This is a genomic window from Vibrio sp. Vb1755 (assembly GCF_033338635.1).
Lineage (GTDB): Bacteria > Pseudomonadota > Gammaproteobacteria > Enterobacterales > Vibrionaceae > Vibrio > Vibrio alginolyticus.
The window spans coordinates 173,015-218,232 of sequence record NZ_JAWOTA010000005.1 but is presented as its reverse complement, the minus strand read 5'-3'; the positions used below and the strand labels follow the sequence as shown (position 1 = coordinate 218,232).

The window sequence follows — 45,218 nt, the reverse complement described above, 5'->3', positions numbered from 1 at the left end:
GCGATTGATCATGGTGTAGGTCAAGATGAGCTGGTGACTAACGTATTGGTTGAAAGCATTCAAAGTGATGCTGACGGTACACAAGAGACGGTTGTGGCACCGTTAACGATTACTATTTATGACTCTGATCCGGTGATTAGAGATGACACATACTCAGTCGTAGAAGATCAAACAATTACGGGCAATGTACTTGAAAATGATATTGATCTTGATGGAACACTTTATGTGAAACTTGTAGAGGCTGGCGGGGAGCAGAAGTCAATTCTAGAGGGGGGATCCGTAAGTTTTAATTTAGAAAAAGGCGAATTAACCGTATTTTCTGATGGCTCTTGGCAGTTTGATGCAGGTCGAAACCTAGATCATTCGGTCGAGCAAAGTGTTTCTTTCAGCTATTTAGCTGCAGATGACTCCCAAGACTATGGCTTGGCTAACGCGACCATTGACATTACTGATGGACAAGCAGGTTACGTAGGCAATGCGACTATAGACGTAACAGAAGTCCCTTTGGATGGCCCGATATTGAACTTTGAAGGAACTGTCAATATTGTCGCGGGATCTGACAACCCTGATCCGAGTAGTTTGTATTTCGGTGGGTCATCTATTACTAAGTTAGAAGCATTAGGGCTTACAAGCTCAGTCTCTGATAATGAGCTTAGCTACACGTTAAGTTCCAGCGGAAAGCAAATTACAGCATTTGCGAATGGTGTCACTGTATTTACGTTAACATTGAGTGGCGTTGAGTCGGGTAACGATGTATTAGCTTCAATTTCGCTTACTCTTGAGCACCCTATCGATCAATTCAATAGCAGTGATACGGTCACTTTCCCGTTGACCATTGGTGGCGTAGATTTAGATGCCACACCGCTTGTAGAGAATGAAATTGACTATGTTCTAAAGGATGGCGCAGACCCAACTTTAAATAATTTGAATGGGGTAGAAGTAAAAGAATCTGATCTCGCAAATGGAAGTGTGTTGAGCTCAGGGAATTTTCAAGTTGAGGTTGGCAGTGATTACCTCGAATCTTTGTCGTTCATCGTCTCTGAACAACCCTTGTTGACGAGTGGTGAACAAGTTGTGCTTTATCAAGTCTCTGCGGATGGCAAAACACTTGATGGTTATATTCTTGACGAAGATGGGCAAACTCAGATTCCCATCTTTCAAGCTACCCTCAATGCTTCATTACCTATTGATGCAAATAGCGACATTACCTACTCCTTTGAGCTTTTTCAGGCTCTCGACCAACAAGAAAATACTGATCCAAACGTGCCTCTCGTTGTTACTGCAATGGACTCAGACCAAGATAACACGTCGGTCGTTTTAGACATTAATGTGATGGATAACGACAATGGACAAGCGCTAATCAATAGTGGCAATGTCGAGTTGACCGAAACACCTGTCGATACAAACATTGCTCCTGATGGGGTTTCAGCCATAGCGAATACGGATGTGATAGTTACGTCATCATTCGATCCGATTGTGTATCTGGGTGTTGACATAAATGATGGAGATACTGTCAAAACTACGCTTGGTGATGCTGTTACTTATAACGGAGAGGCTGTCACTTGGTACGATAACAATGATGGAAGCTTTGACGCAATTTCAGACACTGGAGACGTTGTATTTAGGGTCACGTTACCTAGTGACTTCTCTTTGCCATCAAATGATACGTCTACCGTTAATGTAACTGTAGAGCTTTATCACTCGCTTGACCATGTTTTAGGTGATGGGACGCAATTGTCGATCTCTATGCCCATCGTGGCGAGAGATTCTGATGGAAGCGAGATCTCTACGGAGTCCAACATACTGGTCTATGATGGCTTGTTTCCGGAACTAGTAATTACAGAGGGAATCACAGTCAATGAAAGCGGGTTGAATGATGATTCGCTTGATTCTGGCATCGAGGGCTCGTCACCATCCATTACGCTATTACAAGGTTCAGACTCTATCGCCAGTGTGAGCGTGAATATCGATATGTTCAATGCGCTCGGCTATAAAACAAGTAGTGGTAGCCTGGTTTCGCTTGATTCACCGGACTCGAATGGTTGGTTATATGCAAGAGATGAAAGCGAGCAAGACGTCTTTAGAATTAGATTTAATACCGATGGGACTGTCGAGTTTGATCTATACCGTGCACTTGAACACGATGAACCTGACGGTGTTCCAGCGGACGAGAACACATTAGAACTCAGTTTTTCAATTTATGCCGTTGATAAGGATGGCGACCAGTCTGAAGCTGAGACATATACCGTTAGTGTAGTAGATGATATCCCTGAAGACACAAGCTCACCAATAGAAATTGAACTTACCGAGGGGGATGAGTTTTCGGGAAACTGGTTTAGCAATAATGCCGACTTAATCAGTTCAGATGGCACGTTGATTTCAAGTTTGACCTATGCAGGTGAAACATACGATACGGCGAGTTCGGTATTTAGCAATGATGCTTGGACCATCGATTTAATCAATAGTAGTGATGGTAACTTAAAATATGGAACGCTGACTATTGCTCAAGATGGGACATTTACGCTAACTACCGAGCTTATTGTTAATACGCCTGTAGGTGGTTTGCTTGATGATCTAACGATAACTGTGACGGATGCAGACGGTGACCAAGCAAGCAGTGAAGCTCAATTAATTCTTGATGATGCCAGGGGTTTTATTCGAACCGTTAATGTAGATACGTTAGAAGATAATGGCGCGAATAATAGTGGAGACCCCACGCCAGTCGCGTTACCGATTAGAGTTTCTCCTGGGGATACGGAGAATAATGAGCGTGTTGAAGCGATAAGGATCTCTGTTGAATCTCTACAAGGAGGGGCTCTGTTTTTAGACGGAGTGCGCCTTGAAGATGATGATAATGACGGATTTATTAGTCTTTCTGGTACAGAGCTAATGGGGGTGGGTATATTCACCGTTCCAAATGGTGATCTCACTTATCAACCAGCGCTAAACCTGTCGGGCAACACTATCAAAGTTTCGTTAGCAGTGTCTGCATTAATCGTATCTGATGTCGAACCAGATGGTTTTGTATTACAAGGCAATAACACGTTAAATGTTAACGTCTTACCGGTTGCAGATTTGCCAGAGTGGTCTAATGATTCGGACTTTTCTTATCAAAGTGTTGAAGATTCCGCTGAATCACTTTCGCTCAATATTGTCGCTGAAAAGTTTGACCAAGACGGTTCTGAAACGCTCCACTACCAAATTTCGAATATTCCAGATGGACTTATATTAACACTTAACGGAAGTGCTATTGAGGAAGGGAAATCGTATAGCCAATCCGAGTTAGATCAAATTGAAATCACATCTAACGAAAACTTAGCCGGAAGATTTACTTTTGATGTAACGGCAGTAACGACTGAGTCGGGTAGTGTGTTTGCCGATGAGCAAGATAAAACAGCGGAGATCACTGAGCAAGTTGTTATCGATATATCTCCAGATGCCGATGTGCCTGCGCTGACCGTTAAAAACATTCAGGGGCTTGAAGACCAAGCGATTGACTTAAAAGAGTACATCTTAGGGCGGCTCACTGACACAGATGGCTCGGAGTCTCTGTCTTATCGCATAGAAGTTCAAGATGGTTGGACATTGCCTGTCGGAGCTGGGATTACGCTTATCGGTATTAATACCTACCTAGTGACCTCCAATGCTCTAGCCAATTCGGAGGCGTTACTTCAACCAAAATCGGATATCAGCTCATTTACTGAATCTCTATCCCTTCAAGTAACCGCCATTTCAACAGAGTCGACTATTGATGGCTTAGCACCTCTTAATGAAACCGCCGAGAGCCAATCTGCAACCATTGACATTAAGCTAAAAGGCGTGGTCGATGAACCAATTGTCCTAGATGGTGGACAGGGGAATTGGCAATATGATCAAGCGACTAAAGTAATTAGTAATCTCTCTACGTTAGACGAAGATAACCTGATACAACTGGATTTTATCATCCAGACATCAGACGACGATCTATCAGAAGAAATTAATATCTTGCTTCAGAACATCCCTGTGGGAACACAACTGACAGATGTAAATGGTGACCCTATTGCTCTTCCAATTGCATACGTGGACCCAATAACGGGGCCAGTTTATCAGGTCTCGAACGCTGTTCTTGAAAACACTTACCTCAAAACAGAGCAAGATTTTAGTGGAACACTGAGCATGGATGTTATCGTCGTTTCAACAGAGCCGGATGGTGATTCTGCTGAAACCCCTCTTAAAGTGGAAATGGAAATCTTACCTATTGTTGATCAAACTGACGGTCAAGAATTACAAAGCAATGGTATTGAGGACAATTTCATCACACTAAATCTTGAGCCTGTCGTTAATCAAGATATAGATTCTAGTGAGTCCTTGACAGGATACACCATTGTATCCATTTCAGATGGCTTAACACTTTACTTTGATGGTAATGCAGTAGAGGAAAGTAATTTACCGTTAGAACTCAATGAACTACTCGATGGTAGCTCGGCAACATTATCTGAGTTGTTAAACAGTGGACGAATCACTGTAAAAGCTAATGAAGACCTAAGTGGGACGTTTAGCCTGGAAGTTCAGTACGAAGTGACAGACACGTCTCCGACGATGGAGACTGATGTAAAGGCAATCAATGGCTCTTTGAGCGTCGTGGTTTCTGGAAAAGTGGATATTGGTAATGAAGATATTGACAAAACACGTTTAGAAGGCGCGACTGAACTATTCACAAGTACGGATGGGTCTGCTGTTGACGTGAGTGGAGGCATTACATTTACAGAAGCGGATATTGATGGTTCAGAGTATCTCGATTACATCGTTTTACAGATACCGCAGGGTCAAGACCTCATTGTTACTCATCCGAATGGTGCTTCTCAAGATGCCGATGGGAACTGGCTGATTCCAATGGAAGGAATCACAAGTGATAGCGTGTTGGAAACCGCTCAAGATTTGCTTGCTGGCGCATCGATTTATAGCCCATATAACACAGAGATACTTGATGTGAATGTGTTAGCGTATGTTCGAGATGGAACGGATGCTCAATACATCACAGGTCAGTTCCAAATTCAAATTACTGGCCATGAAGGAGATGGAGACCAGTGTGCTGATCCTGGTGAACCGGGAAGCGTTCAAAGTGGGGATATTGTAGGTAAAGAAGGTGAAGATGTCTCAATTGGGGCGTTTTTAAACCCTGATGTGGCGAGTAGTGATGATAACTTAGTTTCCTTCTTTGTCGCCGCAGATTCTTTACCTGAAGGAGTCGAGCTTACTGGCGAAGGTGTGATACCTGCTTATGATAATACGGGCAATCTGTTGGGTTATTCAATTTCTAGCGCTGGATTGTCTTCCTTGACGCTTACTGGCGTGGATGAGGACTTTGCTGGTTGCATTACTTTCAATTTAGAAGTGACAGAAACGGCCCCATGCGATGGTGACTCGAAAACAACCGCTCAGACCATTACGGTACAAATCTCTCCTGTTGTCGATGATATCGCGATAGCACCAAGCCAAGTTACGGTTCAAGAAGATACTATAACCAACCTGAATCTTGCTCTTGTATTGGGCGATAGTGAAGGGCCAATGCAGTCCATTACTGGAGAAGGTGACGCAGCGACTGGCCTTGAAAGTGTCAATTGGGTTTCTTTATCGGTGTCTGACGAGAATGCGCGGTTTACTGCCGTGGACCCGAGCCTACTCATTGACAACGGTGATGGAACATGGGTAGTGACAGATGTTACGCGTCTAAACGAAATTCAGTTAATCCCACCTGAAAACTACAGTGGAGAGCTTGTTATTTCCGTTGACGCAAACATTACTGATGAAGTCACGGGAAGTTGTTTAAGTACTGACAGTGCGAAAGATACTCAAACTAAATCAACAGAAGTTACCGTTACCATTGCCCCAGTGGTTGATAAAGCGGTTCTGGAAACAGAAGACGTAGTTGGTAATGAAGATAATTATATTTATTTAGGAAACTTATCTGCATCATTAATCGATCAAGATGGTTCTGAGTCGATGTCTTTGGTCATGACAGGAGTGCCAGACGGAGCCGTGTTGGTTTGGGACAATAATGGGACGTTCGAATTACTCCCTGATAACGGTTCAACGGATGGTGAGAGCAAGGAGTGGCAGCTAACTCAAGCACAACTTGATAAGGTTTACTTTCTACCGCCACTAGATTTTAGTGGGGATATTTCATTAACACTGCAAGCTATTACCCAAGAGTCTGGATCAAACGACTATAACTATACCACTTCTCAGTTCAACGTCGGCGTAAAACCGATTGGCGATGATGTATCTTTGAATACAACCTCTAACACGTTCACTGGAGATGAAGGTGATTCCATTTCGATTGACTTTTTAGCGAGCGGTTTTGAAACAAATAGCAACGAATATATAGAAGTGTCGATGTTGATCAAAGCAAGCTCTGAACCCTCTGCATTGGAAGGCTTAGGTAGGATTCGTATTGGAACTCAATTCTCATCCTTTACCTTCGATGACGCGGGCAATGCCGTGGCGACGGTATTAGTGCGAGCAAATGAAGTGTCAGGTTTGGAGTTCATTCCGAAGGATGCATTTGGAACGATGGATGTTGCTCTCAATGTTAGAACGTTTGATCAAGCGATAGTGTCAGAGACACTCGAAACCGATTTTGGAGATGTGCAAACTACCGATCTAACCATTGTTGTTACCCCTGAAGCTGATGAGCCAACACTAACGGCCGATTATCAGTCTATTGTGTCTGAAGCGTCTGGGAGTATTCCTTTGGGGTTGAGCATGAATTTAGTCAATCCTGCACCCGAAGAGTTTGGAAGTGTGGAGATTCGCGGATTACCAACAGATCTAGAGTTGAGTCATGGTGAAAGATTGAACGGCATTTATACTGTTGATCAAGAGGATGTCGCTGATCTTTCCATCGTTGGCGGGTTTAGCGGTGCAAGTGATTTTACGTTGTCGATAAAACCGATTGCAACACTGGGTGCTACAGTCGCAGAAGGTGCTGCTCAGACAGTCAATGTTACCTTAGTGGAAGAAGGGGGCCAAACATTACTTGCGACAGATGCTAATGATTTGCTTATTGGAGGAAGTGGCAGCGATGTATTCCAGTTTGACAGTTCAGGGCTCGGTAACGAGTTAAAGCCCTCGTACGATGTGATCAACGATTTCCAAATATCCGTTATTGGTGATGATAATGACACAATTGACATCGCCTCGATAATCACCGCTACCTCGATAACAGAAGTCGATAATAAGCTCGATTTAACAGAGAATGATGATGGCGTAACGCTTCACATAAAACCAGAAGAGACGGGGACAAAACAACAGATTCTTATGCAGGGCGTCACTCTCGATCAGCTTTACAAAGGTGACTCGACTGGCGTAGCCGAAGAAAATGTCTTACAGAAGATGATTGATGACAACAACTTGCTAGTAGGTGGTATGTCATGAAGCATCACTCATCCTCATCAAGTGAGCTGACTAACGATCCTTGGGGGCAATCGTTAACTTGGTTGATGCGTTATTTTGAGGTTAGACACCATACAAAAAAGGTGCTTTCTGGATTACCTCTTGTTGAGGGTAGATTGGATAGTGACTTATTCATCAGAGCCGCTGAGCGAGCCGATCTTGAACTCACATTAATCGATTTAAAATCCACCGCAATGTTGAGCTTTCCATTGGTGGTAATCAATAGGAAGACGTTACAACCCGCTATTATATCTGAGCGACATAACAGCGATTATCAAGTCACGTTATTTAGTGAAGATCAAGGTGAAACGCAATACGTCACGAGCGAGGAGCTGCATAATCAATTCCAGCCTCAAGCATGGCAAGTTTCTATGCGTCCAGAGCTGGACAAACGGATAAGTTCTATTCAAGCGGATTATAATGAACATTGGCTTTTCGCCGTAGTGAAAGAAATGTCTCCGTGGTATCGAGATCTTTTGATTGCCTCTTTCCTTATCAATACGCTAGCGCTAGTTATTCCGCTTTTCACTATGAACGTTTACGATCGTGTAGTGCCTAATCAAGCTTTCAGTACATTATGGGTTTTGGTCGCTGGTGTCTCCGTCATGATTATTTTTGATTGGCTATTGCGTAAAGCAAGGGGAGTTGTCACTGATACCGCGGGTAAGTACATCGATAACAAGCTTTCTTCGATACTTTTTTCTAAAGTTATGGGGATGAAACTTGAACACCGTCCTGCATCAGTCGGTGCATTCGCTCGACAACTACAAGATTTTGATAGTGTTCGCGATTTTTTTACTTCTGCATCTCTTGTGACCTTAGTTGATCTCCCATTTACGTTGTTATTTTTAGTCTTAATAGGTTGGCTAGGTGGGGCAATGATGTTCATACCTATTGCCGTCATGTTTACCCTGCTGATCCTTGGCTTTGCGGTAAAAGCAAAAATAGAACAATCACATACGGAAAGTGCTGCACTATCCATGAAGCGACAAGCTCACTTGTTTGATTCATTGTCCTCTTTAAAAGAGATTAAGCAAAATAACGCTACGGGAGAAGCACAAAAGCGTTGGGAGCAAACGGTATCCATGCTTTCTGATTGGCAAAATCAATCGCGAAACTATTCGAATATCGTTGCTTACTCCATTCAATCTAGCCAGCAGATAATTACCGTAATGTTACTTGTAACAGGCGTGTACAGAATTTCTGAGGGATTGCTCAGCATGGGGGGGCTCATTGCTATTGTCATGCTTAGCGGTCGTGCTGCAGGGGCGATTAACCAGTTAGCTATGCTGTTACTTCGCTATCAACAGACAAAAACAGCGGTTGAAGGCTTAAATTCTATCATGTCTTTACCTCAGGAGGCGCAACGCAGTCAGGTCATTACGTCTGCCGAATTTACAGGGAATATACGTTTAGAAAACGTGAGCTTCCAATACCCAGATGTTGATATGCCATGTTTGAGAGATATTAATCTTACTATCAAGCAAGGCGAACGCGTTGGCGTTATTGGTAGTGCAGGAGCAGGAAAGTCTACACTCCTTTCTATTATTACCAATCAACTCAGTGCCTTACAGGGTAGCGTTTATTTTGATGACATTGACAGTCAGCTTTGGCCCGTCGAATTGATAAGAGAGAAAACGGGTTGGGTTGGCCAAGATTCGCATCTTATATACGGCAGCATTATGGAAAACATAGTATTAGGACATCATGTTATTGATCAAGAACGATTACGCCGTGCGATAGAATTATCGGGTTTGAACCAGTACATGAGTCGCCTTCCTCATGGTCTAGAAACGCAAGTCGGAGAAGGAGGGCGTTATTTGTCGGGGGGGCAAAGGCAAGCTGTAGCGATTTCAAGAGCTTTTTATCGAAACCCTGCAGCATTAATTTTAGACGAGCCAACCAGCTCCTTAGACCAGCCTGCTGAGAATGCATTGTTTAATGCTCTCAAATCGTTGCCGCACTCGACGACGATGATTATTAGCTCTCATAAACATTCCTTATTATCGCTTTGTGATCGAATTGTTGTGCTTGATAAAGGCACAATTTTGAGGGAAGGAGCGCCCCAAGAAATTTTTGCTAAACAACAGTCTAACGCGAAGACGAACAGAGTACGCGCAGTATCAATTGTACGCGAAGGAGGTCAATGATGAGCACAGTTCGTTGGAGTAATGCTCATTTAGCAAACCGTTCGAGAACGTTGATTTGGTTGTCTGCCGCGTTAGTGCTGAGTGTGATTATTTGGGCCTCGTGGGCGAGGTTAGACGAAGTGGTTGTCGGCGAAGGAAAAGTTGTTCCTACTTTGTCTGTTCAGACTATTCAGAGCTTAGAGGGAGGCATTCTAAAGGAGTTACTTGTCATGCCTGGTGAAAGCGTCACTAAGGGGCAAACCATCGCTATTCTGGATGATACAAGGTTTAAGTCGACCTATTCGGAGACCTCTGAACAAGTTGAATCTTTGCTCGCCAGAAAGCAGAGGCTTCAAATTGAATTAGAAACGGTAAAAGTGAATAGCCTCCAACTGGATTGGAAACAACAAGTGAGTATCGAGCCTCAGACATTTGATATTTCGATGACCGGCCACTCTGCCTATCTGAATGCCAAAGCAAACTATCTTGAGCGGTTGAGCCAACTGGAGTCTGAGCTGGAGGAGGCTAAATTGCGAATTGAGCAACAATCGCAAGCTTATCTAGATACCTTGAATACCATTCAAACACTAAAAAGCAGTCTGGTTATTGTCTCGAAAGAGCGAGATATGCTGAGAGAGGTGGTTTCTAGTGGCGCGGTAGCTGAAGTGGAATTATTAAAACTGAATAGAGACGTTATAAAGCTCAAAGGAGACATCGCGAGTTCACAAGCTGCTGCCCAAAAGCAAAGGGCTGTGTATTCTGAATCCATCGCAGATTATCGTGGTACTGCGCTTGCTTTTAGGGCAGAGGCACAAGGGCAGCTCAATGAAGTTGTGACGCAACTAGCGCAGCTCAATGAAAGTCGTCAGGCGATTGCGGACCAGTTGAATCGAACGCAGTTACTTTCTCCGGTCGATGGAACCATCAAAGATGTTTTTGTCAGAACCATCGGAGGTGTGGTTAAGCCGGGTGAGCCTATTTTAGAAATAGTCCCTCGTAATAGCACGTTAATCGTTGAAGCGAGAATTTCTCCTCAGAATATCGCCTTCATAAGGCCTGGCCTGCCGGCAACGGTAAAGTTGTCTGCCTATGACTTTGTCATTTACGGAGGCCTAGAAGGAGAAGTGACCTACGTAAGCGCCGATGCACTTCAAAATGAAGAGGGCAATGCCTACTACCGTGCCAACGTTACTTTCAAGGTTGATGATAAGTTTACGATCATCCCGGGAATGCAGGTTGTGGTAGACATTCTTACAGGAGAAAAAACAGTACTGAATTATTGGTTAAAACCTATATTACGTGCGAAAGAGAATTCGCTCAGAGAAAGATAGACATAAGGATATAAGATGCGGCTTAAATCAACGTTATTGGTCTTGTTTGCAGTATCATCGTCGCCAAACGCTTTGACTTTAGAAGAGTCAGTTACGTTATCTCTCGATAGCTCCCCCAGTTTGCTTGCTCGCTATTCTCGCTATGAGTCGATGGTACGAGACCGAAATGCCATAAATGGTTCATTTCTTCCCCAGGTTAATTTGTATGCAGCAGCAGGGTACGAAGGTACTCGATATAACAACGGAAACTACATCGACAGTGAAGATAGAACATTAGAAAGAACGGAGATGGGCGTAAGAATCTCCCAACTGTTATTTGATGGATTTAAAACAAGTGCTGATGTTGATCGCCTATCTTACGAGGCTGAAGCTGAACGCTTGGACTTATTGGCATCTGCGGAAAATGTTGCATTAGATACTGTCAGAGCGTATGTGGATGTTTTACATGCCCGAGAGTTGATGAAACTGACAGAAAGAAACCTAAATGAACACCAAGAGATCTACCGTTTCATTCTAGATAAAAAAGAAAAAGGTTTAACCAGCAACTCCGACTTAGCGCAGGTTTCTTCGCGTGTCGCGACAACACAGTCCTCATTGATTGCCGCCCAAAACAATCTTTCCGATGCTAGAACAAGATTTGTACGTTTGGTTGGTCGAGCGCCGCAAAACTTAGTTGAGCCTGTTTACCCGCAGGAATTGCTTCCGAATAAGCTTGACGAAGCACTCAAACAAGCGGTTAGGTTGCACCCATCCATACAGTCGGCGATGAAAGATTTAGAGGCGGCTCGACATGAAGTAAAAAGAGAAAAGGGGGATTACTACCCAGAGCTCAAGCTTGAGCTGTCAGCCAACAAAACAGACAACGTGGATAATATTGAAGGCATTAACGAAGATGCAAAGGTTATGCTGACGGTCAACTACGATCTTTTTAACGGCTTTTCTACAGACTCCCGAGTGGAGTCATCTGCCTGGCGAGTAGAGGAGGCGAGGGCTATTCGAGCAAATGCAGAACTAGATGCGAATGAAGGTGTAAGGCTGGCATGGGACGCACATACATTGCTTCAACAGCAAATGGAGTTTTTAAAAGTCAACGTTGATGCGGCGAAAGTAACTGAATTAGGGTACATCCAGCAGTTCAATGTAGGGCGACGCAGTTTGTTAGATGTATTAGATGCCAAAGTTGAAACGTTTGTTGCGAGACGGAACTATACCCGAACAAAGTACGATCATTTGGTTGCCACTTACCGTTTATTCAACTCGATGGGGATTCTGACTTATGCGTTGCGAGTTGAGTATCCAGAGAACTGGAAGGAGAACAATAATGGATAAATTCGCAGTGACGAGTCTTCTAGTTTTTATGTTAGCAGGCTGTGCTGAATCACCGAATACGACGTTGACCACTTACCAGTACAACGACCTTAAAGACAATGATAGTGATGGCGTGATAAACCAACGAGATAACTGCGCAGATACGCCAAAAGGTGTCGTTGTTGACAGTGAAGGCTGTGCGAATTGGGTCAACGACTCGCAGACACACCTGATCAGTTTTTTCTTTGCGATGGATGAGCATCAGGTAACGTCATCTCATGATATGCCGCTAAGCGAGTTGAAAGCATTGCTTCAGAGTAACCCAAATGCGCAAGTCATACTGATAGGAGACACAAGCCCTGAAGCGTCACTCGAATACAACAAAGCGTTGGCAAAGAAAAGAACGGCAGCTATACGAGAATTGCTAGTGAGAAACGGCATTCAAGACAATCGAATTGAAGAGCAAGAGTTTTATCAGAATACGGCATTGACGGTACAACTAAAAAAACGGGAAAGACGCACAATTGCTGTTGTAAACACGAAAGCTGAAAGTACTGAACAAGCGTGGACTATATTTAGTTCGGACAGCGAGTTGACACCTAATTCGAAGTTGGAGTTGAATTATGAAAATTAAAGTCTTGCCTTTCCTTGCTCTAACTTCATGTTTGATTTCACCGCTGGCATTTTCTGACTCTGAGGCTCGAACATCGATTTTTGTCGAACCAGAGATACTAGAAACGATAGAAACATTGATAGATGAGCCAAATGTAAATGTAGCGCTTGCATCTCAGTCTGGTGGTTTTAACGACATGCTAAATGACGGAACCTCTATTGCGATCACATCTAAGAAATGGTCAGATGAAAACATCTCCCGATTTCAACGAGAAAGAGGCCACAGGCCTACACGTTTGTTTTTAATGGCAAACGCTATTGTCGTAATCAATAGTCAAAAGAGTACGGTAGATAGTTTTTCCGTTAGTGAATTGAAACGCTGTGATGCAAATACGTATGCTTTCGGGGAGATGCGTTTAAGTAACCCAGATGTGAGCTCTAATGGTTGTCAATCATCGATTCAAATGCTTGATGAAGACCGATTGAAACGGGCTTTAAGCGACGACTTGTCAGCCAAAGCTTATATGCGATACTCCGATTTTAAATACTCAGAACAGTGGTCGAGCTACAAGGCTCTCTCTGTTCATCATAATGATGACTCATGCTCTTTGAGCACAGATTGTATCTATTCTCTTCGCTATCCATTTTCCGTGGTCTATTACGTTTATATAAATAAACAATTCGACACTAATCAGAAGATCAAAAAATCAAAGCTATTTGAACTCCTTACAACCGACCACAATACACAACAAGTACGAAATGCTGGGTTTATTCCACTACCAAAAGCGCTTATTAAAAGAAATAGAGTGAAGTTAGGGCTAGATGAGCCAGTTGTTTTAAATGGGTATAAATAAACTTCATACGCCTAACTATGTGGGCTTGAGTGAACGTACCGTCCTAGGAAGTTTTGCCTTGCTGCTCATTTATCTTTGGTTAACCTTTGGTCAATTGAGTTGATTGTAAGTGGTTTTGTTGGTAATTTTTCTATTATTGTGGCAAGTTTACTTAAAACCACTTAAGTGAATTTAAGTTATGACACAAGAAGAAAGACTCGTAGCACTCAGAGCGAAGCTGGAGCAGCAAAACAAAGTAACGTTGTCTGAAGTTTGTGAGTACTTTGGTATCTCGCGAGATTCAGCTCGTCGAGACTTAGTTAAGTTGAGTCAGCAACCTGGGTTACAAAGAATACGAGGTGGTGTCATGCTTGCGCCGATCTCTTCCCATACCGAGGCATACGCGAGTCGACCCGTGAGTGACGTTAAACATCGACTAGCTCAAGCTGCCGCAGCGTTGTTGGATGAGCGCGACCATCTTGTTATTGATACCAGCACCATTTTGTCTCTGCTCCCACTCTATGCAGGAAAAGCACATTGTGGAGAAAACAAGCTCAACGTCGTCACTAACAGCATTGATGTACTGACCGCTGCTGAAACAAACGACACAATGGACGTTTATTTCTTAGGCGGACACTTTGACCCTTATGCCAGAGCAGTTTTAGGGGCGCAAGCAGAGCAGCAAATGCAGCAGTATCACGTGAACAAAGCGTTCATTGGCGTGTGTGCATTGACATCCCGAGGGCTGACAACAAATAGTTTGTTAGAAGCAACAATGAAACAAGCGATGATTGCTCAAGCTCAGCAGGTCATCGTCGTTTGTGAATCCCGAAAAATTGGTAGCGACAATTTCCACCACGTATGTGATTTGTCAAAGATCGACATCATTATTACCGATCATCCCCCTCAATCAGATTTTCAACAACTCCTCGATCACAATGATATTGAATGTATTGTTGTGTCACCGAAATAAGGAATCTTAGAATGGCTTACGATCCCGTAAAAACCGCTGTGATTGGTTACGGATATTCAGCAAAAACGTTTCATTTACCCTTCATTAAAGCGCTACCAAATTTAACGCTGAGCGCGATAAGCTCTCGTCAACAGGAGGCGGTTCAAAATGATTGGCCAGATGCTAAGTGGTTTTCTGATGCGAATACTTTACTCGATGATAGTGATGCAGAGCTCGTAATCATTACTGCGCCAAATGACGTACATTACGAACTTGCAAAGCGTGCGTTGAACAATGGGAAACACGTCATCGTCGAGAAACCGTTTGTTACTCGTATAGAAGACGGTAATGAACTTATCGCCTTGGCGGAAGAGAAAGGTCTAGTGCTGAGCGTTTTTCACAATAGACGTTGGGATGGAGATTTTCTCACGGTTAAATCTCTTATCGAACAAGGTAAGTTAGGTGATATAAAGCTGTTTGAGTCACACTTTGACCGTTACCGCCCTGAAGTTCGTCAACGATGGCGAGAGCAGGCTCAAGATGGCGGTGGTATTCTATTCGACCTTGCTCCTCATCTTCTCGATCAAGCATTGGTGTTGTTTGGCTTGCCAGATGCGATAGACGCACAATGTCGAATGATGCGCCCGGGTGCGACAACGATTGATTATTACAACGTGATACTTCATTACCCTGAGCATATTGTGCACTTGCATTCAAACTTGTATAGCCCAGAGCCGAATCTCCGCTACAAAGTATTGGGTACGGAAGCTAAATATGAAAAGTTCGGATTAGATCCTCAAGAGGGCTACTTAAAAGAAGGCCGTTTGCCGGAAAACGATGCTTGGTCGGAAGAAGATGAGGTGTTATACGGCGTCCGTTACGACGAAGACGGTGCGCAAACTATCAAAACGGAGAGAGGCGAGTACCAAGCTTACTTTGTTGGTGTGGCAGACGCCATTCGTTTGGGCACTGATAACCCGGTTCCTGCCGCTCAAGCAGTACAGAATATCGCTCTGATTGAGATGGCATTGGAAAGCAGTAAAACGGGTAAAACGATTCAGGTGAAACCATGAGTTTGACGCTTGAACTCGTGGCCCTGCAAGAGCATGAACTTCAGTTGGCGGAATTTAATCACCATATTGCGTGGTCTATCGGCCTCGCTCTAAAAGAAGAGGCTGAAGCTCGCGGCGCGGCTGTTGCTATTGAGGTTTACGGCTTTGGACAAACGCTATTTCAATACGCGATGGCAGGAACCTGCGCTGATCATTTAGATTGGGTCCGTAGGAAGCGAAACTCAGTATTAAGGTATGGCCACAGCTCTTACTATCTTTCTCTGTACAACAAGCAAAAGCAACGTGATTTCGAAAATCAGCCTCATCTCGATGCTCGTGAGTACTGTGCTCATGGTGGCGCGTTCCCAATTCGGCTTTCTGGGTCTGGTTTGGTTGGGGTTGTGACGGTATCGGGTTTACCGCAGTTAGATGATCATCAGCTAGTTGTGGATATATTAAAAACGATGATAGAGACAAAACCCTCTTAAACGCCAAATATGAAAGTAGCACGGTTCTTTATCGTGCTACTGAATTCTCTTTTTAGCTCATAAAGTGTTCTTTAATGTGAGCAAATATTAACATTGATCCCAACTTACTACCTGAAAATCAAATCAATTTCATATAACCTATACGCTCATTCATATAGAAAGCCTTCAAAGTTGGCCATTGGCAATGTCTTTTAGAAGAAAAGAAAAACTCAATCTTAGAAATCTTATTGTCACCCTATGTGTGTTCAGTGTGCTTGTCACTTTGATCAACGCATTCTACTCGATTTATCGTGTTCAAAGGGATCTCATCATCAATAACACGTTAGAATCAAACCGTGTTTACGCCCAAAAAATGTCTGAAATGACAGACTCTTTCATAGAAAGCTCAATGTCGCAGCTAAAATACAGTGCGAACGTGCTAAAAGACAAGATGCATGACGCTCAGCTTCTTGATAAAGAGGCTGAGAGATTAAGAACGCAAACCAAATCATTTAACTCTGTGGTTGTCGTTAATGCAAAAGGGGTTATTATTTCCGTATCACCTGAAACACTTCAGGTGAAAGGTGTAAGGTTAGTGGGTGAAAGAAAACGCCAATCTTTAAACGCTCAAGCACCAGTTGTTACTGAACCATTTATATCGCCCGCTGGAAATTACTTGTTAACCATCTCATACCCTATATTTTCTCAATCTAATGAATATTTAGGTTATATCGGCGGCACTATTTATCTAGAAAAAGAAAATATTCTCGCAGAGTTACTCAGCCAGCACGCATACAAAGATGGTTCTTTCCTTTACGTTGTCGATGAGAGTAACACTCTGATTTATCACCCAGATCAATCGAGGGTTGGTGAAGTAATCGACGATAATGAAGCAATCAAAGCGGTGACGATGGGGCAGAGCGGCAACAAAGAAATTGTTAACTCTCGCGGCGTCGAAATGCTTGCTGGTTATGCGCCAGTAAAGTCATCAGGATGGGGAATTGTTGCTCAGCGCCCGAAATCGATGACGTTATCTGTGCTAGATGAACAGATGTGGAATGTTTTCCTTAAGTCGATTCCAATTGGTTTATTAACTTTGTTGCTAATTTGGTTCTTGTCCCTTCTTATTTCTAGACCACTTTGGCAGTTAGCGGGTGCTGTGCGAGGTGTCGAAGAACATTCATCATCTATCGATGATCTCAAACTGGTTAAGTCTTGGTATTTTGAGGTCTCACATTTGAAGCTTAGTTTTCTTAAAGCATTTGGTATCGTGTCAAAAACCATTGATAAGCTGCAACTGGATACATTAACAGATTCGATGACTGGATTATTGAATCGACGTGGATTAGATAAAGTTCTTGGTTTGTTTAAGCAGGAAAATACCGCGTTCTCTGTTTTGGCGCTAGATATTGACCACTTTAAGAGCGTAAACGATAACTATGGCCATGACGTGGGTGACAACTTACTTAGAGAGTTTGCGCAGTTAATGAAAGACCAAGCTCGCTCTAATGATCACCTGTGTCGTTCTGGCGGTGAAGAGTTTATGATGTTTTTGGAAAAAACAGACGTAAACCACGCTATGGATGTTGCAGAGCGTATTAGACACAACGTGGAACAACATGACTTTCAGGTGGTTGGTAAGGTCACGGTTTCGTTGGGCGTTTCTCACTGGAAAGGCAATGACACACCAATTGAAGCGGTAATGAAAGACGCCGATAATGCACTGTATAAAGCGAAACATAATGGAAGAAATAGAACGGAGTTGGGTGACGACGCACAATAGATATTGCGCTTTATGCTGAACATAAAACGAGCCAGTGACTAATCTTTGCTGTTAATCGCTGGCGTAACCGCTACCAATTGCGCGAAACGGCAAGTTCAGCTCTAATTCTGGAATTTGTTTACCCACCCAAGCCGGAAATGTATTGCTATTTGGCCCTGGAAACAGCGTATATTCTTCAGCCCAAGGGTATTGGTTAATAACACTTTGTATTTTAGGGATAAGCTGGCGGGCCTTTTCACCTTGTATGGAGAGGATCTTTTCTGGTTTTGCACCATACCAATATCGATCTGGCGTCCCAGTTTGGTACTGATATAGAGCGGGTTGTCCGCGATTCACTCTCCAGCCGACTACTTCATACACTGTATATTCGTTCGCATTTTCAGGCTTTATTGCAAACCATGTATGAACGGCAAACCAGCCTCGCCAACCAAACGCGTCTGCGGCGTAAAACTCAATCACAGCATGCTTAACATTGGAAGGATCGGGTGCGATACCCGCAGGTTCTCTGCTTGCGGTACGCCAATCTCCTTGAGTGCATCCACCCAGCATAACCGCGATTGACATGAGCCAAATTTTCACAAGGTGAGTAAAGTTGAGAGGGTCTTTCATTTATTGCTCCTAGACCAACCGATGTTGGTAACGCTCTACTGATTTTAGCTATAAAAACGTGGCAAGCCTGATTGTTGAAATCCTCTCCTTATTAAAAGAGAGAGGGAAGTTAGTGCCATAATTCCAGTTCATACGTAATAATAAGGTAAGCCGATTTGTAACATGTGGCATAGACGATGCCGTATTTCTCGAACGATTCATCTAGTTGCGTATGAAAAAGTAAGAGGTTGTATGTATTCCTTACACGGTCACATGAATTAAAAGCATAAAAAAACAGAGATTTACAGTGGCCTTTGACTGGTTGAGTGAGTTTGGGACCCTCACATTGTCTCACATTTGCTTGTTTTGGACGGAATTTTCATCGCTCATCTTTTTGCGCGTTTAGAGTCAGCGTTCAGCTATGGCACAATAGGCGCTCACAGAACAAGTGCTGTTTGGTCATGCAAATAGCAGAAAAATAACTAGAAATAGAATAATTAATGTTTAAATCAAAAAGTATACTCGCATTAAGCATGTTCGCATTTGGCTGTTTTGCCAATCAAGATAGCGAACCAACGTCCGTTGTGCTGAACTATGGTGACTCCTCCATCAGTACTGATATTCAAGCCAATCGAAAATTTCATGTTGTCCGAGACAATGAAAGTGAGCACGTAGAATTTTCCGGCGGAATCACAAAGGAGTATTCCGATTATATTGTGAATATTCATATCATAAGAAAAAGCAATATACGCAGATCAAGCCGAGAGCTGAATACAACCGTATTGATGAACAGTGATCAGATTGGGAAGCCTTTAGTGATTGGCATTGAAAATGATGAGTTCACTAGTATCACTTTGCGTTAATGCTTAGTATTTATTGAATAGGAATGAGGAAATTGATGCTCTCAATACGCTGCTATCGCACCGAGGATGCCCCAACACTGTGGGCACTCTTTTACCATACTGTGCGAATCATTAATCGTCGCGATTATACGGAATCACAAGTTTCCGCTTGGGCACCATCAGATTTTGACCTCGATGTGTGGCAACGAAAAATGGACGATATTCAACCGTACGTCGCGGAGATAGAAGGGCAGGTCGTTGGCTATTGTGATTTGCAAGGTGACGGCTTGATTGATCATTTCTTTTGCCATCATGAATACCAAGGACAAGGTGTTGGTCGTGATTTGATGTCTTTTCTTTTTTCACAGGCGAAAGTACAGGGGATAAAACGACTGTATTCTGAAGTGAGTATTACCGCCCGACCTTTTTACGAGAAAATGGGTTTCACAGTTAAGTCTCGACAACGTGTTGAGGTTAGGGGAGAAACCTTAACTAACTTTATGATGGAAAAGTATATTTAACTTAAATAGTGAGCATTTAGTGAGCTTGAACACAGATATAAAATGTTTTCCAATGTGAAAGCGAGTTCATTGATCTCGCACCAACGTTTTGTTTGAAAACAGTGTACATAATCTTCTCTGGAACGCCATTACCGCATTTCGTCTCTGAAGGCTTAAAAAACAGTCTGAAAGTTTTGGTTTTGCGGCGGGTAATAGCGTTCCAAACGCCAAATGTGTCTGGCTAACCATCTCAGGAAGAGAAGTAGTACTATGCGCCCTTATCTCAAATACGTTGTTCCAACATTGATACCATTGCTTGTTTGGTTAATGCCTCTCTCTGCGTTCCCATTTGATGGCATTACTATCGTCCAGCAAAGAGTGATTGCAATCTTCTTGCTTGCCGCACTTTGCTGGGTATTCGAGCCAATTCCAATCTACGCCACTTCGGTTGTGATCATTGTCCTAGAGCTATTGCTTGTATCAAATAAAGGTATTGTGCTCTTTCGTTTGCAAGAGGGGCAGCCACATTTTGGTGAACTATTACAATACAACGAGATAATGGCGACCTTCGCTAGTCCGATTATTATGCTCTTCCTCGGCGGTTTCTTTTTGGCTATGGCGGCGACAAAGTACAGGTTAGATGTCAACTTAGCCCGAGTGTTACTCAAACCATTTGGACAAAAACCAAAGTTCGTTATGCTGGGGTTGATGCTGATCACCGCTGTTTTTTCCATGTTTATGTCAAACACCGCAACAACAGCGATGATGTTGTCCATTTTAACCCCTGTGATAGCGGTTTTCGGGCCTAAAGACCCAGGTCGAATTGCATTCGCCTTGTGTATTCCTGTTGCAGCCAACATTGGTGGCATTGGTACTCCAATCGGCACGCCACCGAATGCCATCGCCCTAAAATATTTGGTTGGTGACAACTTAATTACGTTTGGTGAATGGATGGTATTTGGTGTGCCATTCGTTATTGTGATGATGGCGTTAGCCTGGTTTCTGATTGGCTTTTTATATAAAGCCGAACAAACCACCATCGATCTGAACATTAAAAGCAAGTTTTTGAAAACACCCAAAGCAATAATGGTTTACGTCACCTTTGCCGGCACGATTATTCTTTGGTTGATGGGGTCTGCACATGGAATGAATTCTTACACAGTAGCATTAATTCCGGTCGCAGTGTTCTCATTGACGGGCATCATTAACAAAGAAGACTTGAAGAAAATCTCTTGGGATGTGCTTTGGTTGGTGTCAGGCGGTATTGCTCTGGGCCTTGCTCTAGATAAAACCGGGCTTGCGAAGCTGGTGGTACACAGCATTCCGTTTGATCAGTTCTCGCCATATGTTGTCTTGTTTGGTGCGGCTTTCTTGTGCTTGTTAATGGCAAACTTTATGTCGCATACAGCCACCGCAAACTTGCTGATGCCGATTATGGCTGCGCTGGGTACTTCTATGGCTTCGCTAACGCCTCTCGGCGGTGAAGTTACTCTGATCTTGGTCGTGACATTTGCTGCTTCACTCGGTATGTCGTTACCAATCAGTACGCCACCAAACGCGTTAGCTCATGCAACAGGGCATGTCGAGAGCGGCCAAATGGCTCGTATCGGTGCCGTGCTAGGCGTGATTGGCGTATTACTCAGCTTTGTGATGGTGTGGATTTTACATACTGTTGGGCATATTGGATAACCCATGTACGAAACGAAGTTAGACGCGTTAGTACAACGCTACTTTAATCACCTTGAACGCCGATTAACGGTTTTATCCGGGTCGGTGCTTATTGAGCAAGCTGGCTACAACGATCGCTTGTACTATGTGCTGTCGGGAGAACTGGCGGGCTATTACGCGGAAGATGACAAGAAACCGATTCAGGTATTTTCTGCGTCTCAAGGTGCGTTTATTGGCGTACATAGTTTCTTTTCTGGTACGTGGACTGCCTCTTCGACAGTGATTGCTCAAACCGATGTTGAATTGGCTTGGATACAGCGTGATACGCCTGCCGTGGAAGAGGCGACATACGGACCATTGACGACACAATTTATGCCTGTGATGGTTAACGAATTATCTCGTCGTCAACGGCGCGCAATGCAAGAGGCATTGGCTAAAGAAAAAGCACTACAAAAGCTTCATACCGCAGAGCAAATGACAACGTTGGGGCAGCTTGCAGCGGGTATTGCTCATGAGTTGAACAATGCGATAGGCGTTGTAAGCAGTAAATCAGAACGGCTAGAGACAGTTATCATGGAATTGCTTGAAGAAGTTCATCCGGAAGCGAGTCAATTTTTTGATTTTGGTTTAATGCAAGGGCAGAAAGTCTCTTCTAGCGAAGCGAGAAAGCGGGGGCGCCACTTCGAAAAATACTACGGTTTAACCAAGGAGGTTGCTCGTGATCTTGCACGTGCCGTTCCAAATAATTTCCTTTCGGAACATTGGCTAAAAAGACCAGAAGAAGCGATACGTTTCTGGCAAATGGGACGAGATCTCCATGACTTACGCATTGCCTCTAAACATACCGTTGGCATTGTACGATCCGTAAAACAATTGGGGCGCACGGATATCGACTTGGATGAAGCGATTAACATCAATGATTCAATCAATCGCGCATTTGATCTATTGCAAAGTGACTTAAGACGAGTGAGTGTTCGTTTTAGCCCTGCGGATTTACCTGCTTTTACTGGTTCTCAAACCGAACTCGTCCAAGTTTGGGTAAATATCTTAAAGAATGCGTGCGATGCGCTTGGTGAAACGGAGAAACCCGGTATCGAAATACATACTCGGGAGAGTAAGGGTAAAATTTTGGTCACGATTGCTAACAACGGACCAGAAATTGATGAAGCGACACGTAGAAAAATTTTCCGGCCAAACTTCACCACTAAAAAGGGAGGATTGTCGTTTGGTTTAGGGTTAGGTCTGTCGATTGTGAAGCGCATTATCGCCGGATATAACGGCTCTATTGTGGTAAAGAGCGACAGTGAAAAAACGATTTTTAGAATCAAGTTACCAGTAGAGGGTGAACATGGAGAAGCTTAATGTAATTTGCGTTGATGACCAACGAGAGGTACTAAGCGCGGTTCTACAAGATTTAGAGCCGTTAAATCAATGGTTGAATATCGAAGACTGCGAATCAGCAGGTGAGGCTCTAGAACTGATGGATGAATTTGATGCAGAAGGCGAGATGATCGCATTGATTATTTCCGATCATGTGATGCCAGGTAAAACGGGAGTAGAGCTGCTGACCGATGTATCAAAAGACGGTCGTTTTGGCTTTACGAGAAAAGTGCTTCTTACCGGGCAAGCGACGCACACCGATACGATTAATGCGATCAACTCCGCAGGCATTGACCGCTACTTTGAAAAACCATGGCAAGCAAGCCAATTAATAGAGTGCGTTAGAAACCTGGTGACCCAATATATCTTTGATGTGGGCTTAGATTACACTCAGTATCACGAACATTTAGATCAGAGTGTGGTGTTTGAACGCCTACGTTAATAGGGGGCATTAAGCTTTGTTTTCGTCACGGCCAGTTAGTGTCTGAAATCTATAGTGAATAGTTCAGCATGTTTAACGTGGCCGTGCGGAATATTGCTCTAGTATGCTTAACTCAACGAATAGCGGCTTGCACTGGCAACAGAAAGTGGCTTAGAGAACCAATAACCTTGCAGATAATCGACGCCCATTTCGGTAAAAAATTCACACATTTTGGCGTCTTCAATTCCCTCAATCACTACTTCAATATTATTTTCCTGGCACATAGTGATAAGAAACTTCAGATATTCTTGTGAAGAGCGGTTGGTTAGTGTTTTCCACGCCATCGACCTATCAATTTTGATTTGTGTCATCGGGAGGTCGAAGAAGCTATTTAATGAACTGTAACCAGATCCAAAGTCATCCAGAGAGAGTGCAAATCCTAGTTCCCTGAGGGTATTCAGAGGGGCAATGGCTGTCTGATTATTATCCAAAATAAACGTTTCTGTTAGTTCCAACACAATAGACTCAGGATCGACACCAACCTCATCCGCCATGGCTTTAATTCGCGCAGGGAATTCACTATTCATTAACTGAAGTACAGAAACATTCACGTTTACACGAACTTGGTTTTGGTAACGCTCACGGTAGTTTTTGATAAATTCACACGCTTTGGCAAAGACTTGATATCCGAGTTCGACAATCAAACCTTTGTTCTCTGCGACGGGGATGAATTCGTCTGGATAAATTTCGCCAAACTCTTTGCTACGCCAGCGAACCAGAGATTCGAAGCTCACTACTTTTGAGCTTTTGGCGTCAATAATTGGCTGAAACTTAACGCTTAATGTCTGTTTTTCAAGTGCACTTTTTAGACCTTGCTCAATAAAGAAATAACGGTCTACGGCATGCTGAGTTTTCTCACTGTAAACCGCAACACGGTCTTTATTCTGCTCGCTTGCGTACTGACAAGTTCGTGCTGCTTTACGTAATATTTCCTCTGCTGAGTGACTTGGATCTATGCAAGGATACAAACCAATACTAATGTTACTTCCTAAGTATTGGCCCTCTTCAATCACTGCCTCGTGGTAGGTTTCCTTTAAACTTTCGGCATAACTTTGCAGCGTTTCTACCGAGCATTCATCGTGAATCAAAATCGCAAAGTCATCATCATGTACGCGATATACAGAACTATTTGGAGAAGGTAGGTGACTGAGAGTTTGTAGCAATTTTTCCACTAACCCATCGACCAACTCGCTGCCATATTGATTTAAGTAAGATTTAATCTCTTCTATCTGAATGTAACAGATAGATGCACAAGAATCAGTGGCTCGCACACTATCTTCAATATCCAGCAAGAGATGGGCGCGATTAGCCATACCTGACGCATTGTCATGAAATGCGACTTGATGAATGTAGCTTTCCATCAGCTTGCGTTCAGAAATATCACGGTGGCTACCAACCATATAATGACCATGTTCTGTTTCTTTGGTCATGGCTACACCTTCAATCCAGACGTACTGTCCATTGGGTTTACGCACGCGGTAGGTCGTTGTGACCCTCGTGTTGTTGGTAATGATGTGAGCATCGACCCGAGTGGAGAGTCTTTCTCGATCGAGAGGGTGAACAAGGTCTAACCATTGCTCTAAGCTGATTCGACCAGCGTTGATACCAAGCTGCTCATAAAAGCCCTTGTTATAAAATACCATGGTGCCAAACTCATCCATGTAAAAGAGGCCTTCGTTAAATACATCGAAGATATGAATGAATCGTTCTTCGACGATTTTTAGGAACTCTCGGTCACTATCTGAGACTTGTTGGTCAAATATGGTGGTCAAGATATTTCCTCCTCGAGCCTTTTAGCATCAGAGATGAGTGTTGGGGTTGATAACATAGAGTTGATCTGCTGGCGTACATTACAATCACAAAAGTGTCAGTTCAAATTGTTTGGCTATCATTTTATGCGCTACTAGGTTAATAACATACTAAGATTAGGCGGCTAATCATCGACATTTATAAAAAATAGTCAACAGTAAAAATCATTTATAAAATACAGTTATTGATGCCGTCCGCAATCTATAAATATTTATGAATAATTATCCTAAAGTTATTTTCAGTTGTGTCGGTATCAATGTGCTGTTTTCTAACGTCATTTGTATATATGTTATCTTGGATAAAACCATAATAACAAAAAGGACTTAATGAGCGCGACCGATTATTAATTGACAGGATGCTCATTAATTGTAATCAATTCAAATTTATTATCACGCCAAGTAATCAAATCTCTTATAATGCGGACGTTAATATCGAGTAAGCCTTCTTTATATGCAGTACGATCCGAAAAATTCAATCAAAATTGCGCTCGCTGATATCGGCGTTGGTATGTTTGTTACCGCGATAGAGCACAACAAGCGCGTCAATTTAGCCAATGCAGGGCGGATATCTAGCCCTGAAGGCATTAAGAAGCTTGCTACAAGTGGCGTAAAGTATGTTTGGGTAGATCAAACATTATCTTCGCAGCAGTGTGTCTTCAAGCCTGTAGATGAATCAACTGATGCCACTAAAGAGACGAGAGAGCAGAAACACTCAGATTTTAAGAGGGGTCAACGAGCTTATCGTTCGAGAGACATCCAACACAAGCGAGCCAAAAGGCTGATCGCCGAAGCAAAAGATTTGGCGCAAAAACTATTGAATCAAACTTTTGAAGGAAAAATCATAGAAGTTGATGAAGTAGAAGCTTGGGCTGACGATGTCATTGAAAGTGTTTTGATTGACTCAGATGCGTTGCAGTGTGTCTCTGCACTCCGAAAAAAAGACTCTTACTTATTGGAACACTCCGTCAATGTCGCTTGTCTTTTAGTGTCATTCGGTAAGTACTTGGGCTTGGATAAGCCAACGCTAAAACAGCTTGCTGTAGGTGGCATTATTCATGATGTAGGTAAAATTAAAGTCGATGATAAGATCTTGCACAAGCCAGCGAAGCTAACGCCTGAAGAATTTGAACATATGAAGCTACATCAAGTGTTCGCAGGTGAGATTATCCTTCACGTAAAAGGACTTAGTGACGTAAGCCGTGATGTTTGTTTGATGCACCACGAGAAGTTAGATGGCAATGGTTATCCTAGAGGCTTGAAGGGGGAGGAGATTCCAATTCACGGCCGTATGAGCTGTATTGTAGATATCTACGATGCGCTAACGGCTGATCGCTGTTACAAAAAAGGCATGAGTTCTGCCGAAGCGTTTAAAATCTTGTTGAGTCTAACGCCATTTCATTTAGACGCCGACTTAGTTTACAAATTCATTAATTGCATTGGGATGTACCCCGTAGGCTCCATTGTCGAGTTGAACGATGGGCGTGTTGGTATTGTTTGGTCTTCAAATGAATCTCAAGCATTAAAGCCAGAAGTGAAATGTTTCTACTCCCGCAAGTATAAACGATACATTGATGTCACGATGGTGGATTTAAAAACGAGTGCGTACAAAATTGAAAGAGCGATAGCGCCTTCATCGTTAGAGATCGATCCTAAGCCTTTTTATGATTAAGAGAAATAGATAAGCTTATACAACAGGCTTTACATCCTTGCATGTAGATCGTATTTTATTTGCATAACTATCTATTAATTTTTTCTAAGTTGTTTAGATGCAAGATGGTTATTAAGACCTCGGCTTCATGGATAGAAACCGGGCGATAAAATAGTTCTATACACAATGGGCTATAAACCTCATTTTGCTGGAAGGGATGCCAATGCAAATAGATACATGGATTTTTTACACTCTTGCTATTCTCGTGCTCACAGCTTCACCAGGACCAAGCTCACTGTTGTGTTTAAGTAAAGGAGTGAGTAGTGGGTTTCGTATTGCTTTCATGACTGCGCTTGGCAGTTTGTCTGCGATTACGATCATCCTTACGCTCTCATTTACCGGGCTGGGAGTTGTCATTGCTTCATCTGAGTTAGTTTTTAATATTATCAAATGGTGTGGCGCCGCTTATTTAATCTGGTTAGGTATTCAAGCGTTGCGCTCATCTCAGACAGATTTTAATAAAACGGCAACGACTCAAAGTTCCGCGACAGCGTTTAGCGCGTTCACTAGTGGTTTCATTGTTGGCGCTAGTAATCCCAAAGCGATAGTCTTTTTCACCGCTTTGTTTCCTCAATTCATAGAACCTTCCGCACCGCTACTGTCTCAATACGCGATTTTCGCGTCTACATTTGTGGTTTTTGAGCTTAGCTGGCTAACATTTTATGCATTGTTAGGGGTAAAAGCCTCCGATTGGTTGTTTGTCGCTGGAAGAGCGAAGTTGTTCAATCGTTTGACTGGTGGAGTATTTATTGGTGCAGGCGTGATGTTGTCGACGGCAAACCGATAAATAAGACAGACTTCGGTACGCAGTTAGGTTTTCCCATATAGTAAGTTGGAATGCGCTAATTTAGCTTTGTCTTATTTCCAGAATGGAAATAGACGTTTTGTTTATTTTCATTAGTGGCAACAGCCAAGCAGGAGTAAAATCACGTTACTCTTTAGGGGTAGAGCTCGTATTTTGTCTTGTGGGCTTGTGGTTACTTTGTAGGAATATCTTAGATGACAAGCCTTTCTAAACTACAACAACGTTTGCTAGATATCGCGACCGACGTCCGTCTTTCTCCAAAACAGAAGTCGAGTTTTTTAGCTTTAGAGGCGGAATCGTACATTCCTTATATGACGGTATCTCCATCACTGAGACAAGCAATGGATGAAGGCATCATCTGCGATATGTTTGAAGGTCATGCACCGTTTAAACCTCGCTATGTGTTGCCTGATTACGCTAAATTTCTATCGCAAGGCTCAGACTATTTAGAGTTGTCTCCGGCTGATGATTTCGATGATGCGCTGAATATGCTTACCATCATTTACCATCATGTTCCTTCGGTAACGAACATTCCGGTTTACTTAGGTCAGTTAGATGATGTCTTGTTGCCTTACATAGGCGACCTAACAGAGAGCCAGATTTACAAAAAGTTAAAACATTTTTGGATCATGCTGGATCGCACATTGCCAGATGCGTTTATGCATGTGAATGTCGGACCGACAGACAACATTATTTGTCGCACTGTTTTAAAAGTAGATGCGGAGCTCAAGCAGATCGCACCGAATCTCACCTTTATGTACGACGAGACAGTTACACCTGATGATTTACTTCGTCAAGCGACACAGAACATTTGTGAATGCAGTAAACCGCATATTGCCAATTACCCAATGCACGCGAAAGCCTACAACGGCTCACGCTTTGGTATTGTAAGTTGCTACAACTCGCTTCCATTAGCAGGTGGCTCGAACACATTGGTGCGAATGAATTTAAAAGAAGTTGCAAAACGAGCATCAGACTGTAACGACTTCTTAAATAGTGCGTTGCCTTCTTACCATCGATTAATGATCGAGCTCATAAACGCAAGAAGCACGCACTTGCATGAAAAATCGAACTTCTTTCAAGGCTTTTTGACGCAAGAAGGGTTGATAAAAGAGTCCTATTTCGCGCCAATGTATGGCGTTTACGGCATGGCCGAAGCGGTAAACCTTCTATTTGAAAAAGAAGGGCAAATAGGGCGATACGGAAAAAATGATCGAGCAAATACTTTTGCTCATGATGTTTCAGCAACACTGGCTAAACTGGTGGACTCAACCCCAGTGAAATATGGTTTAGATGGCAAAGCGCTCTTACATGCACAAGGCGGCATTAGCTTAGATCATGATGTTACGCCAGGTGTACGTCTGCCTTATGGTGCAGAGCCAGACCCTGTCACTTATGTACAAGCAACGGCGAAGCATCATCAGCATTATCGTGCGGGTATCAGCGATATTTTGACGATTGATGAAACGGTGAAATCTAACCCAGAAGCGATGTTCAATTTATGTAAAGGGGCACTAAATGCTGGTTATCGTGAGTTTACCGCGAATGTCACTTCAAATGACTTAATTCGCGTGACAGGCTACATGGTCAAACTTTCAGGCGTCGCGAAATATGATGAAGAAGGTTCGAGAACCAACACGACGTTTCTAGGTGCAGAAGCAGCAAAAAATACCAAAATTTTAGAACGCTCACCACGTGTGGTGAGCCATGAAGTAACACCGACTTACACGCAGGCATAAGTTCGGTTTAGGAAAGAACAAGATGTCTAGACGAAGTGGAAGCCTATTGGCAAAAGTCACTCGTATCCTTCCTTTCTCTTGTGTTGATGGGCCAGGAAATCGTCTAGTCATCTTTCTACAGGGTTGTAACTATCAGTGTTTGAACTGCCACAATCCTCACACGATAAACCATTGTAATCATTGTGGTGAGTGTGTGAGTGAATGTTCAGCAGGCGCATTGAAGTTCGACGAAAACAACAACGTTGTTTGGCTTAAAGAGGAGTGCACCCACTGCGATCATTGTATAGAGATATGTCAGAACCAATCTAATCCAAAAATTACTGACTACTCTGTAGTAACAATGCTCGATTTGATACGCAAACATCGCTTTTTCATCAGTGGTGTTACAGTATCCGGTGGGGAATCTACCTTACAACTTCCTTTCATTATTGAGCTGTTTAAAGGGATAAAACAAGATCCTGAATTACGGCACCTCTCTTGTTTCATCGACAGTAACGGTTCTTTAGCGGTTGCTGGTTGGCAGCGTATTCTACCTTTTCTGGATGGCGCAATGATCGATTTGAAAGCGTGGCAGACGGAGACGCATCAGTGGCTAACTGGGCGTGATAATCATCGTGTATTTAAAACCCTTCATTACCTAGCTGAACACGAAAAATTGTACGAGGTCCGCTTACTGCATATTCCCCAAAAAAGTGATTTAGATATAGAAATCGTAGCAATTGGACGTTACTTGAGTACTCTTCCTGAATCGGTGCTTATCCGTTTAAATGCCTTTCAACATCACGGAGTTGTGGGGGAGGCGTTAACTTGGGACATGTGCTCTCATCATGATATCGAACGCTTAAAATCAGAGCTTCGATGCTACGTGAGTAACCCTATCACAGTGCCGACAGTACTCACGTAGTACCGTTGTTTATCTATGCTTAAGCATCACAGGCATCTAACATGGCGCAAGCGTCGAGTAATTGTTGCTGTAACCATTTTAAAGCGGGATCGTTTAAGCTCGCTTTGTTCCAAACGAGGCTGTAGGCTACTTGCCCGTAATCGAATGGAAGAGCTTGCTCAACCAAACCTTTTGCTTGCATTGCCGCTCTTGCCCAAAGCTTGGAGCATGTGAACAAGTAATCCGAGTGCTGACACATCACCGCAGCTGAACCAAAGTCGGCTACACGCATGGCCAAGTTTCGCTTTGAATGCCTTTGGGTGAGATTTTGCTCAAAATAAGGTTGTGACAGATCTTTATCATGAATACCGATATGTCTTGCACAAAGGTAACTTTCAACAGATAAGGGTTGCTCAGCGAGTGGGTTCGATGCTCTCATTAAGCAAACCATTTCGTCTTTCAAAATGGTTTTCCAGACCAAGTCTTTATTTTGTGTGGGTGGTTGGCTGAGATCGTGAGGAAGCAACAAAAAATCCACTTGACCTCTTGCTAATGCATCGAAGCTCATTTCCTCTTTCGCATGGACATTCAAGTGCGCGTGATTGCTCAGTTGTTGGGACAAGTGCTGTAGAACTGGCGCAAAGAGCTCAAATGAACTTTCACGCATTGCTAATGAAAAACTACCTTGATAGTAAGCCGGATTGAAAGAGCCTTGATGTAATAATCCATTCATACTGGAGAGTATGCCATGGATTGATGGGCCTATATGCAGCGCAAATGCTGTCGGCACTAAGCGAGTGCCATCACGGTAAAAAAGGTCATCCTTTAGCGTTTCGCGCAACTGTCCGAGCGTTTTACTGACGCTCGATGGTGTTACACACAAGCGTTCTGCCGCAAGTGTGACGCTGTGAGTGGTTAACAACATATGTAAAACAGTTAGATGTTTAAGGCTTATACGCGAAAGAGCAATGTAGTCCATAAATAGCATGGTTTCTTATGATTTTTGGCAGTATATCAGCATGAAACAAATTTTTACTATTGTTTATCTCGGAAACACGCCTGTTTCTCTTTGAGCTCAATGCATTTAATGGGTTGCATAAGGATTGATGGTGCTTATAAGTCTAGAAATTTATCTTAGTTTTGTTGGACTTTAATGCTTTCATTTATTCAATTCTAAAGCTTCTATGTAATTTTAATCAATATGGAGGAGTTGATTGATTTGTACACGAATTAAACTTGTTCCTTGTTAATTAAAATAGATATTGTTTTGTTGATTGTTTGGTGATTTACTCATGATCCCTCAGTAACAAAGGTATAAATAATTAATGGACGACCCCTTTAGTCGACAAAACCCTTCACCATATGTCTTCTTATTATTGGAGACATGCTCATGCTAGAACTTTTTATGCAACCAGAAGCTTGGGCTATTTTCGCCACTTTGTTTGCGCTTGAAGTTGTCTTAGGCGTTGATAACGTCGTTTTTATCTCTGTCTTATGTGAAAGACTGCCGCTGCACCAACGTAAGCTGGCAAGAAACCTTGGTATTGGTCTTGCTGTTATTGCTCGTATTGGTTTAGTGTTTTCAATCTCTTGGATCATGCAACTGACTCAACCGCTATTTTCTTTGGCGAACCATGCGTTTACCGGAAGAGACGTTATCATGATTGCGGGTGGTGCATTCCTCTTGGCTAAAAGCCTGAAAGAGTTGTGGAGTTGGTTAAATCACAACGAGTCGGCTCACTCAACTCACGCCCGTACTGGTTTAGCGGTAGTTCTGTTGCAGATTGTTGCCGTGGATGCTGTATTCTCGATGGACTCGGTGATAACCGCCGTTGGTTTGACAAGTGATGTCCCACTTATGGTCGCAGCGATTGTTTCTTCTGCTATCGTGATGGTCATGACAGCAGAAAAAATCAATAACCTGGTGTCGTGTTACCCTGGTTTTAAGACACTTGCTTTGTTATTCCTCGTTTTGTTAGGTGGTTTATTGATGGCAGAAGGCTTCGAAATTCATATCAACAAAGGTTATGTGTACTTTGCGATGGCATTCGGCTTAATTCTGGAACTTTGTCATATCCAGTTAAAAAACAAACAACGCCCGACTATTAAACGTCTTAGTCCGTTGCGAGTTCATCCAACGAGATTAGAAGCTCGTCAATAATAAAAGATATTGCCGCTCATATGAGCGGCATTTTTATATTCGTCATCACCTATTTTTACTCTCTTTTTATTTTGTTGTCGTTTCGACAAAAAATCGCATTTGTTGTGAGGTTGAAGATTTTTTATATAGACCGCCCAACTAATATGAGTGAACGACAATAATGGATAAAATGATCGATGCGTTAGCAACCCATGGCTACTACATCTGGGATGATTTTCTTTCTGAACAAGAAGTGGCTCAATTACGAGACTGCATTCCAAGTAACTGGAAAAAAGCGCGTATTGGTCGTAATGACGATGTGACTCGTATTGAGTCAATTCGAAGTGACAAAATTCAATGGTTATCGCCCAATATGGGGCACGCGGTTACTTCTTACTTAGATAAGATGGAAGAAATACGCCAAGAAGTGAACCGTCACTTGTTTCTGGGGCTTTTTGAGTATGAAGCTCACTTTGCCAAGTACGAGGAAGGGGATTTCTACCAAAAGCATCTAGATTGTTTTAAGGGCAATGAAAACCGTCGATTGACAACCGTTTTTTACATGAACGAATCTTGGACGGAAAAGGATGCAGGTGAATTGGTGGTTTACGATCTAAATGATAATAAGATAGCAACCATCCCTCCTCAATCGGGACGCTTACTTTTATTCTTATCTGAGCAATTCCCGCATGAGGTTTTACCGACCAATGCTGAGCGTTTCAGTATTGCAGGTTGGTTCAGAATCAATGGTGTGCGAGACAATGTACTTGATATTGCAAAATGATTGGTTTGCAACCAGCATAAAATCAGCAAAGGGCGTAGCTACGCCCTTTATCGATTAAACATTAGTTGATAGCTCGTAACACTCGGTCATGTTTCGCTCTAGCACTGCATAGACGTCAGAACAAAGTTCTTGTTTAGCGACTTGCTCACCCATAATCGCGGCGATTTGTGCTTGAGCCATTCGTCCTCGGTAGGGCCGGTCCTGAGACAGAGCTTGAAAAACATCGGCAACCGCGACAATACGCGATGGTACATCGAGTTCGTCTCCTGTTTTATGATAAGGATAGCCAGAACCGTCCAAACGCTCGTGATGATTAGAGGCCCACTCCGCTATTTTAGCGTTGGGAAACACTTTGTGTAATGCGAGCTGAGTATCAATTGTATGGCGTTTAATACGCGTATACTCTTGTTTATTAAGAGAGCCTTCTTTATGAAGAATCTCATCTGGTGTTTTTAACTTTCCGATATCATGCACCAACCCAGCAATAAATAACATCTCTTGGTCGTGCTCACAAAACCCAAGCTTGATGGCTAGATACCGAGATAACTCCGCCACTTTTTGCGAATGTTGATAAGTAAATGGGCTTTTTGCGTCAACAATTCGAGCGATAAACATTCCCAAACTATTCATATCTTGGATGGTGAGCTGTTTTTGAAGCCAATCAATGCTTTTAAAGTTTAATCCGATGGTTTCTATATTTTCAGACTCCATCGCGAACCAAAATGCGTCGGTCATAACGAGCTTAACCATTGCCTTAGCCATGTCTGGATTAAACAAAGTTCCAGCGTTTGCCATGATGCATTCTGCAATTAGTTCTTCATGAAGTGTGACAATGTCACAGTGGCAGTTCATGACGTATTTGGAACGCATAAAATCGAGACGATCGGCTAAATAGAGTAGGGCAGCGACCTCTTTTTCAAAAGGCGGTAAATCAAGATATTTTAATTCACTCCAATGTGTATGGTGGTAAAGAACAGGTGTAGCAAACTGACGCAACAAACGACACTGCTTGAGGCTTCGGTATCCTCTTAAGCAATGTGTTTTTACATCTTGTGGCACCAACTCCTCAAGTAACATTTTATGTTCTTGTGTTTCGGAGACCCCACAATCGTGGATCATCCCTGCGAAGTAGCAAAACTCCGCTTTTTCTGGTTCCCAGTTCATGACCCGAGCACATTGGTAAGCGATGTAAGCGACACGATGGCTATGGTGCGTATCATCAACACCGACACAGTCGAGTGCTCGAGCAACCCAGATAAGTGCTTGTTTCAGATCGACTTCAAAGCCCATGTCCGTATGGGAATGGCAAGAATGATTCATGGTTTATACCGACATTGCTAATTAGCCCACGCTAAACCCAAATCAGAAGGTGATAGGAAAAATTGGGTACGACAGCGAATAGACCCCAAAAAGGTGGGCGTTTAGACATAGTTTTGATTATGGGCGGGATAATAATCCTAGTTGCATAATAATATCACCTGAAGCTCATGGTTAAGAGTCAGATATTTGAACTAAGTGTAAGTTTTGAAAGATTATTGTTGCTCTTGTTGACTTATTTGAAAACGACAATAAATCATGATGTAACGCATTCTTATTTTTATTTTTGTAGATCGTGTTCGGGCTCAACCAGAGACACACGGTATTGATGTCTGATTAACAGAATTCATATTGTTGCTTTTGAAGGCAAAAAATAAGAAGACTTCTTCGAGGCTTGCTCTGTAACTAACAGAGTAATAGGGAAAGCAGCTTGTTAACTACATGACAATAGAGCGTCGTTGAAAACATTTTCTCTGTAGCTCATGTCGTTGAGGGAAGATAATAAAATGGTACGGTTTCCCAGCGATGCTAGCCCTTTTAGTGAGATAAGTTTATTGAAAATGTGTGATTGCAAAGTAAGCATAGGTAGTAAAAGTAGCTAGAATGATAGCTCTAAATGAAAAGGACTTCGTATGTTGAAGCATCGTTTATATCGGACTTACACCGCAGGGTTAAAAATAGCAGCCCTTATCCTTCCTATGCCGAGACCAACCTTGTTTTCCGGCCCTGGTTCGATGAATGAGCTATTAGAATCGATGACCGAGCTGGGATTTAAACGCGTTTTGTTAGTTACCGACGAAGGGTTAGTCCAAGTCGGTATTGTAGATAAGGTGCTTGAGGCTGCAGCACAACTCGATTTACAGTTAGATGTTTTCTCGCAAGTTAAGCCCGATCCTACCTATGATCAGGTAGAGAGCGGTCTAGAGGCTTATCATCGTTTTCATTGTGAGGGCATATTAGCTTTGGGTGGCGGCTCTGCAATGGATTGTGCAAAAGTCATCGCTGCGAAAGTTACCGATAAACGGCCAATAAAAAAATTAGCTGGACTATTGAAGGTATGGCGAATGCCAGCGCCGCTTTTTGCTATTCCAACAACGGCTGGAACCGGAAGTGAAGTTACTATCGCTGCGGTCGTGTCAGATCCCTCCTCACACATTAAAACCCCTTTAATGGATCCAAAGTTGGTGCCACTAATGGCAGCTTTAGATGCGAATTTAATGATTGGTTTACCTCCTAAGATCACGGCTGATACTGGCGTTGATGCATTAACCCACGCTATTGAGGCCTATGTATCGAAAAACGCTACTCAAGAAACGATGGCTTATTCGGTTGCCGCTATTAAACTCATTTTTAAATATCTTCCTAGGGCTGTGATGCAAGGGGATGATGTCGAAGCTCGTCATAAAATGGCTATGGCATCCTATTACGCGGGTTTAGCATTTACCAAAGCGAGTTTGGGTTATGTTCATGCCTTTGCTCACACATTCGGTGCGAGATATGGAATACCTCATGGTATGGCAAACGGATTAGCCTTGTTGCCTGTGCTGCGCTTTTCATTATCAGAGATTGAGCCTCAACTAAGAAAGCTCGATGAGTTGACGGCCGAGGGGCAGTTAGGTAACGCAAGTGCTCAGCATTTTTTGGCGAATCTGGAGTCCTTGTTTTCAACTATTGATATTGAGCAAACCAGTGCGCTCATTCAACGTGAAGATGCTGATGCGCTTGTTGATTTAATTCTGAAAGAGGCGCACTGGAATTACCCTGTTCCCAAGTTCATGAACAGGGAAGAATGCACACAGTTATTGTTAAATATCAGCAAGGTGTAAATTATAGTTTACATGTGTGGTTTTTTATCCTTACACTTTGCTTGATCTTCTGCTAAAGATCCTACAATATCGACGGCAATACAAATATGGTGTTGGTTTCGGTCCGCCGTTGCCCGATCTAATACTGATAATTTCTAATAAAGTGTAAAGATTAATATACAATGAGTCGTTCTAAAGTATTCGGTAGTACGCTAATTATTGCGGGCACTACAATAGGCGCTGGTATGCTAGCGCTTCCACTTGCCTCTGCCGGCATTGGTTTTTCAACTTCTATTATCATCATGCTAGGCTTATGGGCTCTGATGGCTTTCACTGCCTTGCTTATGCTTGAGCTTCATCAACATGCGGAGAGTAGTGCTACACTTCATACTTTGGCGAAACAGATCCTAGGTCAAAAAGGCAAGTGGGTGGCAAGTTTTGCGATGTTGTTTCTTTTCTACTCATTATGTGCAGCGTATATCGCTGGCGGTGGTGCTCAGTTCGGAGACCGCCTTGCACAATGGTTTGACCTCGATATTTCAGGGCCTACATCAACGATAATCTTTACCTTGATTGTGACTTTAGTTGTGACAGTGGGTACCGGTACGGTCGATAAAGTAAACCGAGTCCTGTTCGCGATGAAGCTCATTGCGATGGTTGCGGTGCTTTCTTTTCTTGCTCCAAACGTTACGGAATCTTACTTGTTAAGTATGCCAATCGAACAAGGCCTTGTTGTAGCGGCGATTCCGGTGATCTTTACTTCGTTTGGTTTCCACGGAAGTATACCTGCAATTGTGAATTACTTAGACGGTGACACTTCTTCTTTACGCAAAGCCGTTATTATTGGTTCGACGATTCCACTCGTTATTTATATCTTTTGGCAAATCGTGACGTTGGGTGTGGTTAGCCAAAGTACGCTTGTTGAGAACGGAGGGTTGAGCGCACTGATTGGTCAACTATCTCAGACAGTACACCAATCAAATTTGGGTAGCATTGTTGGTGTGTTTGCTGACTTGGCATTGTTGACATCGTTCCTTGGCGTGAGTTTGGGTCTATTCGAATTTTTGGGTGATACCATCAAAGGAAGTAACGATAAGCCTAATCGTTTGATTGCGGCACTAGTGACGTTTACTCCACCGCTAGGCTTCGCACTTTTCTATCCTCAAGGCTTTATTATGGCTTTGGGCTATGCAGCGATTGCCTTAGCGATTTTAGCCATCTTTTTGCCTTTGGTTATGGTGATCAAGGTTCGTAAATCGGATGATTTTACTGGGGAGTACCGCGTCGCAGGTGGTCAAGGTGCGTTAGTGATAACGGGCATCGCTGGCACTGGCATCGTATTCGCTCAGGTGTTAATTACGCTGGGTGTTCTTCCTGCTCTAGGCTAGTTGTTTAGAACGTTCTTTGAATAACTTCTAGTTACTGAATCCATCGTAATCAATCAGTATTGTTAGGCCAACGAGTTTCGCTCGTTGGCTTTTTTAATCTGGATCAAATTACCGTAAGATATCCGGTGAAAAAATTGGTAGAAATGTGCTTTTATTTCGTACACTTAAGTTGTGGTATATCGATAATTTAAGTGGAGAAAACCGCTCAAAATACCATTGAATTTGCAACACAATGAGCTTTTCTTGTTTCTCTGCTTTGGTGTGGAGGTGAAGCATGGCGCACCGGAGTTTTTACCCGTTTGCAAAACCGCTTAACGAGCAACTGCAAACGCTAAAAGGCAGGATGCAGGCGCACTTGCCATGTATTGATAGGGTGTCATTTGCAAAATATCACCCAGACCAAGATGTGCTCAAATCATTTGCAGAAAGTGAGTTCGACACTTGGTGTTTAGCCCATCACGAATCAGCATTCCGTAAACTCCACCACCTCAATATTGCCTCTAAAAACGCGGTTCCTCGTATCGTCGAAGACCTTCATGATATTAAGCACTGTCCTCGGGTTCAAATTTTACTCAAACACGGATATCAGTCGTCGGCTGCTATTCCTTGTTATGACAATAAAGCTTTTACTGGTTTTGTATTTTTGAACTCCACTCAACGTGATGCGTTTAGTTTAGAAGCGCTGAATGGTCTTAAACCTTATTTCGAAATGATTCGATTTGCGGTTGAATCAGAAACTCAAGTAGTCAATGCGATAGAAACGCTAGCGAACCGAATGCAATGTATGATGCCAGGATATTCACCTGAGTATTACGCGCATACCAAACGCATGAAGTACTACAGTCAAATTATCGCAACGCAGTTAGCGGATCGTTATCACCTGAATGACGAAATGGTCGAAGATATTGGTATTTTTGCTCAGTTCCATGCGCTCGGTGATAGTCAGCTGCCAGTTGAAATTGCTAGCCGCCGAACAAATTACTCTCAAGAACAAGAGGCGATATTGATTCAACATATTGAGCGTTGTATCGATTCAGCGGATGACATAGTTGCCCGTATCGGAAATCCGGTTCACCCGAGTGTGACTTTGTTTTTGCAGATGGTTACTTATCAGTACGAAAACTTAAATGGCACTGGTTATCCTTATGGTTTAACCAATGATGATATACCAATCGCCGCGCAAATTACGGCTGTCGCGAATGCCTTTGATTTTATGACGACGCACCATCCGTACAGACAAGCGTGGTCCATCCCATACGCATTGTTAGAACTTGAAAAATGGGTATATCAGGGATGGTTATCTCGAGAATGTGTTGATGCTCTGCGAGAGCATCAAGGTTATATAAAGCAAATCATCCACAAATATCCCGAGCACTATACAGGCTTGGGGTTAATGTGAAGAGCAGTAACAAAGTTGAAATGTTGACGAGGAGGAATATTTAAACAATACTGTTTTTATATACAGCAATAAGTTTGGAGGTGAAGTATGTTGTGGGAAACCCTTGAAAGAGTAAACCGCTTACGCCAACAAGCACTTGCAAATCCTGAGTTTGTTGAGTCAGCAAAAGAGCACGAACAAGCACTTCAGGAGCAAGAATACCATTATCAAACTAAGAAAAAGCGTTCAGCCAAAGACAAACAAGGTAAAAAGTCGCTGGCCGATATCTATAAAGAAGTAGAGTTTGGCGCTGACGCTCGTCATTAATGTATTCACTGCGGCATTTTTCATTTCTTCATACGCTGCAGTATTCGTTCAAATTTATGCGAGAGCAGTGGGAGACCGCTGCTCTCGTTGACCTGCCTATAATTTACTAATGAAGTTCAGCAGAGCAAATTATCACTAACACTTAGCAATTCTCTCAATGATCCTGTTGATGTAATGATAATGACAACGGTTTGCATTTGTATCTTTGTTGTTATATAAAACCTCCCTTATTAATCGTTCTGTTGAATAAGAACGGCAAACGTGATCAACGAATGAGAGCTCTGAATAACTGTTATTCGTAAATGGCTATTAGGTGAAGTAGGGATGTTGGAAGCTAAAGCACTCCAGTTTGAGATTGAAGGCAAGTCATTGCTAAAAGCGTTTGATGTGACATTTGAACCCGGAAAAACATACGCTCTTGTTGGACACAATGGTTCAGGAAAATCCACATTGTTAAAGTTGCTGGCACAGCAACAGCCATACACCGCTGGTGACGTGGTTCTGCATGGAACGAGCATTAACGATCTCTCAGCGAAAAAGTTTGCCCAACACATTGCCTACTTGCCTCAGCATCTTCCAGTGACCGACAGTATTTTAGGTCGAGATTTAGTCGGTTTTGGTCGTTATCCATGGCATGGTTTACTTGGACGTTTGAGTAAGAAAGATCACGACATTGTTGAAGAAGCAATGGCGATGACAGGCACACTAAAATACGCAGATCGCTTAGTGGACACGTTATCTGGAGGAGAGCGTCAACGTGTGTGGCTAGCTATGCTGTTAGCCCAAAAAACCGAGTATTTGCTTCTTGATGAGCCTTTGTCTGCGCTAGATATCAGCCATCAAGTCGATATGTTGAAGCTTATCTCTAAACTCAGTCAAGAACTGGGTTTGGGCGTTATTATCGTATTACACGACATCAACTTGGCTGCACGATTTTGCGACTACATCGTTGCATTACATCAAGGTGATTTGATTGCACAAGGCAATGTTGAACAGGTGTTTACTGAACCTAAGTTGAGGGACATATATGGGATAGAGATGATGATCTCTGACCACCCCGCGGGTTATCCGGTGGCGATGCCAAGCTAAAGGTTGGAATAATGAGCAGTACAAACACTCGACTTAAACATTTCTCTTTCGCTCTCTCACTTAGTGCGCTTTTGGTCAGTTCTTTTCAAGCACTAGCTGACGCATCACCTCGGGTGATGTCGGTTGATTGGACACAAACTGAAACGATGTTGGCTTTAGGGGTCGTACCTGTAGGCGTTGCTCAAGGGCAAGATTACGATGCTTGGGTAAAATCGCCACCGTTACCACCTCAAACTAAGGATGTAGGGTTAAGAACTCAACCCAATATAGAGCGTATTTACGAGCTCAGACCTGACCGTATTTTTATTGCCCCGTACTTCTCCTCAATGAAGCATCGCTTAGTCGATATTGCCCCCGTTACCACGATTGACTTATATGAAAGCGGGATTACGGATTGGTCGGTACTTACCAGTTTCACTCGGAGGTTTGGTGAAGAGCTGGGAAGAGAGGCGGAAGCAGAGGCGCTTATCCAACAATATGAAAAACGTTTGTCTTTATTAAAACAGCGTATAAATAAAGGCCAGCCGCCACTTCTAATGATTCAGTTTATGGATACAAAGCACGTACGTGTTTTTGGTCAAAATAGTCTTTACTCCCAGGCTATCGAAAAGATTGGGCTGAGTAATGCATGGAATGAAAAGACGAATAGCTGGGGCTTCAGCCTAGTTGGCATCGACAAGTTAGCTGGCATAAAAGCTCAAATCGTTATCGTAGAGCCATTACCTTATGGTGGATCGGAGCAGCTCTCTCAAGACCCATTTTGGCAATATGTTGTTCAACAATCTGGTGAAAAGGTCATGCAAGTCGCGCCCGTTTGGAGTTTTGGTTCTATGCCTTCAGCCCTCCGTTTCGCAGAGTTAGTTACGGCGAGTAAGGTCGAGGAGTTAACACAATGAAAACGATGCCTTTAAGCTTTGTGGTGTTACTTTCGGCATTTACCTTTTCTATTGGTGCTTTCCAATTGTACCAAGTAAGCTCATTTTCGTTGGCTCTAAGCAGTTTATGGGAGCCTAACTTTCAATCTATCGATTCTGTTTTACTTCACTTTAGCTGGTGGCCTCGAGTCTTCACCACGATTATATCTGGTGCTGGATTAGCGGTTGCTGGGGTATTGATGCAGCAAGTGCTGCGTAACCCTCTCGCTTCACCCACGACACTTGGTGTGGCGAGCGGTTCAAGTTTTGCTTTGATGTTAGCTACGCTATTCGCACCTTGGATGTTGGATATCGCGCCTAATTTGGTTGCTCTCATCGGCGGTGTGATATCGATGGGGTTGGTGATGCTGTTGTCATGGCGACGAGCGTTATCTCCAACGGTTGTCGTCGTTTCTGGGTTAGTGATAAACCTGTACTTTGCATCATTAAGTACGGTTATTCTGATGATGAATACCGAAAAGCTGAATGGGTTAATGATATGGGGAGCCGGTTCGCTTGTTCAGAGTGGATGGGGAGATTTCTCGTATCTTGCCCCTCGAATCGCACTTGCTACGGTCGTTGCATTTGTGATTGCAAAGCCGTTAAGTCTGTTGGAACTCTCCGAGCAAGGTGCCAAGAGTTTAGGTGTCTCGCTAGCTAAGTTGCGTTTTGTCTGTCTTGGGCTTGCGGTGTTAATCACTTCTTGGGTGGTTTCTGCCGTAGGAATCATCGGTTTCATCGGGTTAGCGGCGCCAGCGATTACTCGATTGATAGGTATCAATAAAATCCAGCATAAGCTTTGGGTATCAATGCTGATTGGTGCCATGTTATTGACTTTAACCGATTTGGTTATTCAGCAACTGCCGGGGCTAATGGCGAGTTTTATACCAACGGGAGCAGCAACCGCTGCACTGGGCGCTCCGCTACTGTTATGGCTGTTACCTCGCTTATCACAAAAGACGCAGGGCCATACTCAAACAGTGTTAACTCGACATCGTGAACATGTTTACAAGCTAAACCCTAAAGCGATCTCATTGGCGTTGATCGGCACGTTAATTTCTGTTGTTCTTTTTGCCACGGTTGCTGTGCAAAATGAAGGGTGGGCAAACTTATTTGCTAGCCAAAATTGGATTTTTTTGGAGTGGCGCGCACCTAGATTATTTGCAGCAGCAATTGCGGGGGCAATGTTAGCGATTGCTGGAACCATGATTCAACGCCTAAGTGGAAACCCAATGGCAAGTCCTGAAGTGATCGGTATCAGTTCAGGGACAGCGATGGGATTGATCATCGCGATGTTTACTGGGTTTGGTTCGTCAATTTTCACTCTTTCTCTAGGCGGGCTCGTAGGCGCATTAGCGACGGTATTAGTCATTGTGCTGCTAAACCGTAAGTCAGGCTTTCAGCCGGAGCGTATTTTGTTGACTGGTATTGCGATAACCGCACTGATGAATGCAATACAGAGCTTTATTCTAGCCACTGGTGACCCAAGAAGTTATCAAGCATTGGCTTGGTTGTCTGGGTCTACCTACTATGTCTCGGTTGAAACGTTACTCCCATTGTCTTTATCTGCGCTTGTCTTTATAGGGTTGAGTTTTCTCTGCGTAAGATGGCTAGATATTCTTCCTGTCGGTGCCGCTTCCTCTAAAGCACTTGGAATTCGAGTTGATCGTTCACGCGCAATACTGCTTCTTTTAGTTGCTTGTCTCACGGTCAGTGCGACATTGGTTGTTGGCCCGATTAGCTTTGTTGGGTTGTTGGCTCCGCATTTAGCTCGCTTATTTGGTTTTAACAAAGCGTCACAACACATGTTATGCGCCGCGATACTGGGGGCAGGGGTGATGTTGTTGGCTGATTGGTTGGGACGACAGGTCCTTTACCCGCAAGAAATACCAACAGGACTTATGGCGTCTCTCATTGGCGGTTTGTATTTAATGTGGGGTTTACGCCGTTTATAGAGATGAGTTAAGCCTCAACCAAGAAAGTACTTATACAAATAAGCACTCGTAGTGGCATTCGTAACCTATGCGAGTGCTTTATGCAAAACCTCTGGTTTGTCTTTTACGGAAACAACTGGCGATGCCGTAACTCGCTTTTCTTTCAGCGGTCGCTGAAGTCATGAAGGGTTGGTTTGGCTGCCGACAAAAAGGAGAAGAATATGACTCGGCAGTTTATGCTGACACCAACGTCGATGGCGGTTGTATTAGCTTTATCAACGCCAAATGTCTTGGCTCAGGAAGATGAAAATATAGTTGTGATTGGACAGCAGCAAGACAGTGCAGTTGGTCCAGATTTTAGTTATCTCGGAGCGAAGAGTCGGGCAGCGACGAAAACTGATATTGCTATCAATGAGACTCCAAGAGCGGTGTCTGTTGTTACGCGAGAGCAAATGGATGATCGTGCCTCTATTAGCATTTCTGACGCACTACAGTACACACCAAGCATTCAAACTAATTATTTCGGCGAAGATAACAAGCAAGATTGGTTTATTATTCGTGGTTTTAAACAAGCGAACAGCGGGTTGTATCAAGATGGTACCCGTTTATATTCTTCTGGCTTCTATAGTTGGCAAATAGATCCGTTTGCGTTAGAGAGGGTTGAAGTTTTACGTGGTGCAGCGTCTGTTCTTTATGGGCAAAACCCTCCAGGTGGGGTTATCAATGTTGTCAGTAAGCGACCTCAATTTGATGGGGGATCAGGACTTGTATCTTTGGAGTACGGTTCTGAAGACCGTAAACAACTTTCTCTTGACGTAAACTCTGAGGTGAGTGAGCAGCTAGCTTTCCGCTTTCAAGGGTTAGCGAGAAAAAATGGGACGAGAATTAGTGGGGTAGAAGCAGAGCGCATTCTTCTCTCTCCATCGATGACGTACAAATTTAATGAGACGTCTGAAATTACCTTTCTAACGAGCTATCAAAAAGACGACTCAGATCCTTATCTGCAATTTTTGCCAGTTGAAGGAACGTTAACGCCAAACAAAAATGGAAAGATCAGTGATAGTTTAGCGATAGGCAATCCTAACTGGGAGACGTTTGAGCGTGAGCAGGTGTCTTTAGGCTATGAGTTTTCTCATGCATTTAATGATACCACTTCATTTGTTCAAGCAGCTCGTTACAGCGAAATGGATGTTAAGCTAAGACAAATGTATTCGTACGTTTACTCGGCTGACGTGCCTGCGTTGGGGCCGGCTTTGGACCCATCAAATGAACGCAAAACCATACTTAGGGGTGCTTCAACAGAAGATGGGTCATCTGATGCTTTTAATATCGATAATCGTTTGATGCACCAAGTAAATTGGGGAAGTGTTGAGCATAACTTGATGTTGGGCATAGATTTTCAAATGATCAGTATCGATGGTAAAGATTTTGCCAATGACCCTATAGTTGCTAATGGTAATGCATTATTAAACACACCAATGGGAGCTTTGCCCGATCCTAGGTTTAATGTATTTAATCCTACTTATTCGGATAACATAATGTTACTCGATCCGAATACGCTACAACCATTGAGCGAAACCGATAAGCAAAGAACGAAAATCGATAATCAGCAGCTCGGCGTCTACTTTCAAGATCATATGCTGATCAACGATAAATGGGCGATGTTATTGGGGGCACGTTACGACGATACAAGTAATGAAGTACATAATGTTACCACGGGTGCTCGCACGAAAGTCGATAATGGAGAGTGGACGTTTAGCGTGGGAACGGCTTATATTTCTGATTCTGGCTTCACGCCATACTTTAGTTACTCTCAGTACTTTGATCCAATTATTCAAG

At 43.1% G+C, this 45,218-nt stretch carries 32 protein-coding genes and 1 pseudogene (1 of these 33 cut by a window edge); 29 read left to right on the top strand and 4 right to left on the bottom strand.

Annotation, left to right across the window (positions count from 1 at the left end; genetic code table 11):
* Positions 1-33: 33 nt before the first annotated feature.
* The 10 genes from R7E00_RS07655 (at position 34) to R7E00_RS07610 (ending at position 17,901) form a co-directional block, all read left to right on the top strand.
* On the top strand, positions 34-7,416 hold the full coding sequence (locus R7E00_RS07655; RefSeq protein ID WP_318124420.1) for an Ig-like domain-containing protein: 7,383 nt from the start codon (positions 34-36) through the stop codon (positions 7,414-7,416).
* On the top strand, positions 7,413-9,584 hold the full coding sequence (locus R7E00_RS07650; protein WP_262606094.1) for a type I secretion system permease/ATPase: 2,172 nt from the start codon (positions 7,413-7,415) through the stop codon (positions 9,582-9,584). The genes R7E00_RS07655 and R7E00_RS07650 overlap by 4 nt, the downstream gene beginning before the upstream one ends.
* Complete coding sequence (locus R7E00_RS07645; RefSeq protein ID WP_047102180.1) at positions 9,581-10,894, top strand: HlyD family type I secretion periplasmic adaptor subunit; 1,314 nt, start codon at positions 9,581-9,583, stop codon at positions 10,892-10,894. The genes R7E00_RS07650 and R7E00_RS07645 overlap by 4 nt, the downstream gene beginning before the upstream one ends.
* A gap of 15 nt (positions 10,895-10,909) precedes the next feature.
* The gene (locus R7E00_RS07640; protein WP_005377756.1) at positions 10,910-12,223 is read left to right on the top strand and encodes a TolC family outer membrane protein; all 1,314 of its coding nucleotides are present in this window, start codon (positions 10,910-10,912) and stop codon (positions 12,221-12,223) included.
* Positions 12,216-12,836 (top strand): OmpA family protein, encoded by a 621-nt coding sequence (locus R7E00_RS07635; protein ID WP_054574113.1) that lies wholly within the window; start codon positions 12,216-12,218, stop codon positions 12,834-12,836. The genes R7E00_RS07640 and R7E00_RS07635 overlap by 8 nt, the downstream gene beginning before the upstream one ends.
* On the top strand, positions 12,826-13,668 hold the full coding sequence (locus R7E00_RS07630) for a hypothetical protein (protein WP_054574114.1): 843 nt from the start codon (positions 12,826-12,828) through the stop codon (positions 13,666-13,668). The genes R7E00_RS07635 and R7E00_RS07630 overlap by 11 nt, the downstream gene beginning before the upstream one ends.
* Positions 13,669-13,846: 178 nt before the next feature.
* The gene (locus tag R7E00_RS07625) at positions 13,847-14,620 is read left to right on the top strand and encodes a DeoR/GlpR family DNA-binding transcription regulator (RefSeq protein WP_025766712.1); all 774 of its coding nucleotides are present in this window, start codon (positions 13,847-13,849) and stop codon (positions 14,618-14,620) included.
* A gap of 11 nt (positions 14,621-14,631) precedes the next feature.
* Positions 14,632-15,672, top strand: coding sequence for an oxidoreductase (locus tag R7E00_RS07620; protein WP_262606093.1), 1,041 nt, complete (start codon positions 14,632-14,634; stop codon positions 15,670-15,672).
* A complete protein-coding gene (locus tag R7E00_RS07615) occupies positions 15,669-16,139 on the top strand; it encodes a heme-degrading domain-containing protein (protein ID WP_053350586.1) in 471 nt (156 codons plus the stop codon). The genes R7E00_RS07620 and R7E00_RS07615 overlap by 4 nt, the downstream gene beginning before the upstream one ends.
* 184 nt (positions 16,140-16,323) lie before the next feature.
* The gene (locus tag R7E00_RS07610) at positions 16,324-17,901 is read left to right on the top strand and encodes a sensor domain-containing diguanylate cyclase (RefSeq protein ID WP_005389121.1); all 1,578 of its coding nucleotides are present in this window, start codon (positions 16,324-16,326) and stop codon (positions 17,899-17,901) included.
* 51 nt (positions 17,902-17,952) lie between these two features.
* Here the strand turns inward: R7E00_RS07610 and R7E00_RS07605 are convergent, their stop codons facing one another.
* Complete coding sequence (locus tag R7E00_RS07605; RefSeq protein WP_064353879.1) at positions 17,953-18,510, bottom strand: DUF3750 domain-containing protein; 558 nt, start codon at positions 18,508-18,510, stop codon at positions 17,953-17,955.
* Between the two features lie 479 nt (positions 18,511-18,989).
* Between R7E00_RS07605 and R7E00_RS07600 the strand changes: the two genes are divergently transcribed.
* From R7E00_RS07600 to R7E00_RS07580, 5 genes are all read left to right on the top strand, one after another.
* On the top strand, positions 18,990-19,352 hold the full coding sequence (locus tag R7E00_RS07600; protein WP_017634013.1) for a hypothetical protein: 363 nt from the start codon (positions 18,990-18,992) through the stop codon (positions 19,350-19,352).
* 35 nt (positions 19,353-19,387) lie between these two features.
* The gene (locus R7E00_RS07595) at positions 19,388-19,852 is read left to right on the top strand and encodes a GNAT family N-acetyltransferase (protein ID WP_017820619.1); all 465 of its coding nucleotides are present in this window, start codon (positions 19,388-19,390) and stop codon (positions 19,850-19,852) included.
* Positions 19,853-20,101: 249 nt separating this feature from the next.
* On the top strand, positions 20,102-21,520 hold the full coding sequence (locus tag R7E00_RS07590) for an SLC13 family permease (protein WP_017634015.1): 1,419 nt from the start codon (positions 20,102-20,104) through the stop codon (positions 21,518-21,520).
* A gap of 3 nt (positions 21,521-21,523) precedes the next feature.
* Positions 21,524-22,861, top strand: coding sequence for a sensor histidine kinase (locus R7E00_RS07585; RefSeq protein WP_262606092.1), 1,338 nt, complete (start codon positions 21,524-21,526; stop codon positions 22,859-22,861).
* Positions 22,848-23,321, top strand: coding sequence for a response regulator (locus R7E00_RS07580; protein ID WP_053303110.1), 474 nt, complete (start codon positions 22,848-22,850; stop codon positions 23,319-23,321). Before R7E00_RS07585 ends, R7E00_RS07580 begins: the two co-directional genes overlap by 14 nt.
* A 107-nt stretch (positions 23,322-23,428) precedes the next feature.
* On the opposite strand, the gene R7E00_RS07575 is transcribed toward R7E00_RS07580, so the two are convergent.
* Positions 23,429-25,132, bottom strand: a complete 1,704-nt coding sequence (locus R7E00_RS07575; protein WP_005377743.1) for a putative bifunctional diguanylate cyclase/phosphodiesterase — start codon at positions 25,130-25,132, stop codon at positions 23,429-23,431.
* Positions 25,133-25,619: 487 nt separating this feature from the next.
* On the opposite strand from R7E00_RS07575, the gene R7E00_RS07570 reads away from it, so the two are divergent.
* The 4 genes from R7E00_RS07570 to R7E00_RS07555 all read left to right on the top strand — a co-directional run bounded on the left by R7E00_RS07570 (position 25,620) and on the right by R7E00_RS07555 (position 30,324).
* Positions 25,620-26,837, top strand: coding sequence for an HD-GYP domain-containing protein (locus tag R7E00_RS07570; RefSeq protein WP_262606091.1), 1,218 nt, complete (start codon positions 25,620-25,622; stop codon positions 26,835-26,837).
* Between the two features lie 202 nt (positions 26,838-27,039).
* Positions 27,040-27,663, top strand: coding sequence for a LysE family translocator (locus R7E00_RS07565; protein ID WP_025766704.1), 624 nt, complete (start codon positions 27,040-27,042; stop codon positions 27,661-27,663).
* A gap of 212 nt (positions 27,664-27,875) precedes the next feature.
* Positions 27,876-29,420: a YjjI family glycine radical enzyme gene (locus R7E00_RS07560; RefSeq protein WP_262606090.1), complete on the top strand. Its 1,545-nt coding sequence runs from the start codon at positions 27,876-27,878 to the stop codon at positions 29,418-29,420.
* A gap of 22 nt (positions 29,421-29,442) precedes the next feature.
* Positions 29,443-30,324 carry a YjjW family glycine radical enzyme activase gene (locus R7E00_RS07555; protein ID WP_258482023.1) on the top strand — a complete coding sequence of 294 codons (882 nt, stop codon included), beginning with the start codon at positions 29,443-29,445 and terminating at the stop codon, positions 30,322-30,324.
* 19 nt (positions 30,325-30,343) lie between these two features.
* Here the strand turns inward: R7E00_RS07555 and R7E00_RS07550 are convergent, their stop codons facing one another.
* Positions 30,344-31,282, bottom strand: a complete 939-nt coding sequence (locus R7E00_RS07550; RefSeq protein ID WP_005377737.1) for a LysR family transcriptional regulator — start codon at positions 31,280-31,282, stop codon at positions 30,344-30,346.
* Positions 31,283-31,693: 411 nt separating this feature from the next.
* On the opposite strand from R7E00_RS07550, the gene R7E00_RS07545 reads away from it, so the two are divergent.
* Positions 31,694-32,464, top strand: a complete 771-nt coding sequence (locus R7E00_RS07545; RefSeq protein WP_017820626.1) for a TerC family protein — start codon at positions 31,694-31,696, stop codon at positions 32,462-32,464.
* A gap of 160 nt (positions 32,465-32,624) precedes the next feature.
* On the top strand, positions 32,625-33,227 hold the full coding sequence (locus tag R7E00_RS07540) for a 2OG-Fe(II) oxygenase (protein WP_005377733.1): 603 nt from the start codon (positions 32,625-32,627) through the stop codon (positions 33,225-33,227).
* A 54-nt stretch (positions 33,228-33,281) separates the two neighbouring features.
* On the opposite strand, the gene R7E00_RS07535 is transcribed toward R7E00_RS07540, so the two are convergent.
* Positions 33,282-34,547, bottom strand: coding sequence for an HD domain-containing phosphohydrolase (locus R7E00_RS07535; RefSeq protein WP_250654203.1), 1,266 nt, complete (start codon positions 34,545-34,547; stop codon positions 33,282-33,284).
* A gap of 629 nt (positions 34,548-35,176) precedes the next feature.
* Here R7E00_RS07535 and R7E00_RS07530 point away from each other — a divergent pair.
* From R7E00_RS07530 to R7E00_RS07495, 8 genes and pseudogenes are all read left to right on the top strand, one after another.
* On the top strand, positions 35,177-36,370 hold the full coding sequence (locus tag R7E00_RS07530) for an iron-containing alcohol dehydrogenase (protein WP_258482021.1): 1,194 nt from the start codon (positions 35,177-35,179) through the stop codon (positions 36,368-36,370).
* 161 nt (positions 36,371-36,531) lie between these two features.
* Complete coding sequence (locus R7E00_RS07525) at positions 36,532-37,737, top strand: aromatic amino acid transport family protein (RefSeq protein ID WP_033905238.1); 1,206 nt, start codon at positions 36,532-36,534, stop codon at positions 37,735-37,737.
* A gap of 274 nt (positions 37,738-38,011) precedes the next feature.
* Positions 38,012-39,136 (top strand): HD-GYP domain-containing protein, encoded by a 1,125-nt coding sequence (locus tag R7E00_RS07520; protein ID WP_053303104.1) that lies wholly within the window; start codon positions 38,012-38,014, stop codon positions 39,134-39,136.
* Positions 39,137-39,223: 87 nt separating this feature from the next.
* A complete protein-coding gene (locus R7E00_RS07515; protein ID WP_005377723.1) occupies positions 39,224-39,442 on the top strand; it encodes a hypothetical protein in 219 nt (72 codons plus the stop codon).
* Between the two features lie 324 nt (positions 39,443-39,766).
* A complete protein-coding gene (locus tag R7E00_RS07510) occupies positions 39,767-40,531 on the top strand; it encodes an ABC transporter ATP-binding protein (RefSeq protein ID WP_005377721.1) in 765 nt (254 codons plus the stop codon).
* Between the two features lie 11 nt (positions 40,532-40,542).
* Complete coding sequence (locus R7E00_RS07505; RefSeq protein WP_258482020.1) at positions 40,543-41,427, top strand: ABC transporter substrate-binding protein; 885 nt, start codon at positions 40,543-40,545, stop codon at positions 41,425-41,427.
* Complete coding sequence (gene fhuB / locus R7E00_RS07500; protein WP_005377716.1) at positions 41,424-43,400, top strand: Fe(3+)-hydroxamate ABC transporter permease FhuB; 1,977 nt, start codon at positions 41,424-41,426, stop codon at positions 43,398-43,400. The genes R7E00_RS07505 and fhuB overlap by 4 nt, the downstream gene beginning before the upstream one ends.
* A 200-nt stretch (positions 43,401-43,600) precedes the next feature.
* Positions 43,601-45,218: pseudogene (locus R7E00_RS07495) on the top strand (TonB-dependent siderophore receptor); it runs 598 nt beyond the window's last position.

Excerpts from the sequence above, each read along its gene's own strand:
- R7E00_RS07650 (WP_262606094.1), top strand. The coding sequence starts at position 7,413 with ATGAAGCATCACTCATCCTCATCAAGTGAGCTGACTAACGATCCTTGG.
- R7E00_RS07645 (WP_047102180.1), top strand. The coding sequence starts at position 9,581 with ATGATGAGCACAGTTCGTTGGAGTAATGCTCATTTAGCAAACCGTTCG.
- R7E00_RS07640 (WP_005377756.1), top strand. The coding sequence starts at position 10,910 with ATGCGGCTTAAATCAACGTTATTGGTCTTGTTTGCAGTATCATCGTCG.
- R7E00_RS07635 (WP_054574113.1), top strand. The coding sequence starts at position 12,216 with ATGGATAAATTCGCAGTGACGAGTCTTCTAGTTTTTATGTTAGCAGGC.
- R7E00_RS07630 (WP_054574114.1), top strand. The coding sequence starts at position 12,826 with ATGAAAATTAAAGTCTTGCCTTTCCTTGCTCTAACTTCATGTTTGATT.
- R7E00_RS07625 (WP_025766712.1), top strand. The coding sequence starts at position 13,847 with ATGACACAAGAAGAAAGACTCGTAGCACTCAGAGCGAAGCTGGAGCAG.
- R7E00_RS07620 (WP_262606093.1), top strand. The coding sequence starts at position 14,632 with ATGGCTTACGATCCCGTAAAAACCGCTGTGATTGGTTACGGATATTCA.
- R7E00_RS07615 (WP_053350586.1), top strand. The coding sequence starts at position 15,669 with ATGAGTTTGACGCTTGAACTCGTGGCCCTGCAAGAGCATGAACTTCAG.
- R7E00_RS07610 (WP_005389121.1), top strand. The coding sequence starts at position 16,324 with ATGTCTTTTAGAAGAAAAGAAAAACTCAATCTTAGAAATCTTATTGTC.
- R7E00_RS07605 (WP_064353879.1), bottom strand. The coding sequence starts at position 18,510 with ATGAAAGACCCTCTCAACTTTACTCACCTTGTGAAAATTTGGCTCATG.
- R7E00_RS07600 (WP_017634013.1), top strand. The coding sequence starts at position 18,990 with ATGTTTAAATCAAAAAGTATACTCGCATTAAGCATGTTCGCATTTGGC.
- R7E00_RS07595 (WP_017820619.1), top strand. The coding sequence starts at position 19,388 with ATGCTCTCAATACGCTGCTATCGCACCGAGGATGCCCCAACACTGTGG.
- R7E00_RS07590 (WP_017634015.1), top strand. The coding sequence starts at position 20,102 with ATGCGCCCTTATCTCAAATACGTTGTTCCAACATTGATACCATTGCTT.
- R7E00_RS07585 (WP_262606092.1), top strand. The coding sequence starts at position 21,524 with ATGTACGAAACGAAGTTAGACGCGTTAGTACAACGCTACTTTAATCAC.
- R7E00_RS07580 (WP_053303110.1), top strand. The coding sequence starts at position 22,848 with ATGGAGAAGCTTAATGTAATTTGCGTTGATGACCAACGAGAGGTACTA.
- R7E00_RS07570 (WP_262606091.1), top strand. The coding sequence starts at position 25,620 with ATGCAGTACGATCCGAAAAATTCAATCAAAATTGCGCTCGCTGATATC.
- R7E00_RS07565 (WP_025766704.1), top strand. The coding sequence starts at position 27,040 with ATGCAAATAGATACATGGATTTTTTACACTCTTGCTATTCTCGTGCTC.
- R7E00_RS07560 (WP_262606090.1), top strand. The coding sequence starts at position 27,876 with ATGACAAGCCTTTCTAAACTACAACAACGTTTGCTAGATATCGCGACC.
- R7E00_RS07555 (WP_258482023.1), top strand. The coding sequence starts at position 29,443 with ATGTCTAGACGAAGTGGAAGCCTATTGGCAAAAGTCACTCGTATCCTT.
- R7E00_RS07550 (WP_005377737.1), bottom strand. The coding sequence starts at position 31,282 with ATGGACTACATTGCTCTTTCGCGTATAAGCCTTAAACATCTAACTGTT.
- R7E00_RS07545 (WP_017820626.1), top strand. The coding sequence starts at position 31,694 with ATGCTAGAACTTTTTATGCAACCAGAAGCTTGGGCTATTTTCGCCACT.
- R7E00_RS07540 (WP_005377733.1), top strand. The coding sequence starts at position 32,625 with ATGGATAAAATGATCGATGCGTTAGCAACCCATGGCTACTACATCTGG.
- R7E00_RS07535 (WP_250654203.1), bottom strand. The coding sequence starts at position 34,547 with ATGAATCATTCTTGCCATTCCCATACGGACATGGGCTTTGAAGTCGAT.
- R7E00_RS07530 (WP_258482021.1), top strand. The coding sequence starts at position 35,177 with ATGTTGAAGCATCGTTTATATCGGACTTACACCGCAGGGTTAAAAATA.
- R7E00_RS07525 (WP_033905238.1), top strand. The coding sequence starts at position 36,532 with ATGAGTCGTTCTAAAGTATTCGGTAGTACGCTAATTATTGCGGGCACT.
- R7E00_RS07520 (WP_053303104.1), top strand. The coding sequence starts at position 38,012 with ATGGCGCACCGGAGTTTTTACCCGTTTGCAAAACCGCTTAACGAGCAA.
- R7E00_RS07515 (WP_005377723.1), top strand. The coding sequence starts at position 39,224 with ATGTTGTGGGAAACCCTTGAAAGAGTAAACCGCTTACGCCAACAAGCA.
- R7E00_RS07510 (WP_005377721.1), top strand. The coding sequence starts at position 39,767 with ATGTTGGAAGCTAAAGCACTCCAGTTTGAGATTGAAGGCAAGTCATTG.
- R7E00_RS07505 (WP_258482020.1), top strand. The coding sequence starts at position 40,543 with ATGAGCAGTACAAACACTCGACTTAAACATTTCTCTTTCGCTCTCTCA.
- fhuB (WP_005377716.1), top strand. The coding sequence starts at position 41,424 with ATGAAAACGATGCCTTTAAGCTTTGTGGTGTTACTTTCGGCATTTACC.